The sequence below is a fragment of the Mesorhizobium sp. WSM4989 genome (genome assembly GCF_029625795.1).
Taxonomy (GTDB): domain Bacteria; phylum Pseudomonadota; class Alphaproteobacteria; order Rhizobiales; family Rhizobiaceae; genus Mesorhizobium.
The window spans coordinates 1,296,309-1,353,979 of record NZ_JARTVN010000001.1; the positions used below are offsets into that span (position 1 = coordinate 1,296,309).

At 64.3% G+C, this 57,671-nt stretch carries 47 protein-coding genes (2 of these 47 cut by a window edge); 19 read left to right on the forward strand and 28 right to left on the reverse strand.

Going from position 1 to position 57,671, the window contains the following annotated elements:
- Window positions 1–880, reverse strand: the 5' portion of a protein-coding gene (locus P9217_RS06365; RefSeq protein WP_278086389.1) for a GNAT family N-acetyltransferase. Its footprint begins 23 nt before the window's first position; the window shows 880 of its 903 coding nt (coding positions 1–880); the start codon lies at window positions 878–880; the stop codon falls past the left edge of the window.
- 234 nt (window positions 881–1,114) lie between these two features.
- Between P9217_RS06365 and argE the strand changes: the two genes are divergently transcribed.
- From argE to P9217_RS06395, 6 genes are all read left to right on the forward strand, one after another.
- Window positions 1,115–2,239, forward strand: coding sequence for an acetylornithine deacetylase (gene argE / locus P9217_RS06370; protein WP_095825749.1), 1,125 nt, complete (start codon window positions 1,115–1,117; stop codon window positions 2,237–2,239).
- A 13-nt stretch (window positions 2,240–2,252) separates the two neighbouring features.
- Window positions 2,253–3,176 (forward strand): glyoxylate/hydroxypyruvate reductase A, encoded by a 924-nt coding sequence (locus P9217_RS06375; protein ID WP_278086388.1) that lies wholly within the window; start codon window positions 2,253–2,255, stop codon window positions 3,174–3,176.
- A gap of 23 nt (window positions 3,177–3,199) precedes the next feature.
- Window positions 3,200–3,553 carry a cupin domain-containing protein gene (locus P9217_RS06380; protein ID WP_067328000.1) on the forward strand — a complete coding sequence of 118 codons (354 nt, stop codon included), beginning with the start codon at window positions 3,200–3,202 and terminating at the stop codon, window positions 3,551–3,553.
- Window positions 3,554–3,702: 149 nt separating this feature from the next.
- Window positions 3,703–5,166, forward strand: a complete 1,464-nt coding sequence (locus P9217_RS06385) for an aldehyde dehydrogenase family protein (protein WP_067327476.1) — start codon at window positions 3,703–3,705, stop codon at window positions 5,164–5,166.
- A gap of 10 nt (window positions 5,167–5,176) precedes the next feature.
- Window positions 5,177–6,220: a tartrate dehydrogenase gene (locus P9217_RS06390; RefSeq protein WP_278086387.1), complete on the forward strand. Its 1,044-nt coding sequence runs from the start codon at window positions 5,177–5,179 to the stop codon at window positions 6,218–6,220.
- Window positions 6,221–6,238: 18 nt separating this feature from the next.
- Window positions 6,239–7,696, forward strand: coding sequence for an NAD-dependent succinate-semialdehyde dehydrogenase (locus P9217_RS06395; RefSeq protein ID WP_127239899.1), 1,458 nt, complete (start codon window positions 6,239–6,241; stop codon window positions 7,694–7,696).
- Window positions 7,697–7,709: 13 nt separating this feature from the next.
- Here P9217_RS06395 and P9217_RS06400 read toward each other — a convergent pair whose 3' ends face one another.
- Both P9217_RS06400 and P9217_RS06405 read right to left on the reverse strand, forming a co-directional pair.
- On the reverse strand, window positions 7,710–8,984 hold the full coding sequence (locus tag P9217_RS06400; protein ID WP_278086386.1) for an FAD-binding oxidoreductase: 1,275 nt from the start codon (window positions 8,982–8,984) through the stop codon (window positions 7,710–7,712).
- Window positions 8,985–9,000: 16 nt separating this feature from the next.
- The gene (locus P9217_RS06405; RefSeq protein ID WP_067327464.1) at window positions 9,001–9,669 is read right to left on the reverse strand and encodes a haloacid dehalogenase type II; all 669 of its coding nucleotides are present in this window, start codon (window positions 9,667–9,669) and stop codon (window positions 9,001–9,003) included.
- Window positions 9,670–9,989: 320 nt separating this feature from the next.
- Between P9217_RS06405 and P9217_RS06410 the strand changes: the two genes are divergently transcribed.
- From P9217_RS06410 to P9217_RS06440, 7 genes are all read left to right on the forward strand, one after another.
- On the forward strand, window positions 9,990–10,829 hold the full coding sequence (locus tag P9217_RS06410) for a GNAT family N-acetyltransferase (RefSeq protein ID WP_278086385.1): 840 nt from the start codon (window positions 9,990–9,992) through the stop codon (window positions 10,827–10,829).
- 14 nt (window positions 10,830–10,843) lie between these two features.
- Window positions 10,844–12,217 (forward strand): aspartate aminotransferase family protein, encoded by a 1,374-nt coding sequence (locus P9217_RS06415; protein ID WP_095801048.1) that lies wholly within the window; start codon window positions 10,844–10,846, stop codon window positions 12,215–12,217.
- 238 nt (window positions 12,218–12,455) lie between these two features.
- Window positions 12,456–13,178 (forward strand): HAD-IA family hydrolase, encoded by a 723-nt coding sequence (locus P9217_RS06420; protein WP_127246552.1) that lies wholly within the window; start codon window positions 12,456–12,458, stop codon window positions 13,176–13,178.
- A 63-nt stretch (window positions 13,179–13,241) separates the two neighbouring features.
- On the forward strand, window positions 13,242–14,852 hold the full coding sequence (locus P9217_RS06425) for an ABC transporter substrate-binding protein (protein ID WP_095825758.1): 1,611 nt from the start codon (window positions 13,242–13,244) through the stop codon (window positions 14,850–14,852).
- Window positions 14,853–14,938: 86 nt separating this feature from the next.
- On the forward strand, window positions 14,939–15,889 hold the full coding sequence (locus tag P9217_RS06430) for an ABC transporter permease (RefSeq protein WP_066989177.1): 951 nt from the start codon (window positions 14,939–14,941) through the stop codon (window positions 15,887–15,889).
- The gene (locus tag P9217_RS06435; protein ID WP_278086384.1) at window positions 15,886–16,737 is read left to right on the forward strand and encodes an ABC transporter permease; all 852 of its coding nucleotides are present in this window, start codon (window positions 15,886–15,888) and stop codon (window positions 16,735–16,737) included. The genes P9217_RS06430 and P9217_RS06435 overlap by 4 nt, the downstream gene beginning before the upstream one ends.
- A complete protein-coding gene (locus P9217_RS06440) occupies window positions 16,734–18,389 on the forward strand; it encodes an ABC transporter ATP-binding protein (protein WP_095826959.1) in 1,656 nt (551 codons plus the stop codon). Before P9217_RS06435 ends, P9217_RS06440 begins: the two co-directional genes overlap by 4 nt.
- Before the next feature lie 28 nt (window positions 18,390–18,417).
- Here P9217_RS06440 and P9217_RS06445 read toward each other — a convergent pair whose 3' ends face one another.
- On the reverse strand, window positions 18,418–20,493 hold the full coding sequence (locus P9217_RS06445) for an NADH:flavin oxidoreductase (protein ID WP_278086947.1): 2,076 nt from the start codon (window positions 20,491–20,493) through the stop codon (window positions 18,418–18,420).
- A 73-nt stretch (window positions 20,494–20,566) separates the two neighbouring features.
- Between P9217_RS06445 and P9217_RS06450 the strand changes: the two genes are divergently transcribed.
- Window positions 20,567–21,508, forward strand: a complete 942-nt coding sequence (locus P9217_RS06450; protein ID WP_095801054.1) for a LysR family transcriptional regulator — start codon at window positions 20,567–20,569, stop codon at window positions 21,506–21,508.
- A gap of 48 nt (window positions 21,509–21,556) precedes the next feature.
- Here P9217_RS06450 and P9217_RS06455 read toward each other — a convergent pair whose 3' ends face one another.
- Window positions 21,557–22,033: an Lrp/AsnC family transcriptional regulator gene (locus P9217_RS06455; protein WP_066989429.1), complete on the reverse strand. Its 477-nt coding sequence runs from the start codon at window positions 22,031–22,033 to the stop codon at window positions 21,557–21,559.
- A 223-nt stretch (window positions 22,034–22,256) separates the two neighbouring features.
- On the opposite strand from P9217_RS06455, the gene P9217_RS06460 reads away from it, so the two are divergent.
- On the forward strand, window positions 22,257–23,582 hold the full coding sequence (locus tag P9217_RS06460; protein ID WP_278086383.1) for an FAD-binding oxidoreductase: 1,326 nt from the start codon (window positions 22,257–22,259) through the stop codon (window positions 23,580–23,582).
- Between the two features lie 52 nt (window positions 23,583–23,634).
- Here P9217_RS06460 and P9217_RS06465 read toward each other — a convergent pair whose 3' ends face one another.
- From P9217_RS06465 to P9217_RS06485, 5 genes are all read right to left on the reverse strand, one after another.
- Window positions 23,635–25,002 carry an FAD/NAD(P)-binding oxidoreductase gene (locus P9217_RS06465; RefSeq protein WP_278086382.1) on the reverse strand — a complete coding sequence of 456 codons (1,368 nt, stop codon included), beginning with the start codon at window positions 25,000–25,002 and terminating at the stop codon, window positions 23,635–23,637.
- On the reverse strand, window positions 24,999–25,301 hold the full coding sequence (locus tag P9217_RS06470) for a (2Fe-2S)-binding protein (protein ID WP_095801057.1): 303 nt from the start codon (window positions 25,299–25,301) through the stop codon (window positions 24,999–25,001). Before P9217_RS06470 ends, P9217_RS06465 begins: the two co-directional genes overlap by 4 nt.
- Window positions 25,298–27,283: a hydantoinase B/oxoprolinase family protein gene (locus P9217_RS06475; RefSeq protein WP_278086381.1), complete on the reverse strand. Its 1,986-nt coding sequence runs from the start codon at window positions 27,281–27,283 to the stop codon at window positions 25,298–25,300. The genes P9217_RS06470 and P9217_RS06475 overlap by 4 nt, the downstream gene beginning before the upstream one ends.
- Window positions 27,284–27,287: 4 nt before the next feature.
- On the reverse strand, window positions 27,288–29,366 hold the full coding sequence (locus tag P9217_RS06480; RefSeq protein ID WP_278086380.1) for a hydantoinase/oxoprolinase family protein: 2,079 nt from the start codon (window positions 29,364–29,366) through the stop codon (window positions 27,288–27,290).
- Window positions 29,367–29,453: 87 nt separating this feature from the next.
- Window positions 29,454–30,359 carry a LysR family transcriptional regulator gene (locus P9217_RS06485; protein ID WP_095825766.1) on the reverse strand — a complete coding sequence of 302 codons (906 nt, stop codon included), beginning with the start codon at window positions 30,357–30,359 and terminating at the stop codon, window positions 29,454–29,456.
- 110 nt (window positions 30,360–30,469) lie between these two features.
- On the opposite strand from P9217_RS06485, the gene P9217_RS06490 reads away from it, so the two are divergent.
- The gene (locus P9217_RS06490; protein WP_278086379.1) at window positions 30,470–31,588 is read left to right on the forward strand and encodes an FAD-binding oxidoreductase; all 1,119 of its coding nucleotides are present in this window, start codon (window positions 30,470–30,472) and stop codon (window positions 31,586–31,588) included.
- A 360-nt stretch (window positions 31,589–31,948) separates the two neighbouring features.
- On the opposite strand, the gene urtE is transcribed toward P9217_RS06490, so the two are convergent.
- The 10 genes from urtE to P9217_RS06540 all read right to left on the reverse strand — a co-directional run bounded on the left by urtE (window position 31,949) and on the right by P9217_RS06540 (window position 44,947).
- On the reverse strand, window positions 31,949–32,644 hold the full coding sequence (urtE, locus tag P9217_RS06495) for an urea ABC transporter ATP-binding subunit UrtE (protein WP_127323951.1): 696 nt from the start codon (window positions 32,642–32,644) through the stop codon (window positions 31,949–31,951).
- A gap of 70 nt (window positions 32,645–32,714) precedes the next feature.
- Window positions 32,715–33,461, reverse strand: a complete 747-nt coding sequence (gene urtD / locus P9217_RS06500; RefSeq protein WP_127323950.1) for an urea ABC transporter ATP-binding protein UrtD — start codon at window positions 33,459–33,461, stop codon at window positions 32,715–32,717.
- 6 nt (window positions 33,462–33,467) lie between these two features.
- Window positions 33,468–34,691: an urea ABC transporter permease subunit UrtC gene (gene urtC / locus P9217_RS06505; protein WP_278086378.1), complete on the reverse strand. Its 1,224-nt coding sequence runs from the start codon at window positions 34,689–34,691 to the stop codon at window positions 33,468–33,470.
- Window positions 34,688–36,304 (reverse strand): urea ABC transporter permease subunit UrtB, encoded by a 1,617-nt coding sequence (gene urtB / locus P9217_RS06510; RefSeq protein ID WP_278086377.1) that lies wholly within the window; start codon window positions 36,302–36,304, stop codon window positions 34,688–34,690. Before urtB ends, urtC begins: the two co-directional genes overlap by 4 nt.
- 115 nt (window positions 36,305–36,419) lie before the next feature.
- On the reverse strand, window positions 36,420–37,730 hold the full coding sequence (urtA, locus tag P9217_RS06515; protein WP_127215183.1) for an urea ABC transporter substrate-binding protein: 1,311 nt from the start codon (window positions 37,728–37,730) through the stop codon (window positions 36,420–36,422).
- Window positions 37,731–38,915: 1,185 nt separating this feature from the next.
- Entirely contained in the window at window positions 38,916–40,298 is a 1,383-nt protein-coding gene (locus P9217_RS06520; protein WP_278086376.1) for a DUF6600 domain-containing protein, read from the reverse strand.
- 434 nt (window positions 40,299–40,732) lie between these two features.
- On the reverse strand, window positions 40,733–42,289 hold the full coding sequence (guaA, locus tag P9217_RS06525; protein ID WP_278086375.1) for a glutamine-hydrolyzing GMP synthase: 1,557 nt from the start codon (window positions 42,287–42,289) through the stop codon (window positions 40,733–40,735).
- 174 nt (window positions 42,290–42,463) lie between these two features.
- Window positions 42,464–43,102, reverse strand: coding sequence for a 5'-methylthioadenosine/S-adenosylhomocysteine nucleosidase (locus tag P9217_RS06530; protein ID WP_095825773.1), 639 nt, complete (start codon window positions 43,100–43,102; stop codon window positions 42,464–42,466).
- A 3-nt stretch (window positions 43,103–43,105) separates the two neighbouring features.
- Window positions 43,106–43,564 carry a PaaI family thioesterase gene (locus P9217_RS06535; protein ID WP_278086374.1) on the reverse strand — a complete coding sequence of 153 codons (459 nt, stop codon included), beginning with the start codon at window positions 43,562–43,564 and terminating at the stop codon, window positions 43,106–43,108.
- Window positions 43,565–43,657: 93 nt separating this feature from the next.
- Window positions 43,658–44,947 (reverse strand): RsmB/NOP family class I SAM-dependent RNA methyltransferase, encoded by a 1,290-nt coding sequence (locus P9217_RS06540; RefSeq protein WP_095825774.1) that lies wholly within the window; start codon window positions 44,945–44,947, stop codon window positions 43,658–43,660.
- A 331-nt stretch (window positions 44,948–45,278) separates the two neighbouring features.
- On the opposite strand from P9217_RS06540, the gene P9217_RS06545 reads away from it, so the two are divergent.
- Entirely contained in the window at window positions 45,279–45,956 is a 678-nt protein-coding gene (locus P9217_RS06545) for an MIP family channel protein (RefSeq protein ID WP_278086373.1), read from the forward strand.
- Window positions 45,957–46,102: 146 nt separating this feature from the next.
- Here the strand turns inward: P9217_RS06545 and katG are convergent, their stop codons facing one another.
- Window positions 46,103–48,316 (reverse strand): catalase/peroxidase HPI, encoded by a 2,214-nt coding sequence (katG, locus tag P9217_RS06550; RefSeq protein ID WP_095801068.1) that lies wholly within the window; start codon window positions 48,314–48,316, stop codon window positions 46,103–46,105.
- 152 nt (window positions 48,317–48,468) lie between these two features.
- Between katG and P9217_RS06555 the strand changes: the two genes are divergently transcribed.
- On the forward strand, window positions 48,469–49,377 hold the full coding sequence (locus P9217_RS06555; protein WP_095801069.1) for a hydrogen peroxide-inducible genes activator: 909 nt from the start codon (window positions 48,469–48,471) through the stop codon (window positions 49,375–49,377).
- A gap of 154 nt (window positions 49,378–49,531) precedes the next feature.
- Here the strand turns inward: P9217_RS06555 and P9217_RS06560 are convergent, their stop codons facing one another.
- The 6 genes from P9217_RS06560 to hisS all read right to left on the reverse strand — a co-directional run bounded on the left by P9217_RS06560 (window position 49,532) and on the right by hisS (window position 56,958).
- Window positions 49,532–50,635: an ionic transporter gene (locus P9217_RS06560; protein ID WP_095801070.1), complete on the reverse strand. Its 1,104-nt coding sequence runs from the start codon at window positions 50,633–50,635 to the stop codon at window positions 49,532–49,534.
- Between the two features lie 297 nt (window positions 50,636–50,932).
- Window positions 50,933–51,547 carry a poly-gamma-glutamate hydrolase family protein gene (locus tag P9217_RS06565; protein ID WP_095801071.1) on the reverse strand — a complete coding sequence of 205 codons (615 nt, stop codon included), beginning with the start codon at window positions 51,545–51,547 and terminating at the stop codon, window positions 50,933–50,935.
- Window positions 51,548–51,627: 80 nt separating this feature from the next.
- Window positions 51,628–53,394 (reverse strand): AMP-binding protein, encoded by a 1,767-nt coding sequence (locus P9217_RS06570; RefSeq protein WP_278086372.1) that lies wholly within the window; start codon window positions 53,392–53,394, stop codon window positions 51,628–51,630.
- A 70-nt stretch (window positions 53,395–53,464) separates the two neighbouring features.
- The gene (gene hisG, locus P9217_RS06575) at window positions 53,465–54,163 is read right to left on the reverse strand and encodes an ATP phosphoribosyltransferase (RefSeq protein WP_278055311.1); all 699 of its coding nucleotides are present in this window, start codon (window positions 54,161–54,163) and stop codon (window positions 53,465–53,467) included.
- Complete coding sequence (locus P9217_RS06580) at window positions 54,160–55,281, reverse strand: ATP phosphoribosyltransferase regulatory subunit (protein WP_278055313.1); 1,122 nt, start codon at window positions 55,279–55,281, stop codon at window positions 54,160–54,162. Before P9217_RS06580 ends, hisG begins: the two co-directional genes overlap by 4 nt.
- A gap of 174 nt (window positions 55,282–55,455) precedes the next feature.
- Window positions 55,456–56,958 carry a histidine--tRNA ligase gene (gene hisS / locus P9217_RS06585; RefSeq protein ID WP_127246567.1) on the reverse strand — a complete coding sequence of 501 codons (1,503 nt, stop codon included), beginning with the start codon at window positions 56,956–56,958 and terminating at the stop codon, window positions 55,456–55,458.
- Window positions 56,959–57,186: 228 nt separating this feature from the next.
- Between hisS and P9217_RS06590 the strand changes: the two genes are divergently transcribed.
- Window positions 57,187–57,423 carry a hypothetical protein gene (locus P9217_RS06590; RefSeq protein WP_278052814.1) on the forward strand — a complete coding sequence of 79 codons (237 nt, stop codon included), beginning with the start codon at window positions 57,187–57,189 and terminating at the stop codon, window positions 57,421–57,423.
- Between the two features lie 125 nt (window positions 57,424–57,548).
- Here P9217_RS06590 and P9217_RS06595 read toward each other — a convergent pair whose 3' ends face one another.
- Window positions 57,549–57,671, reverse strand: partial view of a DNA-3-methyladenine glycosylase I gene (locus P9217_RS06595; RefSeq protein WP_278055314.1) — the end only. It continues 516 nt past the right edge of the window; 123 of the gene's 639 nt are visible here — the last part of the coding sequence; its start codon lies beyond the right edge, outside the window — the gene reads right to left on this strand; its stop codon occupies window positions 57,549–57,551.

Genomic DNA, 57,671 nt, shown 5'->3' on the forward strand with positions numbered 1-57,671 from the left:
AGGCATAGGTCTTCGGCCTAGCCGAGCCGCCGTCGGAGAAATCGCCAAGGCATTTGCCCTTCGACATGGTCAGCACCGTATCGAAGACCGGCATTCCGCTATGCGACAGGAAGGCGGCGAACTCGCCATTGTCCATGTGCGTGTCGATCCTGAGGAAATATCCCGAATGGTAGGCCACGTGCGGCCGGACGACCGCAAGGGCGTCGGGGTCGCTTCCCGCCACGACCGGCCCTATGACATGGCCCCGCCCGAACGGTCGGCAGAGGGCAAAAGCGGTCAGCTTGTTCCCGTCGAAAAGGCCATAGCCGGCCGAATGCTCGAAGAGCTTTTCAATGAGCGCTGTCCGCCTCACGCCAAATCCCGCCGCGTCCAGGGCGATCGCCGCCGCAATATCGCCCGCGTCCAAGGTCCGGACGTTGCCGCGCCCTTCCGTCGGCCGGCCCGCTGTCGGCACGCGGGCGATGCCCTGGCATTGATAGACGGTCTTCTCCGGCTGGAAGTCGAGAGAGAGATAAAGCCGCCGCGCAGCACGGGTTGCGTTGAGGCGCAGATCGCGCCCGGGAATCCTTTCGAAGATCCGCTTCATTAGCCATTGCGCCGCCCCCTGCGTCTGAAGCCGCGGCGAGGTGATGACCATCCCCACGGTGGCGAAATTGGCGCCATGCGGGAACCACATGGCCGAACCGAGAGCCCGGCCGATCTCATCGAGCGCCACGAAGCCTTGGCCCGATTCACGCAGGAATTGCCAGTCCTCGGCGCGATGCGGCCATCCCACCGACAGCGAGAGCGCGTGCAACCTCTCCAGGTCGACATCTTGGACGTCGCCGATACGCATCGAGAAGGCATCGATTTTCAAGCTTTCGGACGGCTTCACTTCCATGGCCCTGAAAGAACCCTCAAAAATCAACGGGCGAGCAGACCGCTGACCCGTGCCCGCCAACGCTAGACAAGCAAACCCCACAGGATTTGCTCGAAAGCCGTGCACCAACGCAAGATTCAACTGAAACACTTCCGCTTTCGGCATGCAATCGCGTGGCAACGCACCCATCCTCTGCGGAAATTCGCCAGCATGCGGCATCGATGCCGGCGAACCCTAAATGCCTTGAGGGCTGCAATGGACGTCTTCGACATCCTCGACCGTCTCGTCGCCTTTCCGTCTGTCGCCGGCAAGCCCAACGGCGACATTGCCGGCTGGATCGAGGCTCATCTCGCCGAACAAGGCGCGAAGGTCACCCTGCTCCCAGGGCCAGAGGGCGACCGTTTCAATCTTTTCGCCACCATCGGCCCGGCCGAGGTTCCGGGCTACATCCTGTCCGGCCATATGGACGTCGTCCCCGCCGGCGAGCCGCAATGGAGTTCGGCCCCTTTTTCGCTGCGCCGGGAGAGCGAACGGCTCTACGGACGCGGCACCACCGACATGAAGGGGTTTCTCGCCGCCGCGCTCGCCGCCGTGCCTGCGCTTGTGCGGCTGCGCCTCGCCAGACCGATCCACCTCGCCTTCTCCTATGACGAGGAGATCGGGTGCCGGGGCGTGCCGCATTTGATCGCCGGGCTGCCCGAGCTTTGCGCCAAGCCGCTCGGCGTCATCGTCGGCGAGCCGAGCGGCATGCGCGCCGTGCGCGGCCACAAGGGCAAGGCGGCCGCCCGCGTAATCATCAGCGGCCGCTCCGGCCACTCCTCGCGACCGGATCTTGGGCTTAACGCCATCCATGCGATGTCCGATGTGCTGAGCGCCGCCGTGAGTGAAGCGGAGCGGCTGATGCATGGCCCGTCCGACCCAACCTTTGAGCCGGCCTATTCCTCGCTGCAGGCCGGTGTGATCGCAGGCGGCCAGTCGGTCAACATCATCCCCGACAGCTGCACGCTCGACCTGGAGGCGCGCGCAATACCGGGCATCGAACCGGCTGGCTTGCTCACCCCGGTCAAGGCGCGGGCTGAAGCTCTTGCCGCTCAAGGCTATGTTGTTGAATGGAAGCCGATTAGCGCCTATCCGGCGCTGTCGCTGCCGCAAGACTCGGCTCTGGCGGGACTGCTGCGCGAATTGACCGGCGAAGCGCCTTTAGCCGCCGTCAGCTACGGGACGGAGGCCGGACTTTACCAGGGCTCCGGGCTCGATGCGATCATCTGCGGCCCCGGCGATATCGGGCGCGCCCACAAGCCGGACGAATATATTCTCGCCAGCGAGCTCGCCGCCTGCCAGCAGATGATCGAGGCGCTGGGCGCGCGATGCGCGGCCTGAAGGAGCAGCCGGAATGACATTCCTCTTCAATTCCGACGCGCGGCGTGGCGCGATCTTCGCCGAGGCCTTCGCTAAGGAGTTGCCGGACCTCCCCTTCACGATCGATGCCGCTACGGTCGATCCCGACGCAGTGCGCTACCTGATCACCTGGACGGTGCCGGAGAACCTCGACCGCTACACCAACCTCGAAATCCTGTTCTCCATCGGCGCCGGCGTCGATCAGTTCCGCTTCGACGCGGTGCCCGCGCCGGTGAAGATCGTGCGCATGGTCGAGGAGGGCATCGTGCGCATGATGCAGGAGTATGTGACGCTCGCCGTGCTTGCGCTCCACCGCAACTTGCCGGCCTATCTGGCGCAGCAGCGCGCCGGAGAATGGCGCGACATCCCTCAGCCTCAAGCCGCGTCGCGCCGGATCGGCGTGCTCGGCCTCGGACAGCTTGGCCAAGCCGTCCTCGACCGGCTGAAACCTTTCGGCTTCCAGCTCTCCGGATGGAGCCGCTCCCCGCGGCGGCTCGAAGGGGTGACCTGTTATCATGGCGAGCTTGGGCTGGAGCAGATGCTGGCGGCCAGTGACATACTGATCTGCCTGCTGCCACTGACCGAGGAGACGCGCGGATTTCTGAACGCCGGCCTGTTCGCGAAACTGCCTGACGGGGCGGCTCTCGTTCATACGGGTCGAGGCCCGCAGCTCGATCACGAAGCGCTTGTCGCCGCGCTCGATAGCGGCCATTTGTCGTCGGCGATGATCGACGTGACCGATCCCGAACCGCTGCCCGCGGGACATTCGTTCTGGTCGCATCCGAAGATCATCCTCACTCCGCACATAGCCAGCGTGACCCAACCCGCGACCGCCGCCCAGGCCGTCATCGACAACATCAAGCGCCACCGCGCCGGGCTCGATCCCATCGGGCTCGTCGACCGGTCGCGCGGTTATTGAAACTCAACTGGAAAGGCCATCCTTTGTCCCTGCTCAAGTCCATCGATATCAACCCGAGCTTTTCGCCCCGCGAATCGACCGCGCTGCCGGAGCGGCTCATTGCCGGCAATCCCGCCTTCAAAACCTGGGCGCAGGACGTGGCCAAGGACGACCTTGTCCATACCGGCGTCTGGGAGGCCACGCCCGGCGAAACGCGCTCGATCAAGGGGGAAACCTTCGAGTTCTGCCATATCCTCGCCGGCGTGGTCGAAATCACGCCCGACGCCGGCGAAACGGTGACCTACCGGGCCGGCGACAGCTTCGTCATGAAGCCGGGCTTCACGGGTGTTTGGAAGACCATCGAGACCGTGCGCAAGATCTACGTCACAGTGGGCTAGCGAGCGCCCGCGCAGGCCCTGACCGCCGCGGAAGATTTTGCCGTCTCTTGTCCCCAGCACGCAACATTCGTCGGCGGCGGATCGCCGAACAGCGCATGCTGCGTGTCGGCACGGGCTAGGCTGAGGCCGATGCTGCCGAGTGGTTGCCCATGAGCCTGAGCTTCGATCCCGATACAATCTCGCTTCCCGTCGGCCACTTCATCGATGGGGAGCTGATTTCGGCCGAGGGTGCGATCGAGATGCGCCGTCCGTCCGACGGCAAGTCCTATGCCGCCTGCCCCGTGGCCGGTGCGGACTTGGTGAACCGGGCGGTGGAAAGTGCCAAAGCGGCGCTGAAAGCCAGCAACTGGGGCGGCGTCCGGCCGCGCGAGCGCACCGGGGCGCTCCACGCCTGGGCCGATCTGATGGAAGCGGAAGCCGAAACGCTCGCCAGGATCGAGGCGCTGTCCTCGACCCGGCCCGTGGGCCAGCTCGCCGCCGGCGACATCGCCGTGACCGCCGAGCAGATCCGCTTCTTTGCCGAGTTCGCCGATAAGGAAGGCAGCGAACTCGCGCCGACCGACGACGCCAGTTTCGGCATGATCATGAGCGAACCCTATGGCGTCGTGGCCGCGATCACGCCCTGGAATTTTCCGATCTCGATGGCCGGCTGGAAACTCGGCCCGGCGCTGGCTGCGGGCAATGCAGTCGTGCTGAAGCCTTCGGAAATGACGCCGTTCTCGACCGTCTATTTGGCGCAGCTCGCCGTCAGAGCCGGCCTGCCGGCAGGACTTGTCAACGTGGTGCTCGGCGACGGTCCCACGACCGGCACGGCGTTGACCGGCCATCCCGAGATCGCCAAGGTCAGCTTCACCGGTTCGACCCGCGCCGGCTCGGCGATCATGGAGAACGTCGCCCGCACCGGCGTCAAGCCTATGACGCTGGAGCTCGGCGGCAAGAGCCCGCAGCTCGTCTTTGCCGATGCCGATCTCGACAAGGCGGCGGCCGCAATCGCCGGCAGCGTCACCTTCAATGCCGGCCAGGCCTGCGTGGCCGGCACGCGCCTGATCGTCGAGAAGAGTGTGGCCGGCAGGCTGACGGCCTCGATTCTGGAAAAGATGAAGGCGGTGAGGTCCGGCCCGACCTGGGACGAGACCACGCAGTATTCGCCGATCATCTCGGAACGGCAGCGGGGACGTGTCGACGCCATCGTGCGGGCCGCGGTCGAGGCTGGCGGCGAATGCCTGACGGGCGGCACCTTTATGGACAGCCCCGGCTATTTCTACGAGCCGACGCTGATCGCCAATGTCGACCAGGCCAATCCGGCGATCGTCGAGGAAATCTTCGGCCCGGTCCTGACGGTCCAGACCTTCGAGACCGAAGACGAGGCGCTGGCGCTGTCCAGCCATCCGACCTACGGACTGGCTTCCGGCCTGTTCACCGCCGATCTGTCTCGCACGATCCGTCTCGCGCGCAAGCTCGAAGCGGGCACCGTGTGGGTCAACCGCTACAGCCGCTCGCGCGACCACATCCTGCCGACCGGCGGCTACAAGCGCTCCGGCATCGGCAAGGACCTTGGCCGCGAGGCCTATCTCGCCAACCGCAGGACCAAGAGCGTCCTGATCAGCCTGTGAAGAGATGCCGATGAAGACCTACTCGATCGCCCTGATCCCCGGTGATGGCATCGGTCGCGATGTGACCGCCGCCGCCTGGACGGTGCTGGAAACCGTGGCGAAGCACTCCGGCTTTGCCCTGACTGGGACCGAGTTTCCATGGTCCTGTCGTTTCTTCAAGGAAACCGGTCGCATGATGCCCGAGGACGGCATCGAGACCTTGCGCCGCTTCGACGCCATCCTGCTCGGGGCCGTCGGCTGGCCGACGCAGGTGCCTGATTCCGTTTCTCTCCACGGGCTGCTGCTGCCGATCCGCAAGGCATTCGTGCAATACGCCAATATCCGGCCGCACCGGCTGCTGCCGGGTGTGAGGGGGCCGCTGCGAGCCGAGAGCTTCGATATTCTGTGCATCCGCGAAAACACCGAAGGCGAATATTCCGGCGCCGGCGGGCGTGTGCATCAAGGCACGCTGGACGAGGTCGCGGTGGAAACCTCGATCTTCACCCGGGCCGGGGTCGAGCGCATCCTGCGCTCCGGCTTCGAGCAGGCACGGGCGCGGCGCGGCAGGCTGGCTTCCGTCACCAAGTCCAACGCGCAGAAATATTCGATGGTGTTCTGGGACGAGATCACGCGCAAGCTGGCCGCCGACTATCCGGACGTCGACGTGACCAGCTATCATGTCGACGCACTCGCTGCGCGCATGATCATGGATCCGCAGAGCCTCGACGTGGTCGTCGCTTCCAATCTCTTCGGCGACATACTGACGGATATCGGCGCGGCGATCCAGGGCGGGCTCGGCTACGCAGCTTCCGCCAACATCAACCCCGACCGCTCGGCGCCGTCCATGTTCGAGCCGGTGCACGGCTCCGCGCCCGACATCGCCCACCTCGGCATCGCCAACCCGATCGCCGCCATATGGTCGGGCGCAATGATGCTTGAACATCTGGGCGAAAAGGACGCAGCCGGCCGCATCATGAACGCGATCGAAGCGACAACGGCGCGAGGGGTGGGAACCACGGCCGGCAAAGATCGTACGGACGCCATCACATCCGCCGTTGTCGCGGCGCTCACCTGATTTGCGAGGTCATTTTCGATGAAAAGCCTGAAAGACAAAACTCTCTTCCGCGAGGCCGGTCTGATCGGCGGCAGATGGGTCGCGGCAGGTTCCGGCAGAACGGTCGATGTGATCGATCCGGCAACACAGATATCGATCGGCACAGTGCCCGACATGGCCGGCCCGGAGGCCCGCGCGGCCATAGAGGCCGCGGCTTCCGCCTATCGGGATTGGAAAAAGAAGACCCACGCCGAACGCGCCGCCATGCTGGAGGCCTGGCACGGTCTGATGCTTAAGCATCTGGACGATCTCGCACTGATCCTGACCACGGAACAGGGCAAGCCGCTGGACGAGGCCAAAGGCGAGATCCACTACGGAGCGTCCTTCGTCAAATGGTTCGCCGAGGAGGCGCGCCGGATCAATGGCCACACCATCCCCTCGCCTACATCAGACCGCCGCATCATCGTCCTGAAGGAACCCGTCGGCGTGTGCGGCATCATCACGCCTTGGAACTTTCCCAATGCGATGATCACCCGCAAGGTTGCGCCGGCGCTGGCCGCCGGCTGCACGGTGGTGATCAAGCCCTCCGAGTTCACGCCCTATTCGGCGTTGGCGCTCGGCGTGCTCGCCGAACGCGCGGGTATTCCCGCCGGCGTCATCAACATCGTCACCGGCATGCCGGCCGAGATCGGCAACGAGATCATGGCGAATGAGACCGTGCGCAAGATCTCCTTCACCGGTTCGACCAGGGTCGGCTCGCTGCTGATGCGCGGAGCGGCCGACAGCGTGAAAAGGCTCAGCCTCGAGCTCGGCGGCAACGCGCCCTTCATCGTCTTCGACGACGCCGACCTCGACCTCGCCGTCGAGGGGGCGCTGGCGTCGAAGTTCCGCAATGGCGGCCAGACCTGCGTGTGCGCCAACCGCATTCTCGTCCAGGCCGGAGTCTATGACGCCTTCTCCGCCAAGCTCAGCGCCCGCGTCAATGCGTTGACGGTGGGACCGGGCACGCAGCCCGGTGTCGCCATCGGCCCAATGATCAACATGGCGGCGGTCGAGAAAATCAATCGGCACGTCGAGGACGCGCTTGCCAAAGGCGCGACGATCGTCACCGAGAAGCCGGTGCTGCCGGAGGGTCCTCAATATGTCGCCCCGCTGGTGCTGGCCGGTGCGACAAACGAAATGGAACTCGCCAGCGAGGAGACTTTCGGTCCGGTCGCACCGCTTTTCCGTTTCGAGACGGAAGAGGAAGCGGTCGCGCTTGCCAACGGCACACCTTACGGGCTTGCCTCCTACTTTTACACCGAGAACCTGAAGCGCGCCTGGCGCGTCGGCGAGGCGCTGGAGTTCGGCATGGTGGGTCTGAACACCGGCTCGGTTTCGATGGAGATAGCCCCCTTCGGCGGCGTCAAGCAGTCCGGCCTCGGGCGCGAGGGCGCGCAGGCCGGCATCGAGGAATATCTGGAACTGAAGAGCTTCCACATGGGCGGGCTGGGTTAAACCCCAGCCCCGATCACTGGATCCGGTCGAGCGCCTTGTAGTAGAGACCGACCATCGGCAGGAACCAGGGCTTGCCGGAATAGCCGGGAATGGCAGGCCACTCGAGCCCCTTCATCGGATTGCGGTCCGCGCGACCAAGCATGGCATCGGCCATGATCATGCCGAGATGGGTGGAAAGCTGGGCGCCGTGGCCGGAATAGCCCATCGCGTACCAGACCCCGTCATGGTAGCCGGCCCGCGGGAAGCGGTCCTTGGTCATGTCGACCAGCCCGCCCCAGCAATAGTCGATCTCCACCCTGGCGAGCTGCGGGAAGATCGCCGCGAGGCTTGCCCGCAGAATCTCTCCGCTCTTGGCATCGGAGCGCTGGTCCGATGTCGCCGAAAAGCGTGCGCGGCCGCCGAAGATCAGGCGCTTGTCCGGCGCAAGCCGGAAGTAGTTGCCGATGTTCATCGAGGTCACGCATGTCCGGTTGCCGGGCATGGTCGCGGCGATCTCGGCGTCGCTCAGCGGTCGCGTGGCGATGATGAAGCTGCCGACGGAAATGATCCTGCGGCGAAAATAGCCGAAATTCGGCGTGGTGTAGGCGCCGGTCGCCACCAGCACATTGTCGGCGCTGATGCGGCCGCGGGAGGTGGTCAGCTGATGCCGCGTGCCCGACTGCCTATGATCCGTCACCGCCGCATTCTCGTGGATGACGGCGCCATGGCGAACCGCGGCCGTCGCCAGCCCGGCCACGTAGCGGCCCATATGCATCATGGCGCTCTTCTTCGACAGCATCGCGCCATGGAAGGGCGAGCCGATCTCGGATTTGAGATCGTTCGGCGACAGCAGCGCCGTATCCGGATCCACCTCGGCATGGACGGCCTCGAAGTTACGGGCGATCGCTTCGAAATGCTGCGGCTTGGAGGCGAGCTTCAGCTTGCCGGCGCGGCGGAAGTTGCAGTCAATACCCTCCTCGGCGACTACCGCCTCGATGGTGTCGACGGAATCGTCCAGCGCCCGGTAGAGCGCGATCGCGCGCTCCTTGCCGAGCTCCGCCTTGGCCGAAAGGTAGCTGTGGGCGAGGCCGTTGTTCAGGTGCCCGCCATTGCGTCCCGACGCACCCCAGCCGACCCGCTCTGCTTCCAGCACCGCCACCTTGGCGCCGGCCTTCGCCAGTTGGCGGGCGGCGGCGAGGCCGGTGAAGCCGCCGCCGATGATGGCGGCGTCGTAGTGTCCCTCGACCGGGCCGTGCGCCCCGCCGGAAAAAACTGGAGCGGTGTCGTGCCAGTAGGAGACCAGCTTCATTTGCAATCCGTCAGTTTCAAAGCCCGACCACGCCCGGAAGACCGGAAATGTCGGCGATCTCGACATAGCCGTAATACGGGTTGGCCGGCTCGTGGCCGCGATTGACCCAGACCTTGTTCTTGATCCCGAGGTCATGCGCCGACATCAGGTCGTAGCGGAACGAGGACGAGCAGTGAAGAACATCCTCCGGGCCACAGCCCAGCCTATCGAACATATATTCGAAAGCCTTGAAGCGTGGCTTGTAGGCCTGCGCCTGTTCGGCCGTGTAAACGGCATGGAATGGCGCGCCGAGCTTCTCGACATTGGACATGATCTGCGCGTTCATGGCGTTGGAGAGGATGACCAGCGGAATTTCCTTGGCAACCTTCGCCAGGCCAGCTGGAACGTCCGCGTGGGGTCCCCAGGTCGGGACACGCTCATAGACCATCGTGGCGTCGTCCGGGCTGAAGGCAACGCCGTTGCGCTTGCAGGCGCGCTCGAGCGCGTTGTGGACGACGTCGGCATAGGGCTTCCAGTCGCCCAGGATCTCGTCGAGCCGGTAAGCCGCGAAGTTCTTGATGAACGCCTGCATGCGCGGCTCGTCGAGTCGGCTGCCATAGAGGTCACGCGCCGCCTCCGCCATCTGGAAATTGGTCAACGTGCCGTAGCAGTCGAAGGTGATGTATTTGGGCCTGAAAGAAGCCATATCCGTCGATCTCCGGTGGAAGCACATCCGCGTTGGGACGTCTTTCATCATAGGCCGGCAGGAAGCGACCTACCTGACCGAAAAGCGCCTGCCGAAAGCAGAAAGTTCCGTATCCGCGGTTCCGTTTGGCACGCTGTAGCATCTTGAGCGTCGAAGGATGCCGCCGGTCGAGGCGCTAAACGCATCCAGTTCCATAGGGGCCAGCACAAGATGCGGCGCACGCCCTCAGCAACGGCGAATGATACCGCCGAAGTCGAGACCTTCAGACGATCTGCGGCGCACCGATGATCGAGACTTGGGGTCAGACTGAAAGGTGCGTCATGCAGCAAGGCGAGATCGAACTCCAGGACTTCGGGCCGGATCATATCGAGGGTGCAGTCGCGCTATCTCGGCAGGAGAATTGGCCGCATCGCCCGCAGGATTGGCAGATGGCGCTGCAGCTTTCGAGCGGCGCGGTTGCGCTCGACGACCAGGGCCGGGTCGCCGGGACAATCCTGGTAACGCCTTACGGCGCCGATTGCGCCATGATCAACATGGTGATCGTCGACAGGAACGCGCGAGGCAAAGGGCTCGGGCGCCGGCTCATGGAACAGGCCTTCGCCCTTGCCGGCGACCGTCCGCTGCGGCTCGTCGCCACGACCGACGGCATGCCTCTTTATGAGAAGCTTGGCTTCGTGCCCTCGGGCACGATTCTTCAGCATCAGGGCCAGGTGGCAGCGCTTGAGGCTTCCGACGGTGTGGAAGCCGCGGGCGCGCACCATCTGCCGGAAATCAAGGCCCTGGACCGTGACGCCTACGGCGCCGACCGTGAAGCTTTGATCGATGCGCTGGCCGAGCGGGGTGAATTCGCCGTCATCCGCCGCAGTGGCGTCATCGCGGCCTATGCCGCAATCCGCCCGTTCGGACGCGGCGAGGTGATCGGCCCCGTCATCGCCGGAAATGCAGACGACGCCAAGGCCCTGATCAGCTTTGTCGCCGCGTCTCGCCCTGGCGCTTTCCTGCGCGTGGATACCGAAAGCAGGACCGGCATCGCCGGCTGGCTCGGAGAAATCGGCCTCGCTCATGTCGGCGGCGGCGTCGCTATGGACCGTCCGGCCAAGAATGGGGCCGAACAGGCCAGGCCAAAAGTTTACGCCCTCGCCAACCAGGCGCTCGGATAGCCCGGAGGACAACAATGCTCGCCAATTCCCTGATCGAACTCGACCGCGCCCATCTCATCCATCCGGTCGCCTCATATCGCGGCCATGAGGCGCTCGGCGTGCGGGTGCTGAAATCGGCGAAGGGCGCTACCGTGACCGATGCGTCCGGCCGGCAACTTCTCGACGGCTTCGCCGGACTGTGGTGCGTCAATGCCGGCTATGGTCACGACAGCATCGTCGAAGCAGCGGCCCGGCAGATGCGCGAGTTGCCCTACGCCACCGCCTATTTCGATCTCGGCTCGGAGCCCGCCATCCGGCTCGCCTCGGAGCTGGCCGACCGGGCGCCGGGGGATCTCAATCACGTCTATTTCACGCTCGGGGGATCGGACGCGGTCGACAGCACGATCCGGTTCGTCCGCTACTACTGGAATGCCAGAGGCGAGCCTGAACGCGACCAGTTCATTTCCATTGAGCAGGGTTATCACGGATCGTCGGTGGTCGGCGCGGGCCTGACCGCCCTGCCCGCCTTTCATGCCGGTTTCGGCATTCCGTTCGAATGGCAGCACAAGATCCCCTCGCCCTATCCCTATCGCAATCCGGTTGGCGATGACCCGAACGCGATCATCGCCGCATCGCTCGCCGCGCTGAAGGCGAAGATCGAGGAGATCGGGCCGGAGCGGGTCGCCGCCTTCTACGCCGAGCCGATCCAGGGCTCGGGTGGCGTTATCGTCCCGCCGAAAGGCTGGATCAAGGCGATGCGCGAACTCTGCCGTGAATACGGCATCCTGTTCATCGCCGACGAGGTGATCACCGGTTTCGGCCGCACCGGCCCCCTGTTTGCCTGCACGGAGGAGGATATCGTTCCCGACTTCATGACCACCGCGAAGGGCCTGACCTCGGGCTATGTGCCAATGGGCGCTGTCTTCATGGCCGATCATGTCTATAACGTCATCGCCGATGGCGCAGGCGCCTCGGCGGTCGGCCACGGCTACACCTATTCCGCCCATCCGGTCAGCGCCGCCGTCGCGCTCGAGGTGCTGAAGCTCTATGAGGAAGGCCTTCTGGAGAACGGCGCCAGGGCCGGCGCGCGCTTGATGGCGGGCTTGTCTGCCTTGAGCGACCATCCATTGGTCGGCGATGTGCGGGGTCGCGGCATGCTTGCCGCCATCGAGCTGGTGGTCGACAAAAAGAAGAAAACGCCGCTTCCGGCCTCGGCCATGCCGGCGCGGCGCGTCTTCGACAGGGCGTGGGACAATGGCCTGATCATCCGCGCCTTCGCGCATGGGGTTCTCGGCTACGCCCCACCGCTCTGCTGCACCGACGGCGACATCGATGCGATCATCGAGCGCACGCGCCGGACGCTGGACCAGACGCTGGACGACGCCGATGTCCGCCGGGCGCTTGCATGAAGGGCGACGCATTTTTCGCATCTCGAAATATCGCCGCGGCAGACGATTTCGCAATTTTGTGCCGCTACCTCGCGCCTTTTCGGCGAATCCAGCGCGGGGGAAGTGCCAGACTGCTTTTTAAGACAAGGCCAGAAAGCCCGGATTTCCGGGCTTTTGAAAAAGGCCGACGCCCCGGACAGCACGGAATTTTGTTCTGTTCAGCATCAGTAATTCGGCCGCGCGCAGAGGAGAGCCAGTCTTGGCCAGGGGCTTTAGCGAATTCAAATACATGACCTTCGATGTGGTCGGCACGCTGATCGACTTCGAAGGCGGCATAACGACCTGCCTGGCCGGGATCGCTGCGGACGCCGGTGTCTCAATCGACGGCGAAGAAGCGCTGGCCCTTTACCGGCAGGCCCGCTACACGCCCGATGCGAACCTGTTCCCCGACGATCTCGCACGTGTCTACATGGTCATCGCACCGCGGCTCGGCCTGCCGGCCGAGGAGAAATACGGCGCCCGCCTGCGGGACTCGGCCAGCGTCTGGCAGGGCTTCTCCGACAGCAGGGCGGCGCTGGCCGACCTTGCGACGTCTCATAAGCTGATTGCCATGACCAATGCCCGGCGCTGGGCTCTCGACCATTTCGAGAAGCAGCTCGGATCGCCCTTTTTTGCCACCTTCACTGCCGACGATACCGGCACGGAAAAACCGGATCCCGCCTTTTTCCAGAAAGTCTTCGATTTCGTGGCGTCGCGCGGCGACAGCAAGGACGACATCCTGCACGTCGCGCAAAGCCAGCATCACGACATCGGCATATCCCGGGCGCTCGGCATGACCAACTGCTGGATCGAGCGCCGTCATGCCCAGAAGGGCTATGGCGGCACGATCGAGCCCGAGCGCTTCACCGTGCCGGACTACCACTTCACCTCGATGGCCGCATTTGCGGCGGCCGTGCGGGAGAGCATGAAAGAACGAACCTGAACCCAAGCCCGGAAAAGCCGCAGCAAGACGCGCGTCCTGACCAACCAACGAAAGGGGAATGACATGACCGACAAGATCACCAACTGGACCGGAGCAGACGATGCGATGGTCGAAAACGCCATCCGGCGAGGCGCGAGCCGCCGCGAACTCCTCAAGATGCTGCTGGCGGGCGGCGCCGCGGTTGCCGCGGGCGGCGTTGTGCTTGGCCGTGCCACGCAGGCCGTCGCCGCCACGCCGGTCTCCGGCGGAAACTTCAAGGCGGCCGGCTGGTCGTCATCGACGGCCGACACGCTCGATCCGGCAAAGGCATCGCTCTCCACCGACTATGTCCGGTGTTGCTCGCTCTATAACCGTCTGACCTTCCTCGACAAGGATGGCAAGACGCAGATGGAACTGGCCGAAAGCATCGACAGCAAAGACGCAAAGACCTGGACGGTGAAGCTGCGCAAGGGCGTCACCTTCCACGACGGCAAGGACCTGACGGCTGACGACGTCGTCTTCTCGCTCAAGCGCCATCTCGACAAGGCGGTCGGCTCCAAGGTCGCCAAGATCGCCGCACAGATGACCGGCTTCAAGGCGGTCGACAAATCGACGGTCGAAATCACCCTGGCCGATCCGAATGCCGACCTTCCGACCATCCTGGCGCTGCACCACTTCATGATCGTGGCCGACGGCACCACCGACTTCTCCAAGGGCAACGGCACAGGCGCCTTCGTGCTGCAGACGTTCGAACCGGGCGTCCGTTCGGTCGTCACCAAGAACAAGAACTACTGGAAGTCGGGCAAGCCCTATCTCGACTCCTTCGAATTCATCGCCATCAGCGACGACAGCGCCCGGGTCAACGCCTTGCTTTCCGGCGATATCAATTTTGCTGCCGCGATCAATCCGCGCGCAATGAAGCTGCTGCAGAGCCAGCAGGGCTTCGAACTGTCGAAGACGACCTCGGGCAACTATACGGACCTCAACATCCGGCTCGACATGGATCCGGGCAGCAAGGCCGATTTCGTGACCGGCATGAAATACCTCGTCAACCGCGAGCAGATCGTGAAATCGGCATTGCGCGGCCTCGGCGAAATCGGCAACGACCAGCCCGTCTCGCCGGCGAACATCTTCCACAATGCGGACCTCAAGCCGAAGACTTTCGATCCGGACAAAGCGAAGTTCCACTTCAAGAAGGCGGGCCTGCTCGGCCAGTCCATTCCGGTGGTCGCCTCGGACGCCGCGACCTCGTCGATCGACATGGCGGTCATCATCCAGGCCGCCGGCGCGGAAATCGGCATGAAGCTCGACGTTCAGCGGGTCCCATCCGACGGCTACTGGGACAATTACTGGCTCAAGGCGCCTGTCCATTTCGGCAACATCAATCCGCGCCCGACGCCGGACATCCTGTTCTCGCTGCTTTACGCCTCCAACGCGCCCTGGAACGAAAGCCAGTACAAGTCCGAGAAGTTCGACAAGCTGCTCGTCGAGGCGCGCGGCCTCCTCGACCAGGCCAAGCGCAAGGAGATCTACGGGCAGATGCAGACCATGATCTCCGAGGAAGCAGGCACCATCATCCCGGCCTACATCTCCAACGTCGATGCCCTCTCCAGCAAGGTGAAGGGTTTGGAGGCGAACCCGCTCGGTGGCATGATGGGGTACGCAATGGCGGAATACCTCTGGCTCGAAGCCTAAGAGGCGCCTGTAGGGGACCGGTCAGCCGGTCCCCTGCACTGCATTGCGCAAGATTGTTTGGCCGAACGCAACCGCAGGGAGCTTCCATGAAGTCTGGGGTTCTAAACCTCGTGCTGAAGCGGCTGGCGATCGCGATCGTCACCCTTCTGATCGTCCTGTTCGCCGTGTTCTTCGCCACCAGCATGCTGCCGGGCGACACGGCGTCGATCCTGCTTGGGCAGGCGGCGACGCCCGAGGCGGTCGCCGGCCTGCGCGAGGCCATGCATCTCAACGATCCGGCGATCCTGCGCTTCCTGCGTTGGCTTGTCGGTCTGCTCCACGGCGATCTCGGTACCTCCTACGCCAACGAAATGCCGGTCGCGGCCCTGATCGGCGGGCGCTTCGTCAACACCATGAAGCTCGCCGGCATCACCACGCTGATCTCGGTGCCGCTGGCGCTGACGCTCGGCATCACCGCCGCCATGTTGCGCGGCTCCGTCTACGACCGCACCGTCACCGTGCTTTCGATCGGCGTGATCTCCGTGCCGGAATTCATGGTCGCGACCCTCGCCGTCCTGCTCTTTGCCGTTTATCTGAAATGGCTGCCGGCGTTGTCTTCGGTCAACGAGGCGCACTCGCTTGCCGACCTCGTGCGCATCTATTCGATGCCGGTGATTACCCTCACCTTCGTCATCTCGGCCCAAATGATCCGCATGACGCGCGCCGCGGTGATCGAAACGCTCTCAACGCCTTATGTCGAGATGGCGCTTCTCAAAGGCGCCTCGCGCAGCCGCATGGTGCTCAAGCACGCCCTTCCGAACGCGCTTGGGCCGATCGTCAACGCGGTCGCGCTCTCGTTGTCCTATCTGGTCGGCGGCGTCATCATCGTCGAGACGATCTTCAATTATCCCGGCATCGCCAAGCTGATGGTCGATGCGGTCGCGACCCGCGACCTGCCGCTGATCCAGAGCTGCGCGATGATCTTCTGCCTTGGCTATCTCCTGCTCATCACGGCCGCCGACATCGTCGCCATCATGTCCAACCCGAGGCTCAGATGACAGTGGCGCGCGCGGCATCCTCCCGACGGTCCTTCCTGGGCCACAGCTACAACCTCGTGGGCGTCGTGGCCTCGCTGGTCATTCTGGCGTGGACGCTGGTCGCGATCTTCGCGCCCTACATCATTCCCCATCCGATCGGCGATATCGTCGACGACGACTATTTCGGCCCGATGCGCCAGGGCCTGTGGCTCGGCTCGGACTATCTAGGGCGTGACATGCTCTCCAGGGTTCTCATGGGAGCACGCTACACCGTCGGCATATCGCTTGCCGCCGTCTCGATCGCCTGCTTTTCAGGGGTCGTGCTGGGGATGATCGCGGCCGTCACCGGCGGCTGGTTCGATACCTGCCTCAGCCGCTTCCTCGACGCCATGAACTCCATCCCCAGCAAGCTGTTCGGCCTTGTTGTCGTCGCCGCGGTCGGCTCATCGATCCCGGTGCTGATCCTGACGCTCGCCGTCATCTACATCCCGGGCGCCTACCGCTTCGCGCGGGCGCTTGCCGTCAACATCAACACCATGGATTTCATGACCGTCGCCCGCGTCCGCGGCGAGAGCACTATCTATCTCATCGGCTCCGAGATCCTGCCGAACATCATCCGGCCTGTGCTTGCTGACTTCGGCCTGCGCTTCGTCTTCATCGTGCTTTTGCTCTCCGGCCTGTCCTTCCTCGGGCTCGGTCTGCAGCCGCCTTTAGCCGACTGGGGCGCGCTGGTGCGCGAGAACATCGGCGGCCTGCCCTTCGCGGCCCCGGCCGTCATCGCGCCGTCGCTGGCGATCGCCAGCCTGACCATTAGCGTCAACCTCTTAATCGACAACCTGCCGCAGAAGATCAGGGACCGGGACGCATGACCAATCTCGTCGAGGTCAGAAACCTTCGGATCGAGGCAAAGACCGACGCCGGACGTCTGGTCGAAATCATCAAGGGCGTCAGCCTCGACATCGCCGATGGCGAGATCGTCGCCCTGATCGGCGAGAGCGGCTCCGGCAAGACGACGGTGGCGCTCTCCCTCATGGGCTATGCGCGGCCCGGCTGCCGGATTACTGGCGGCGAGATCAATGTCAACGGCAAGAACATGGCTGCGCTTACCGAGCGGGAACGCGCCAGGTTGCGCGGCACCGACATCGCCTATGTTCCGCAAAGCGCCGCCGCCGCCTTCAACCCCTCATCGACCATCATGGAGCAGGTGATCGAAGTCACGCGCATCCACGGCCTGATGCCACCCGAGCAGGCGCGAAAGCGCGCGGTCGAGCTGTTCCGGGCCTTGTCGCTGCCTGATCCGGACGGTATCGGCGCCCGTTATCCGCACCAGGTTTCAGGCGGGCAATTGCAGCGACTGGCGGCCGCCATGGCGCTGATCGGCGATCCCAAACTGGTCATCTTCGACGAGCCGACGACCGCACTCGACGTGACGACCCAGATCGACGTGCTCAAAGCATTCAAGTCGGTGATGAAGGCGGGCGGCATAGCGGGTGTCTACGTTTCCCACGACCTCGCGGTCGTCGCCCAGATCGCAGATCGCATCGTGGTGCTGAAGGGCGGCGAGGTGCAGGAGACCGGCACGACGGCCGGAATCCTTTCGGCTGCCCAGCATCCCTATACACGGGAATTGCTGGCCGCTTTCGAGCCGAAGTCGAGGCAGATACGGGCGGATGAAGATTCCGGACCAAAGCCGCTGCTTCGCATCGACAATCTGATAGCCGGATACGGCCCGGTGAAAGGTGACGGGCAGCCGGTTATCCGCGCGGTCGATTCCGTCAGCCTGGTCGTGGAGAAGGGCCGCAATCTCGGTGTCATCGGCGAGTCCGGTTGCGGAAAATCGACGCTGGCGCGCGCCATCGCGGGCATTCATCCGGCGGCGACCGGCGATATCGTCTTCGACGGCAAGGCACTGGAGCGCGCCGCCCGGAAACGCACTCGCGACCAACTGCGCGAGATGCAGATCGTGTTCCAGTATGCCGATACCGCGCTCAATCCCGCCAAGCCCATTGAGGACATCATCTCGCGACCGCTGGCCTTCTATCATGGGCTCGACAGGCAGGCGCGCTCGAAGCGTGTCGACGAGTTGCTCGACATGGTGCGCCTGCCGAGGTCGCTGCGCTACCGTCATCCCTCGGAGCTCTCGGGCGGCCAGAAGCAGCGCGTGAACTTCGCGCGCGCGCTGGCGGCCGGTCCGAAGCTCATCATCTGCGACGAAATCACCTCAGCGCTCGACACGGTTGTAGCATCCGCCGTGATCGAGCTGCTCAAGGAGCTGCAGCGCGAGCTGGGGCTCTCCTATATCTTCATCAGCCACGACCTCTCCGTCGTCGAGGCCATCTGCGACGAGATCATGGTCATGTACAATGGTGAGCGGGTGGAGCAGATCACGCCCGACAAGGTCAAGTCGCCCACGCACCCCTATTCCAAACTTCTGTTCTCCTCCGTGCCGAAGCTCGATCCGACCTGGCTCGACGGCCTCGTCCGCGACCCCGAGCTGGTCAGCCAGTACGGCCACCGCTGACCAAACTGACCGTAGGGGATTCGCCGGACTACAGTTGCGAGCAGAGCCGGTAGGCCTCATAGATTGACGAGTAGATGTCCCTGCTGGCGACCGCGTCTCCAATGCGGTGCAGGACGAAGGATCCTGGAGCTTGGAGCCCTTGCACCCCCTTTGTCGCCACTCCCGTCATGAGCGCGATGTCGGTGACGCCCTTATTGGCGGAGCGGGCACGCAATTCCTGGTAGGTATCTTCCACAGGTGCCGTGCCGCGCTCGACAATGAGTTGGGCCGCGGTCATTTCCGTTTCTGCACCGGTGAGCTCATGCCGGAACCGGGCGGCGATGCCGTTGCCGTGGCGCGCTGCCTTGATGAGCCGCAGATCGCCGACGACCCGGATGCCGAGTTCGGACGCGAGTTTGCGGAAACTGACCCGGTCCGGATAGGGTGTCTCGATCGCAAGGGTGTCGTCAGCCATGGCCAGGCTGACCGCATGTCCCAGGCGGGCAAGATGCAGGCCACAGGATATGGCGGCCTGGCGTCCAGTCTCATCGTAGATGAGCACATCGGCCTTCGCGGGCATGACCCCGGTCAAGATATCCCAGACGCTGTCGCAATGTTCAGCGCCCTCCAGCCACTCCATGTCCGGGATGCCGCCTGTGGCGACGATAACGGCATCCGGTTTCTCGGCAAGCACTCCATCTGCGTCCGCATAGGTGTTGAGGCGGACATCCACGCCCAGGCGCGCGAGCTCTTCGGCGCGCCAGTCGACTATACCGAACAGATCCTTGCGGTCGGAAGCCGAGGCCGCAACGAGCACCTGCCCGCCGAGCCGGGCCCCGGCTTCGAACAAGGTCACGCTGTGCCCGCGCTCGGCGGCGACCCGGGCCGCCTCCATTCCGCCCGGACCGCCGCCGACGACGACCACCCGTTTCGGCGTTTCGGTCCGGTCAATGATGTGGCTGACGGTCGTTTCATGGCCGCTGGCGGGGTTGTGAATGCAATGGACCTTCTTGTACAGGCAGTAGGACGCGCCGATGCACGGGCGGATGCGGTCTTCTTCGCCCCGCATCACCTTGTTGACGATATGCGGGTCGGCAATATGCGCCCGGGTCATGCCGACCAGATCGACAAGGTTTGCGCGGATCGCGTGCCGCGCCGTGGCTACGTCCCTGATGGCGGCGGCGTGGATGACCGGCAGCCTGGTTTCCCGCTTGAACTGCCCAACCAACGGCAGAAACGGAGCGCTCCTGATAAACATGCCGGGCATATTCTGCTCGGCCAGTGACAAGTCGGTGTCCATACGGCCGAAGATGCAGTTGAAGAAATCGACATGGCCTTCGCGCTCGAACAACCGGGCGAAGGCAAGGCCTTCCTCGAAATCCGATCCGTCGTCGACCGCCTCGTCGATCACGAAGCGGATCCCGACGGCGAAGTCGTCGCCCACCGCGCGGCGGATCGCTTCGTGAACCATCAGCCCGAAGCGCGCGCGGTTTTCCAGCGAGCCCCCGAAAGCGTCCGTGCGCCTGTTGGTTCTGCGCGACAGGAATTGGCCGATCAGATGGCCGCCGGTGACGGTCTCGACGCCGTCCAGGCCGCCGTCAACGCAGCGCCTGGCGGCACTGGCGTAGTCCTTGACGATCCTGTCGATGTCCGCGGCGTCCATTTCCTTGGGGAAATTCCGGTTTCGCGTCTCGCGGACGCGTGACGGCGCAACCGGGGGCAACCAGTGACCGGCATAGGCAGTAGCGCGCCGACCGAGATGCGAGACCTGACACATGACCGTCGCGCCGTGGCGATGAATTCGCTGCGACAGCGATTGGAGATGAGGGATGATGCGATCGCTGGAAAGATCCAGCTGACCGCCGCCCCAGCTCGAATCGGGCGACGTCATCGCCGAGCCGCCGACCATAGTCATCGCGAGGCCGCCGCGCGCCTTCTCTTCATGATAGCGCTGATAGCGCTCGAGCGGCAGGCCACCCTCGTCCAGCATTGAGGCATGACTGGTGCTGACGACGCGGTTGCGCAGCGTTAGACCCTTGAGCCGAAACGGCTGAAGCAGTGGATCGCCGGATGTGCTCCCCGCTTGGAATGCCGCTGCCGGCACATGCTGCTCCGAACCATTCACGAGGGTTATAGTTCGCGATTTGCAGGACTGCAGGAAAGCTTGAAAATTGTTGGGGCGGCTATACGCTTGGCGTATGGCTGGCTTCGCAAAACTCGTTCCATCCGCACGCGGACTCCTCGTTTTCGAGGCCGCTGTCCGTTCAGGAAGTTTCACGGCCGCAGCGCGCGAGTTCAACGTCACGCAACCCTCGATCAGCCGCAGCATCGCTCAGCTGGAGGCCGATCTCGGCGTGGCTCTGTTCACGCGCGGTCCAACGGGATTGTCCCCGACCCCGGAGGGGCGCGCCCTCTATTCGGCTGTACGGGAAGGATTTGACGGCATCGAGGAGGCGATCGGCACGATCAAGCGGAACAGTGCCGCAAAGCCGGTGGTTACCCTTTCGCTCTCGAGCTCTCTCGCTACGCACTGGTTCGTTCCGAGGTTAACGGCGTTCAACACGCGATTTCCCGACGTGGACCTGAGGTTCGAACTCATCGCCGGCGTTCTGCGAGGACCCGCCGAGAATGTCGAGCTTGCCACCAGAATCCTGGCCGACGACGACATCCACTATCACCGCTGGGCCTTCTCGCCGGAAATCATCGTTCCGGTGTGCAGCCCATCCTATCTGTCGCACCACGGCCGCTTGAACCATGACTCGGACGGCGAAGGTCATATCCTGCTTCATCTCACCGACGCCAAGGAGCAGTGGCTGGACGCCTGGGGCAGCGTAGCCCACCGCAAGACCAGCAGGGCGAAATGGCTCGAATTCTCGGACTACGCGGTCGTGCTTCAAGCCGCGATGAACGGAGAAGGCGTGGCGCTCGGCTGGCTCAGCAATGTCTCAAGGGCACTGCTTCAGGCAACGCTCGTTCCGGCCTCGGACAGGCAGATCAACACCGGACGGATCCATGAATTGATTGCACCTCGCTCACGGCCAGTGCGGCCGATCGTCTCCGATATCCGCGCCTGGATGATCGCCGAGATGCAAGCCGAGTTGAAAGCGTTGCGCGCACTATTGCAGCCCGGGGTCCTGTAGCCCGGACCGCAGCAGACAACTGCAGCGCCCGGCACAGCTACCCGCTGACTACATGGGAAACAGGCTGGGCAGCGGCATGTGCGATTTGACGATCGGCGACTTCAGCACCACGAAGCTGAAATACTTGTCGATGCCGATATCCATATCGGTCAGCCGCTCCATGATCGTCTGGTACTCGCCAATCCCGGCGGTCACGAATTTCATCAGATAGTCGTAACCGCCCGACACGAGGTGGCATTCGATGACCTGATCGATCTTCTCGACGACGGCGAGAAAGCGGGCAAAGTCCACCTGGCGATGGTTCTTCAAGGTGATTTCGGTGAACACGGTCAGTGTCTGGCCGAGCTTGCCGATGTTGACCTGCGCGGAATAGCCCTCGATATAACCTTCCGACTGGAGCTTCTTGACCCGCATCAGGCACGGGCTCGGCGACAGGTGCACCAGTTCGGCCAATTCCACATTGGTGATGCGGCCGTTCTTCTGCAATTCATGCAGAATCTTGATGTCGATCCGATCCAGTTTCACGTCCATCTCCGAAGAACGCAAGCCACAGCACAAAATGCCGCCACTTCTCTAGCCGTGACACTACCACAGCCCGCAGGCCTGTCTATCCGATGGGCCTGCTCTGACACGCAGGGACTCTCGATTTCATTGCGCGCTACGGAATAAAATTCTGCCTGAAGCATAACTGCGGCAGCGGCTGCCTGCGCAACGCGCTAGATTCGAGCCTCGAAGCAGAGAGAGGACCATGCGCGCGCCGCTGCAACAGATCGAGACATCCGACGAACTGCCGCAATCCGCGGATGCGGTGGTGATCGGCGGAGGCATCGTCGGCGTCTTCGCGGCCTACTACCTGGCTAGGCGCGGCTTGAAGGCCGCGCTTGTCGAAAAAGGACGCATCGGCGCCGAGCAATCCAGCAGGAACTGGGGATGGTGCCGCCAGCAGAACCGCGACGCCCGCGAGCTGCCGATGGCGACGCGCAGCCTCGATCTCTGGGAGCGCTTTGCGGCCGAAAGCGGCCAGGACACCGGCTTTCGCCGCTGCGGCCTGCTCTATCTCAGCAATGACGAGGCGGAACTGGCCGGCTGGGCGCGCTGGCGTGACTTCGCCAGAACGGCGGGCGTCACCACGCACATGCTCGACAGCGCCGAGGCCAGCGAGCGGGGCCGCGCCACCGGCAGGACCTGGAAAGGCGGCGTCTTCTCGCCGACCGACGGGACCGCCGATCCGTCGCAGGCCGCGCCAGCGGTCGCCCGCGCCATCCTCCAGCTTGGCGGCACGGTGCATCAGAATTGCGCCGCGCGCGGTATCGAGACCGAGGGCGGTCGCCTGTGCGGCGTGGTCACGGAAAGCGGTACGATCCGCACGAAGGCGGCGGTTTTGGCCGGTGGCGCCTGGGCGTCCTCCTTTTGCCGTCAGTTCGGCTTCCGCTTCCCGCAGGCCTCGATCCGCTCCTCCATCCTGTCCGTCTCGCCCGGCGCGGGGGGCTTGCCGGATGCGCTACACACGGCAAAAATCTCGGCGACGCGGCGCGGTGACGGCGGCTACACGCTCGCCATAAGCGGCCGCGGACGCGTCGACGTGACGCCGCAGCAGCTGCGCTTCGCTTCGCAGTTCGTCCCCATGTTCCTGAAGCGCTGGCGCAGCCTCGCGCCCGGCGGGTTGCAGGGGGTGCGCTCAGGCCACGAAACGCTCCAACGCTGGCGGCTCGACCGGCCGACGCCGATGGAGCGGATGCGTATCCTCGATCCGATGCCGGATCAGGCGACCATCCGCCTGACCCATGCCCGCGCGCTCGAGCTGCTGCCTGCGCTGCGGCAGACGAAGATCAGCGCGGCCTGGGCGGGCTACATCGACAGCACCCCGGACGGCGTGCCGGCCATCGGCGAGATACACGCCGTTCCAGGCTTCTTCCTGGCTGCCGGATTTTCGGGTCACGGCTTCGGCATCGGACCCGGTGCCGGGCACCTCGTCGCCGATCTTGTCACCGGGTTGGAGCCGATCGTCGATCCGAAATCCTACGATCCGCGGCGTTTCGATGCTTCGGCGTGGGGCAAGGTCGCCGACTTCTAGTTTCAAACGCGACATTCCGACATCGCTTGGCAGGTGAACCCTCCGGATTGCATCAGCTCTCCCGAAGAAAGGCGCCGATGGGGGCAGGCCGGATGGGGGCCTGCCCGCGAAACCGGCCGACATCCTCGGGCCTACAGCCGGCGTGGGCTGCGATGAGTTCGGCGGCTGCCAACTGGCAATAACGCCCCTGGCAGCGCCCCATGCCGACGCGCGAGAGCGATTTCACCCGGTTGGCCTCGCCGCCGCCGAGAGTCGTGCCCTCGCGCACGGCCCCGGCAGTGACGTTCTCGCAGCGGCAGACGATCGTATCGTCGGGAAGCGCCCTCACCATCGCGCCTGGCCAAGGAAAGGCCTGGGCCAGACCGCGAGCAAAGCGCTCGAGCCGTGCGAGCCTGCGCAGGTCGGCGCCGACGGAGGGCACCGGGCGTCCAAGATCGGCAAGGCACGCCGCCGCGGCAAGGCGCCCGGCGATCTCCGCGCCGTCCGCCCCGAGAGGACGAGCCCCATCACCGGCCAGGTAGATGCCATTGCCGGCCCGTCCCATCCGGTCGGTCTTCGGGAGCGACTGCCGCCATTGCTCGTCATAGGTCAAGGCGCATCCCACAAGGTCAGTCAGATGAGTCTCCGCCCGCAGGTGCCAGCCGATCCCGATCATGTCGCATGGGGTGACGCGCTCCCGGCCGCCGGCGTCGCGCCAGCGCATCCCGGTGACACCCCGTCCATCGGCCTCGATTTGCAAAGGCGTCACGCCAGCGTGGTAGCGGCGACCAAGCCGCGCCCGCAGGGCCAGCCCGCGCAACGCCACGATTGGTCGGGCGGCAAGTCCCCAGAACCCGCGCATCTGCTGGCGCCAGGAAGAGGTGTCGAGCACCGCCGCCACATCCGCTCCGGCCTTGAGGAGTTGCATGCCAACCAGCGTCAGCAAGGGGCCCGACCCGATAAGCACGATGCGCCGTCCGAGTGCGACGCCCTGCGCTTTGAGCGCGATCTGCGCCGCGCCAAGGCTGTACACGCCGGCGTTCTGCCAGCCAGGGATCGGGGCGACGCGGTCTGAAGCGCCGGTGGCGAGGATCAGGCGGTCGTAGAAGACGACCTCCGCGCCGCCCTCCCCCAGCACATGCAGCCGCCCCTCATGCACGGCGATGACGGAGCTGCGCGCGCAATAAGTGAGCCGCCCTTCATCGGCCATCCGGTCGAAGAGCAAATGCAACGCGCGAGCCTTGTCCGCTTCAGAGCCGTACAGTTGCTCCGGAGTTCGGACGAACCCGGCAGGCGGGCGGCGATAGATCTGCCCACCCGCGCGGTGCCCTTCATCGATCACCACCGGATGGAGCCCGGCGTCGACCAGTGTCGCCGCGGCCCTTATGCCGGCGGGGCCCGCACCTACGATCACGATGCGCGGCGATGAGGGCTCGCTCACGGCCAGTTCTCCGGCGGCGTCGTGTGCAGCCGCATGCCTTCGACGACAAGAGTTGTGCACGCACGCAGGCGCGGTCCCCCTTCTTGCCATACCCAGCAGTCCTGGCAGGCTCCCATCAGGCAGAAACCTGCTCGCGGCTCGGGACCGAACTCGGAACTCCGCAGCGCATGTCCTGAAGCCAGCATTGCCGTCAGCACGGTGTCGCCGTCCAGCGCGTTGCGCGTCTCACCGTCGAGAAGGAATTGCACCTCCTCGCGATCGCGCTCGGCCAGCCGGACGATGCGGCCGACCGTGATCATTCGGCGGCCTCTCGTACCGGCCCCGGACGAGGCAGCTCGGGAAAACGTTCGCAGACCGCCTCGAAGGCCGCTTGGACGCCTTCCGGCCCGGAGCGACCTTTCATGCGGCGAAAAATCTCCGTCTTGGCGAAGAACCGCCAGTGGATCGGCAAGGCGTCCAGCAGAGCGTGGAGCCGGTCATAGGCGGCCGGCGTCCACTGCGCTTCGTAGCTGTCGCGCTCCGGCCCGAAATGGAAATGGCCGACGGACGGCGTGTGCCTCGCGCGCAGCCGCTCCGTCGCGCGCTCGTCGACTTCGCCGCCGCGGATAACGACCCCGTAGTCGCTTTCGGCTGCGGCCGGCGAGAGATAGCCGCGCCGCACATCCTCACCGACCCGCCAGGGCTCGCGCTGAAACGGATCGCCGCGTCCGCCGCCGCCGGCGGAGCGGATCGCGAGCACGTCGCCCGGCTGCAGCACCGCCGTGTCGATGTTGCCCAGCCGCCGCTCGCGGTCGGTGCCCGGATTGACGACCATGTCCGACAAGCCGGCCGCCTTGCCGCCCAGCACGCCCCAGGGACGGAAGAAGCTGCGGTCGCGATTGCGCGCCGTAATCCGGGAGTCGGGGGCAAAGACACGAAAAGCCATCTCGGTCGCCAGCCCGCCGCGCCAGCGGCCCGCACCGCCGCTGTCCTGGGCGAGCCCATATTTCACGAACTCGACCGGCGTCTCGGTCTCGGTGATCTCGATCGGCGTGTTCTTGAGATAGGCAGCATCGGCGCCCGATCCATTGGTGCCATCGCGATGCGGCATCGCGCCGCCGCCACCCACGACGGGGTTGACCGCCGCGATGACGCTCCGGCTGGTGCGCTCATCGATGGTCATGACGTTGACGATGCAGTTGTTGCCGGCCGGCGCCGCCGGCAAGCGCTCCGGCAGCACTTGCGAGAAGGCCCCGAAGATGACCGAGCGCAGCCGGGCGCAGGTGAGCGAGCGCATGCCGACGGCGGCGGGATGGACGGGGTTCAGCACCGAACCTTGCGGGGTGATGCAGGTGAACGGCCGGGTGAGGCCCGTGTTGAGCAGGATTTTCGGGTTGAGCGTGTAGAGCACGTAATACACCCCGACCAGCAGCATCGTGTGGCGCGGGTCGCCGCCCGAAGGCACGTTGAGAGAGGAGCCGAGCTGCGGATCGGAGCCGGTGAAGTCGAGCACGGCCTCATCGCCTTTGATCGTCAGCGTCAGCTTCAGCCGGCAGGGATTGGCCTCGACCGAATCCTCATCGGCATAGTCGGCGAATTGCCAGGTGCCGTCGGGCATGGCGCGCAGGACGTCCCGCGCCTGTGCTTCGGCATGGTCAAGAAGAGCGGCAACGCCTTCGACGAAGCCGGCCTTGCCGAACTTCTTCACCATCGCCTGGATCTTGCGCTCGCCGGTGTTGAGCGCGCCAACCAGCGCCTTGATGTCGCCGATGTTGAGGTCCGGCTTGCGCACATTGGTGCTCATGATCCTGAGGATCGTGTCGTCGAAGACGCCTTCCCTCACCAGCTTCATCGGCGGAAAGCGGATGCCTTCCTGATGGATTTCGGTCAGCGCGCGGCTGAGCGAAGCCGGCACAGCCCCGCCCATGTCGGTGTTGTGGATGTGCCCTCCCGTCCAGGCGACGATCTCGCCGTCGACGAAGACCGGCTTCCACAAATGCGTATCGGGCGCGTGCGTGGCGACGTGGCCGGAATAGGGATCGTTGGTGAAGGCGACGTCTCCCGGCCGGTAGTCGTTCACCATGGCGATCGCACGGTGATAGGAAAGCCCCGGATACCATGTGGCGCCGAGCTCCATCGGGACGGCGAAGGTCGCTCCCGAGCGATCCATCAGCATCACCGTAAAATCCTGCGTCTCCTTGACGAAGGCGGAGTGCGCGGTGCGGTGCAGCGTGTGGGCCATGTTCTCGGCCGCCGCGCGGGCATGGTTACCTAGAACCTGAAGATTTGTGCGGTCGAACAAGGCGTCACTCCGCGAAAGTCAGAACGAGATTAAGGTGGCGATCGACCCGCGCCTGCGTTCCGGCGGGGAGGGCGAAGGTGGTATCTTCCTGGACCACCACCGCAGGCCCGTGAAACGCGCTGCCCGGCACCAGGGTCTGGCGGTCATGGAGGTCGATGGTCTCGACGGTCAGACCGGTGTAGACCGGCACCCGGCGCGCCGGATGGGTCGGGACGTCGATCTCGTCGGTCTCGGGGAAGGAGAGCGCCGGACCTGCGCCTATCGCGGACAGCCGAACATTCACGAGCTCGATCGCGCCGTCCGGATCGTGGAAGTCGTAGAGCTGCTCATGGGTACGGTGGAATGCCTGCTCGATCGCGGCCGCGTCGCCGTCCGCCAGCCATTGGGGCGAAAGGACGACCTCGATCTCATAGCTCTGGCCGAAGTAGCGCATGTCGCAGGAGAGTGTCAGTTGCTCGGCCGCATCGTGCCCCTGCGCCGCAAGCCAGTCGCGGCCCTCCTGCGCAAGCGCCTCGAAGGCCTCGCGGATTCCGGGAAGCGACGCGCCGGAAAGCGGGCTGAAGATGGTGCGGATGAAGTCCCCGCGCAGATCAGCCACCAGTCCACCCAGCGCCGATACCACACCGGGGTGGCGGGGCGCCATGACGCGCTTGATGCCGAGCTCGCGGGCCAGGAAGGCACCAAGCATCGGGCCGCCGCCGCCGAATGGCATCAGCGTGAAATCGCGCAGATCGACGCCGGCGCGCGAGGCGAGCTTCTCGACCTCGACGAACATTTCCGACACCGCGATGTCGAGGATCGCCTGCGCGGTCTGCTCGACCGGACGGCCGAGCCGCATCGCAAGTTCGCCGACCGCGCGATGCGCCAGTTGGGTCTCGATGCTGAGCTGGCCATAGGCCATCTCGCTATGGCCGAGCCATCCGCACACCACCATGGCGTCGGTCACCGTCGCCCGCTCGCCGCCACGGCCGTAGCATGCGGGTCCCGGCGTCGAACCGGCCGATTCCGGCCCGACCCGCAGCACTCCTTGCGCGTCGACGCTGGCGATCGAGCCGCCGCCGACACCGATCGAGCTCACCGACACGGAAGGGATATGGAGCGGAAATTCGCCGATCAGCTCGCCGGTGCCGAACTGCGGCTCGCCGTTTATGATGAGCGCGAAATCGGCCGAGGTTCCGCCGATGTCGAGGGTGAGAACCTTATCCTCGCCGGCCTGACGCGCCAGCCACGAGGCGCCGATGACGCCCGAGGCCGTTCCCGACAGCAGCATGTTCACGCAGGCGCGCTTGCCTTCGGCGGCGTTCATCAGCCCGCCGTTCGACTTCGTCAGCATCGGCCGGGCCGGCACGCCGCGATGCTTCAGCCGCTCTTCCAGCGCGGTCAGATAGCCGGAGACGCGCGGATGGACATAGCCATTGAGAATGGCGGTCGAGCTGCGCTCGTATTCGCGGATGACCGGCCACACCTCGGCGGAGGTGAAGACGAAGAGGTCGGGCGCCAGGCGCGCGATCGCCGCCTTTACCGAGGTTTCCTGCGCGGCGTTGCGCCAGGAATGAAGGAAAGACACGATGATCCCCTGCGCCCCGTTCGATTTCGCGGCCGCGACCGCGCTCTCCACCGCCGCCGTGTCGGGCGCCTGGGATTCATTGCCATCGGCGCGCATGCGGGCCGGAATGCCGAAGACCATGTCGCGCGAGATCAGCGGATCCGGCCGCGCGCAGAACAGCGAATACATGTCCGGCATGCGAAGCCGCGCGAGCTCGATCACGTCCTCGAAGCCGGCATTGGTGAACAGCGCCAGCGGCGCGCCCTTGCGCTGGATGATCGTGTTGATACCGACGGTCGTGCCATGCACGAAGCGCGTCATCTGGGTCGGGTCGAAGCCTTCGCGTTCGGCCAGCAAGGTGAGCCCCGTCATCAGCTCGGCACCCGGATCTTCCGGCGTCGTCAGCACCTTCAGCGAAGCGACGCGTCCGGAGTTTGCTTCGAGCGCGCAGAAATCGATGAATGTCCCGCCGATATCGACGCCGACCTTCCAGTCGGCCTTCTTCAGCGCCTCATCCGTCGCAGTGGCTCCATCCATGATGCGTCCCTTTCGGTCTGCTCGGAAACTCGCACGAGCGGACAGTCACGGTCCAAGATGGATGATGGGCAAGAATATAAGTCGTACTTATACCTTGACGCTATGCTCGCCGAGAACGGCGGAGCAGGCCGCACGGATGTCATCGCGCATCGTTTCGTCGGCCCTCGAAAGGGCTCGTGCGCGCGACGCGAGCAGCGCAATCGGGAATTCCGGGCCGCCCGCCAGCGGCCTGACAGCGAGGCCGGAAAACTGGCGCCACGGCAGCAGCGCGTCGACGAGAGCGACGCCCAGGCCGGCCTGGACGAAGCCGACCGCAGAGATCGAAATGTCGATCTCCAGCGACGGCGAAAGCGCCACGCCTTGCGCGCGGGCCGCGTGGGCCAGTTCGTCGGCGGGACGCGTGTTGCCGCGATAGGATATCAGTTCCTGCCCCACGAGATCAGCGAGCGTCAGCTCGGTTTTCTTCTGCAGCGCGTGTCCGCGCGGCAGCAGGCAGGCGAAGCCGACACTGCCGATCACCTCGGCCTCGATGTCGGGAGGCAGGCGGTCATCCATGGCCACGCCGAGGCTCGCATCGCCGGCGCGCAGCATGTCTACAATCGCGGCGATCGGCGCGCTATGGGAACGCAGCAGCATGTCGGGATGCTGCGCCCGAAATGCGGTGAAGGCGCGCGGCAATATCGCCATGGCCGGCGGCGGCGAGGCGGCGACCCGCACCAGCCCGGTCCGACCGAGACGCAGATCGGTGGTCTTGCGGCGCAGGCCGTCGAGCCCCGCCGACAGCCTCTCGGCATCGGGAAAGATCTCGAGCGCCTCAGGGGTCGGCCGCAGCCTGCCCTTGACCCGCTCGAACAGCGTGAAGCCGAGCTCGTCCTCAGTGTGGAGCAGTATCTGGCTGAGCGCGGGCTGGGAGATGTTCAGCATTCGCGCCGCGGCGGTCACGGTGCCGGCGCGCATGACGGCGATGAACACTTCGAGCTGCCGGGCCCGCATTCCTACTCCATAGGTAAAACTTATGGCTTTTATCCAAAGCCATCTTTGACGCATTGCCGCGGCGCCGACAAGATGGATCAGGATCAGCCCTCTGCGCCTAAGGAACGACAATGGATGTGATCGTGCTGGGCGGCGGCCTGATGGGGACAGCTTCCGCCTATTTCCTGGCCAGGCGCGGCGCCCGCGTGACGCTGGTCGAGCGCAACCGGATCGGCGGTGGAGCAACCGTCGCCTCCTTCGGCAACATCCGGCGCACGGGGCGTCATCTGCCGCAGCTTCCGCTGGCCCACCGCTCGCTCCGGCTGTGGGGCGAGGCCGAAAAAATGCTGGGGCGCGATGTGGAATTCCGCGCCACCGGTCACGTGCGGCTGATCTTCGACGAAGGCGGTCTCGCCGACATGCGCAGCTATGCCGAGGCGGCGTGTCCCTGGGGACTCGAGCTGGAGCAGCTCAGCCCGCGCGAGATCCGCGCGCGTTTTCCCGGCCTCGGTCCCGACGCGATCGCGGCGTCGTTCTCTCCGCATGACGGCAGCGGCAATCCGCGGCTGATCGCGCCGGCCTTCGCCGAGGCCGCCCGCAAGCTGGGCGCGAAAATCATCGACGAAGCTCGGGTCGAAAGGATCGAGCGGACCGACTCCGGTTTCCTTGTCGCCAGTTCAAAAGGCGCTTTCGCCGGCGAATGCCTGGTCAACACCGCCGGCGCCTGGGGCGCGCGCGTCGCCGCGCTGTTCGGCGAAGAGGTCCCGCTCGATGCCCGCGGTCCACAAATGGGTGTGACCGAGCCACTGCCGCACCGGATCCTGCCGGTGGTCGGCATCTGGACGCGCGACAAGGACTATGGCGCCTATCTGCGTCAGGTCGAGCGCGGCAACATCGTCTTCGGCGGCGCGGCCGAAAGAGTGTCGGTGGACCTCGATCCAGGCCATGCGGCCGCCGACCCCATGCGCCTGCCGACGCAATTGCGGGCCGTCGCGCGGCTGCTGCCGGCGATCGCGCAAGTCGCGGTCATCCGCACCTGGTCGGGCTGCGAAGGCTATGTCCGCGACATGCTGCCGGTCATGGGACGCTCGTCGACGACGCCGGGCCTGTTCCACGCCTTCGGCTTCAGCGGGCACGGCTTCCAGCTCGGTCCGGGTGTCGGCGACGCCATGGCCGAGCTCATCACCACCGGCGACTGCGAAACGGCCCTCGACGATTTTAGGATAGATCGCTTCAATCGCGGAGCCTGACGAGGCGAGTCGATCCCCTGGGCTCAGGCGTCCTTTGACGCGGAAGAAGGGAGCTTTCCATCTGTCCGAATGACGGCTTGTTGGGTGAGCAGAAAGGTCGCTTTCGGATGGCTCAGACTGGAGTTCGCCCCCAGCAAACCGCGGCCGCGGATTGGAACGCGTGGGCGCTGCGCGACAAGCGATTCATAAGTGTCGTTGTACGAGCATTCCCCGATCGGCGATTCTTATCCCATGCTTTGCTCAGCCCTATCGGCTTAATGTCGAACGCAGGATGCCGCGCAGAACATGGCGCGCTTCTACGGACTTTCCATCGAAACGACATTGTTTTGCGGCGCTTCGGCCAAAGGATGACGACTGAACCTAGACAGTAAGGAGCTTGCGTACATCGGGCCTGTCCAGATCCTCGGCGGGGCCGGTATGCACGATCTGGCCGCGATCCATGATGTTGACCTCGTCGGCAAGCTCGCGGCAGAAATCCAGATACTGCTCGACCAGAAGCACCGCGATCCCCGCCTGGTCGCGCAGATAGCGGATGGCGCGGCCGATGTCTTTGATGATTGATGGCTGGATGCCTTCGGTCGGCTCGTCGAGCACGAGCAGCTTCGGCCGCATCACCAGCGCGCGGCCTATGGCGAGCTGCTGCTGCTGGCCGCCGGACAAGTCGCCGGCGCGGCGGCCGAGCGTCTGCTTCAACCCTGGAAACAGCTCGAAGACATGAGCTGGAACGTTGCGGTCGGCGCGCTTCAGCGGTGCGAACCCCGATTCCAGATTTTCGCGCACCGTGAGCAGGGGAAAGATTTCCCTGCCCTGCGGCACGAATGCGATGCCCGACCGGGCGCGGTCATACGCCGCGCTCCGCTCGAGCGCTTTCCCCTCGAAGGCAACACTTCCGCTCGTCAGCCTATGATGGCCGACGATGGATCTCATCAGACTGGTCTTGCCGACGCCGTTGCGGCCGAGTACGCAGGTGATCTTGCCCGCGCCCGCTTTCAGCGAAACGCCGCGCAGCGCCTGGGCGGCGCCGTAATGGAGCGTGGCGTCGGAGACTTCGAGCATGGTCAGCCCCTTCTCCAGCACCTGAGGAAGGAAAGGTCGAAACGATGCAACGAGACCCGCCAGATCATGCTCAGCGCCCCAGATAGACTTCGACGACGCGTTCGTCGGCCGAAACGAAATCGAGCGTGCCTTCCGACAGCACCGAGCCCTCGTGCAGGCAGGTGACCTTGACGCCGAGCTCGCGCACGAAATGCATGTCGTGCTCGACGACGACAACCGAATGGTCGCGGGCGATGTCCTTGAGCAGGCGCGCCGTCTCCTCGGTCTCCGCGTCGGTCATGCCGGCGACCGGCTCGTCGACGAGGAGCAGCTTCGGGTCTTGTGCCAGCAGCATGCCGATCTCCAGCCACTGCTTCTGGCCATGGCTGAGATTGGCGGCGACCTCCCCGCGCTTGTCGCCGAGGCGGATGATGCCGAGGATGGCGTCGATGCGCCTGGCCCCGCTCGGCGAGCCGCGATGGAAGAGCGCTGGAAAGATCGAGCGCGGCCCCTTCAGCGCCAGCATCAGATTGTCCTCGACGCTGTGGCTCTCGAAGACGGTCGGCTTCTGGAACTTGCGGCCGATGCCCATCATCGCGATCTCGGCTTCGTCATGCCTGGTGAGATCGACCCGACCGTCGAAGAATACCTCGCCCTCGTCCGGCCGCGTCTTGCCGGTGACAATATCCATCATCGTCGTCTTGCCGGCGCCGTTGGGTCCGATGATGGCGCGCATCTCGCCCTTGTCGAGCACCAGCGACAGGTTGTTGATGGCGCGAAAGCCGTCGAAGGAGACCGAGACGCCGTCCAGATAGAGGATGGTGTTCGACTTGCTCATGGTCGCTTACTCCGCCGGCTGCGGTTCGGGGCCGTTGGCCGACCACGCGCCCGGCGTTCTCGCCGCCGAGCGCTCGATCTTCGGCTGCGCTTCCGGCGGGTCGATGCCGGCTTCCGCGGCGAGCGAGGCCGCGCGCAGCGCCCTGGCCTTGCCTCGCCAGCTATCCCACGTGCCGACCACGCCCTTGGGCAGGAACAGCGTTACGGCGACGAACAACCCGCCAAGCGCGAATAGCCAGAATTCAGGCAGCACGCCGGTGAACCAGGATTTGCCGGCATTGACCAGGAGCGCGCCGATAATCGGGCCGACGATGGTGCCGCGCCCCCCGACGGCGGTCCAGATCACCACTTCGATCGAATTGGCGGGCTCGAACTCGCCGGGATTAATGATGCCGACCTGCGGCACGTAGAGCGCGCCGGCGATGCCGGCCATGACGGCCGAGACGCTGAAGGCGAAGAGTTTTACATTCTCGGCCCGCCAGCCGAGGAAGCGGGTGCGGCTTTCGGCGTCGCGCACCGCCATCAGCAGCTTGCCGTATTTGGAGCGCACGATCGCCGCGGTGACCAAGACCGCGAACGCCAGCGTCACGGCGCTTGCTGAAAACAGCGCCGCGCGCGTCGCGTCGGCCTGGATGTTGAAGCCGAGGATGTCCTTGAAATCGGTCAGGCCGTTATTGCCTCCGAAACCCATGTCGTTGCGGAAGAAGGCAAGCAGCAGCGCATAGGTCATCGCCTGGGTGATGATCGAGAGATAAACGCCGGTGACGCGGCTGCGGAAGGCGAACCAGCCGAATACGAAGGCAAGCAGGCCCGGCACGGCCAGCACCATCAGCACGGCGAACCAGAAATGGTCGAAGCCGTGCCAGAACCAGGGCAGTTCCTTGTAGTTCAGGAACACCATGAAGTCCGGCAGGATGGGATTGCCATAGACGCCGCGCGAGCCGATCTGACGCATCAGATACATGCCCATCGCATAGCCGCCGAGCCCGAAGAAGGCGCCGTGGCCGAGCGAAAGGATGCCGCAATAGCCCCAGACCAGATCGAGCGCGAGCGCCAGCAGCGCGTAGCAGAGATATTTCCCGACCAAAGAGACGATGTAAGGCGGAATGTAGAAAGCGCTTTGAGGCGACACCGCGAGGTTTAGCAGCGGCACGATGGCGGCCGCCGCCAGCAGGACGAGGATGGCGATCGCGATGCGCCGGTCGGCGCCGAAGAAGCGCTGCGTGATCATGCTTCCACCGCCCTGCCCTTCAGCGCGAACAGGCCGCGCGGCCGCTTCTGGATGAACAGGATGATCAGTACCAGCACGACGATCTTGCCAAGCACCGCGCCGGCGTACGGCTCGAGGAACTTGTTGACGATGCCGAGCGAGAAGGCGCCGACCAGCGTGCCCCAGAGATTGCCGACGCCACCGAAGACCACGACCATGAAACTGTCGATAATGTAGCCGCGGCCGAGATTGGGCGAGACGTTGTCGATCTGGCTGAGCGCCACGCCGGCGATCCCGGCGATACCGGAGCCGAGCGCGAAAGTCAGCGCGTCGACCCAAGGCGTCCTGATGCCCATGGATGCGGCCATGCGCCGATTGGCGGTGACGGCACGCATCTGCAGGCCCCAGGGCGTTCGCTTCATGACGTAGAGCAGCACACCGAACACCAGCAGCGCGAACACCAGTATCCACAGCCGGTTCCAATTGATGGCCAATTGACCGATGTCGAACGATCCCGACATCCAGGACGGATTGCCGACCTCCTGGTTCGTCGGGCCGAAGACGGTGCGCACCGCCTGCTGCAGGATCAGCGAGGCGCCCCATGTGGCAAGAAGCGTCTCCAGCGGCCGGCCGTAGAGGAAGCGGATGACGCCGCGCTCGATGACGAGGCCGACCAGCGCCGAGACCAGGAAGGCGAGCGGCAGCGCGATGACCAGCGACCAGTCGAAGAGGCTCGGAAACGACGTGCGGATCACCTGCTGGACGACGAAGGTGGTGTAGGCGCCGAGCATCACCATCTCGCCATGCGCCATGTTGATGACGCCCATGACGCCAAAGGTGATGGCGAGACCGATAGCGCCGAGCAGCAGCACCGATCCGAGTGATATGCCGTACCAGATGTTCTGGCCGGCATCCCACAATGCCAGCGTCGAATTGATATGGCCGATCGCGGCGGTTGCCAAGTTCTTGACCGCTCCCTGCGCGCCAGCCTCAACGGAGGTCAGCAGGGAAAGCGCATCGCGGTCGCCGCGCGCCGCGATGGCCGAGATGGCGGCGAGCTTGTCGGCTTCCGGCTTGTCGGAAACCAGAACCGACGCCGCGCGCGCCTGCACGAACATCGTCTTGACGGCTGGGTCGGTCTCAGCAGCGATCGCGGCATCGAGCGGTTCGATATTCGCCGCGTCGGGCGTCTTGAACATGGTCGCGGCGGCGGCAAGGCGCACGCTCGCGTCCTTGGCGCGCAGCGTCAGCGTCCCCAGCGCGTCGCGTATGGCGCGGCGAAGACCGTTGTTGACCTTGATCTTGGTGAGATCGGCCTTGGCGGCATCGGCGGACTTGTCGCCGCTGAAAGGATCGAGCAGTTCGACACCGCTCGCCGCGTCCTTGCCGATGAAGACCTGCGAATCGGCTTTGCGAATATAGAGGTTGCCGTCGGCGAGCGCCGACAGCGGCCTTTCGACGGCCGGATCGCCGCTGGTCGCGAGCTCGCGCACGATGGCTTCCGTGGCCGAGAAATTAGTCGCTGTAGCGAACTTGGCTATTGCCGCGCGAAGATCGGCCTCGCCTGCCTTCGACGGCAGCAGGCTTGCCATCGTCAGCAGCAGCGTCAAGCCAATCGCGCGCAACAGGATCATCAGCTTCAGCGGATCTCGAAAGCTTGAGGTTTCTGCCCGGGCGGGACGCGAAGGCCCGCCCGGGCCGCGGTCTCGGATCGCGGGGCCACGCGGCGACCCGACAGACCTGGGAGGATCAGTTGGTGCCCTTGCCGCCGCACTTGCCGGTGGCGACGTTGAAGTTGCCGCAACTGAGCGGCGCGCGCCAATCGGAGATCAGGTTCTTGGAATCGGGCAGGTAGTCGGACCATTCGTCGCCCATCACAAGGCCGGGCGTTTGCGAGACGGTCTCGAACTGGCCGTCGGCCTGGATCTCGCCGATGAGCACCGGCTTCGTGATATGATGGTTCGGCATCATCGTCGAATAGCCACCGGTCAGGTTCGGCACCGAGACGCCGACCATGGCGTCGATGACCTTGTCCGGATCGGTAGTACCGGCCTTCTCGACTGCCTTCACCCACATGTTGAAGCCGATATAGTGGGCTTCCATAGGGTCGTTGGTCGTGCGCTTGTCGTTCTTTATGAACTTGTGCCAGTCGTCGATGAACTTCTTGTTCTCGGGCGTGTCGACGCTCTCGAAATAGTTCCAGGCGGCGAGGTGGCCGACCAGCGGACCGGTGTCGAGACCGGCCAGTTCTTCCTCGCCGACTGAGAAGGCCATGACTGGAATGTCCTCGGCCTTGATGCCCTGGTTGCCCAGTTCCTTGTAGAACGGCACGTTGGCGTCGCCGTTGACGGTCGAGATCACGGCCGTCTTCTTGCCGGCCGAGCCGAACTTCTTGATCGCCGAGACTTCGGTCTGCCAGTCGGAGAAGCCGAACGGCGTGTAGTTGACCATGATGTCCTCGGCCGGCACGCCCTTCGACTTCAGATAGGCTTCGAGGATCTTGTTGGTGGTGCGCGGGTAGACATAGTCGGTGCCTTCGAGCACCCAGCGCTTCACCGAGCCGCCATCGGCGCTCATCAGGTAGTCGACGGCCGGAATGGCCTGCTGGTTGGGGGCAGCACCCGTGTAAAAGACGTTGCGCTCGCTTTCCTCGCCCTCATACTGGACGGGGTAGAACAGGATGTTGTCGAGCTCCGAGAACACCGGCAACACCGATTTGCGCGACACCGAGGTCCAGCAGCCGAAGACCGCCGCGACCTTGTCCTTGGAGATCAGCTCGCGCGCCTTTTCGGCGAAGAGCGGCCAGTTGGAAGCCGGATCGACGACAACCGCCTCGAGCTTCTTGCCGAGCAGGCCGCCCTTAGCGTTCTGCTCCTCGATCAGCATCAGCATGACGTCCTTCAGCGTCGTCTCCGAAATCGCCATGGTCCCCGAGAGCGAATGGAGGATGCCGACCTTGATCGTGTCGTCGGCCGCTCTGGCGGGGGCCGATATCGACAGGCCGGCAGCGATCACGCCGGCCGAAAACATTTTTGTTATTGTCGAGAAATTGCCCCTCATATTGCACACTCCCAAGCTGGTTGTTTTGCATTGCAACATTGCGGTGCAAGCGACGTGCCAAACCTGACAGTCCAAAGTGCCGGGCAAAAAATCGATCAGTTACAGTTGGTTATAATTTCAACTCAAGTTTTCAACGGCCGCTTCCGCTTCAAGGCGTTGTCAAATTTTGGGCTTCTGCCTCTATTTTAATCGCAATTTTCTATTGCGTGTTTTTAAATCGCCGTTTGCCTTCTGCCGGCCCCGGTAGTCGCACGGCGAGAGATGTTGGGAATTGAAATCTTTGCGCCGCGGGCGGCTAACAAGTGAGGGACCCGGTCCGTCTCGGCGGCGGGCTTTTCCTATCTGGAGCAAATTGTAGACCGCTCGAGTGGTGTCGTCGGTGACGCGAACCCATTGGGTCTCGTCTCGCCGGTCCTGTACGTGGCGGCCGGTCACCCATTCAGCGGCTTCTTTAGGTGGGGTGGTCCTCGCGTAGGCAATACTGCATCCGTCCCCGACATCGTTTCAACGGTGTAGCTGGTCACCGGAAAGCTCTTCAATAAAGCGCCGCATTGAAAGAGCCCGACGGTGTGAGGGACGGCTCTTTTGTCGGGTCTCCTCTGATCAGCCCGTTCCAATCGGGCCCGATAGCCATCCCGACGCAACAGCGCCGCCCAGCTACCGAACTTCGACAAGGGGCGAAGGTCCCAGGAGTTGTTCACCGGCGGCTTTGTCGAGTGCCGCTGCTCGACAGGCGCGCGACTGGTGAACGAAATAGGGCCCCCTGACGCGTTTTCTGCACCCCACTAAGGCTCACGCGCGGCCTAGCCCGGCTTCTGTGGCAAATGGCAATGGTTCCAACATCGCCCTGCCCCGATTTCACATGCCCTTCGCTTCGGCATAGCGCAGACCAGCCGTCAGCGTCTCTGGCGATAGCGCGTGAATTTCTCCTCGAGCGCCACGACTGCTTCGTCCTTGCTTCGTTCAGTGCCCGCCCACCGACATGCGCGCGCCGGCCGCCGAACATTGGTCATGACGGTTCAGAACAACGTCCCGGCACTGGGCCCATCCGCCGCCAAGGATCCGACGCTATCGGAGCCGAGGAACGTCGGGGAGAATCGCAGGGACTCGGACTGCAAAGACGAGTGTCGCTGACTCGCCCGGGTAACGCCGGCGGCTGTGCAATCGACTTTCCTTCGCGGCCGCCTAGCAGTTCGCGTCAGTCTGCGGATCGCACGCCTTGTTTTTCTGGCTCCGTGGCTTGGGCTTGGCCGCCTGCTCGGGCTCGGCCTGCTGCTGCTCGGCGGCGGGCTGCTCCTTCGCCTTCCGTTTCTCAGGCTTGGCCGCCTGTTCCGGCTCGGCCTGCTGCTCGGCGGCGGGCTGCTTCTTGGCCTTTCGTTTCTCAGGCTTGGCAGCCTGTTCCGGCTCGGCCTGCTGCTCGGCGGCGGGCTGCTTCTTGGCCTTCGGTTTCTCAGGCTTGGTAGCCTGTTCCGGCTCGGTCTGCTGCCGCTCGGCGGCGGGCTGCGTCTTGGCCTTCGGCTTCTCGGGCTTGGCCGCCTGTTCCGGCTCGGCCTCCTGTTCGGCGGCGGGCTGCTTCTTGCCCTTCGGCTTCTCAGGCTTGGCGGCCTGTTCCGGCTCGGCCTCCTGCTGCTCGGCGGCGGGCTGCTCAGGCTTGGCGGTCTCTTCCGGCTCCGCCCCATCGGCCCTTGCGCCTTCGGTCGGCTTCGATTTACGGCCAGCCTGAACCTGCTTCACCTGCTCGATGTCCTTTAGCTTAGCTGGTCTTGCCTTGGGGTCGGCTTTCACCTCACCTTCGAAGACCGCGACCGTGTCATTTTCCAATTTGCCGGACTGCTCGGGCGCGTCGGTCTTGCTGACCTTGACGGCAGTCACATTCTGGTCCGTCTCCTTTTCGATCACATCAACATCAATGACTTTGTTGATCACCACGTTGTTCTGGATGGTCACGTCGCCGGCCGGCTGGGCCGCCTCGACAATCCGCACAAACTCGGACCTATCACGGATAACAGCGACAGAAACGTCGGCAGCAAGGAATTCGCGGCTAGGGACCACAACCCAGTAATAATCCGGCGTCGTGTCGAAGGTTACCTCGATTGAAATCAAGTCCGGATCACGGCGCGGCGGCAGCGGAGCCCAAATGATGTGCTCCCTGTCACGACGCCAAGTCACCCATGCTGGCGCCCAGCGAGTGCCCGGAACCCAGTACCAGCCGATATCGTCGGCATAGCCCCACCGGCCGTAATGGTACGTCGCCCAGCCGAATGGCTCGTCGGATACCCAGAGCCAGCCATACTCCTCTGTATAGACCCAATGGCCCAAGGTATACGGGCGCCAATCGTCAGGTACATCAACTGGCACGAAAACGGTCGCTCCATGATACGAGACCCAATCGCCATGGGACGACAGGTCTTCGTAGAATGTGCTGATCGAAACCTCGGTGGCGGCCCTTGCCTGCGACACTAGCGAGAATGGTGCAATCGGGTTGGGGATATCAACGACCGTAAGCAGACAGGCGGTTACGCCGCCCAGCATCAGCCGTACCGCATTTTGGGCAAGGACGCGTTTCATCCCAGTCTTCCTCCGAAACAGATGCGCCCTTCATCTTGAAAACTCGCCGGCAATCGGATTGTTCCGCCTTGCTCCCGCCAGGGCTCGTGGACCTTGCAAATGGTAGCTATGGCGAGCCATTGAACGTACTCGCCTGATGGCCGAACTTCGCGGAAGCTTAAAGTACCGTCATCAGGTTTGAGGGCTGATTTGCAGAATTTACCTTTAGTTTTCAGCCGCTTGGCGTGGAAAAAGGTACCGTCAGAAGCCCTCTATGACGTGACGGTACTGTCAAAAAACATCGTGGCAATGTGGGTGAGGTCCGGCAACCGGTACGGCAGCTCCAAACGACGCACACCGATAACCGGCGAAAATTGCCGGCCAAAACTACTTTTTATCTCAGCGACTTAGATCGAACTCTGGCGCAATTTCAGCGGTGTTCGAATGGGCCTGAATCACTCCCACTCGATGGTGCCCGGAGGCTTCGACGTAACATCGTACACGACGCGATTGATGCCTTTCACCTCGTTGATGATACGGGTGGCGGCGGCGCCCAGGAAGTTCATGTCGTAGTGGTAGAAATCGGCCGTCATGCCGTCGACCGAGGTCACAGCGCGCAGCGCGCAGACGAATTCGTAGGTGCGGCCGTCGCCCATCACGCCGACGGTCTGCACCGGCAAGAGCACGGCGAAGGCCTGCCAGATGGCATCGTAGAGGCCGGCCTTGCGGATCTCGTCGAGGTAGATGGCGTCGGCCTCGCGCAGGATCTCGAGCTTCTCGCGGGTGATGCCGCCCGGGCAGCGTATGGCGAGGCCAGGACCCGGGAACGGATGGCGGCCGATGAAGCTTTCGGGCAGGCCGAGCTCTCGGCCCAGCGCCCTCACCTCGTCCTTGAACAACTCGCGCAGCGGCTCGACCAGCTTCATGTTCATGCGTTCGGGCAGGCCGCCGACATTGTGATGCGACTTGATCGTCACCGACGGGCCGCCGGAGAAGGAGACGCTTTCGATGACGTCGGGATAGAGCGTGCCCTGCGCCAGGAAGTCGGCGCCGCCAAGTTTCTTGGCCTCTTCCTCGAACACCTCGATGAACAGGCGGCCGATGGTCTTGCGCTTCTTTTCCGGATCGCTCTCGCCTTCCAGCGCCGAAATGAAGCGGTCGGAAGCGTCGACCAGGATCAGCGGCAGGTTGTAATGCTGGCGGAACATCTCCACCACGCTTTTCGCCTCGTCCTTCCGCATCAGGCCGTGGTCGACGAGGATGCAGGTCAACTGATCGCCGACCGCCTCGTGGATCAGGAGCGCAGCGACCGAGGAATCGACGCCGCCTGATAGCGCGCAGATCACCTTGCCCTTGCCGACCTGCTTGCGGATCGCCTCGACCGCCTGCTCGCGATAGGCAGCCATGGTCCAGCCCGTGCTGAGGCCGGCGATATGGTGGACAAAGTTGCTCAGCAGCTTCGCGCCGTCCGGGGTATGGACGACCTCGGGATGGAACTGCACCGCGTAAAACTTCCGTGCCTCGTCGGCAATCGCTGCGAAGGGCGCGCCGGTGGAGGTGCCGACGATCTTGAATCCTTCCGGAATGGCGGTGACGCGGTCGCCGTGGCTCATCCAGACCTGATGACGCGTGCCCCTGGCCCAGACACCGTCGAACAGCGCGCAGTCGTTTTCGATCTCCAGGAAGGCCCGGCCGAACTCGCGGTGATGGCCGGCCTCGACCTTGCCGCCGAGCTGAGCGCACATCGTCTGCTCGCCATAGCAGATGCCGAGCACCGGAATGCCGGACGAAAAGACCTCGTCGGGCGCGCGGGGCGAGCCGATGTCGACGGTCGAGTGCGGACTGCCCGACAGGATGACGGCCTTCGGCCGGATGCGGCGGAAGCCCTCCGCGGCTGACTGGAACGGAACGATCTCGCAGTAGACCCCGGCCTCGCGCACGCGCCGCGCGATCAGCTGCGTGACCTGGCTGCCGAAGTCGATGATGAGAACGGTGTCGAGATGTGTCGTCATGGCGAGCCTTTAAAGAAAGAACCGATTCGGCGCAATGGTGGCGCGTTGCGGCGTTCGGTCCTTGCCACAACGCCTAAAGCGCGTCGCGTCGAACGGGCCCAGGCGACGAGCTTCAAGTTTCATCTGATGCATGTCGTTCTCCCAAAACCGCTGCGCACTTTTGGGCGACATGCATTAAGTAAGGCCGATCGCGCCGGACGCAATCGCCTGCTCTAGCAGACCTATCGCCGCCGCCAGCTTCTCGTCGATGACGTGCAGATACTCGGTCCAGTCGCCGACATGCCTGAGATCGACCGCGCCGTCGGAAATACCGCGCAGGCCGATCAGCGGCACGCCGAACAGCTGGCAGGCGCGCAGGCAGGCGAAGGTCTCCATGTCGACCATGTCGGCGTCGATCGCGTCATAGGCGGCCCCGGTGACGATGGCGCCTCCGGTCGACAGCGTCGCGGTCCTGATGCCGGGAATGACGAAGGGCAGCGGCACCGTCACGGGCAGGTCGAGGAACGGCGTCGCGCCCTTCGCGAAGCCGAGCGGCGAAGCGTCGATGTCGCGGTAACTCACCGACACGGCCTGGTAGATTTCGGTCTGTTCGAGCGTTCGGCTTCCCGCGGAGCCTAGCGACACGACGAGATCCGGCAGCGCATTCTCGGCCTTCAACGTGGCGAGCTCGGCGCCGAGGCGCACGGCGGCCTCGACCGGGCCGACGCCGGTCATCAGCGGCGTGAACCGCTTTTTGAGATGCGGACCGTATTCGGCCTCGGCCGCCATGACGAAGAGGACGGATTTTTCCCCTAACCGCGCAACGCTGGCCATGGATCACCCCTCGATGCCGTCGCGGCCAACCACCGTCATCATTGTGCCGGTCATGGTGGCGATCAGCTTGACCTCGCCATCGGCGGCGAAAGCATAGGCCTGGCCGTCGGCAACAATGATGGTGCGGCCTGGCTTGGTCACCGAGCCGCGGAACAGGAAGCGCTCGCCCTTCCCCGGTGCGAGCAGGTTGACCTTGAATTCGATGGTCAGCACGCTGGAATTCTGCGGCATCAACGAGAAGGCGGCATAGCCGCAGGCCGAGTCCAGCGCGGTCGAGATGACGCCGGCATGCAAGAAGCCGTGCTGCTGGGTGAGCGAAGGGGCATAGGGCATCTCGATCTCGATGATGCCGGGCGTGACCAGCGTCAGCTCCGCACCGATGGTGGCCATGGCCTTCTGGCGGGCAAAGGAAGTCCTGACGCGATCCTCATAATCGGGAGCGGGTACGATTTTGGCTGCCATGGCCTTCGCCTCATTTTTGCTGGCGAAGCTTATTGCAGAGGCAGGCAGGACAGGCAATCGCTTATGTTGCAGCGCAGCAAATGCCGGCCGCCCTCATGCGGCCCTGCGCAGGGCGTGGAAATAGAACCCGTCAGTGCCACTGAGCGCCGGCGACAGTGAGATGCCACCGGCTTCGCCAATACGCGCAGCGCCCTCGTGGCCGGGGAAACGGCCGTCCCAGAGCTGGCGGTGGTCGACCGGCGCAAAATCGCCGTGGCGCTCGCGGAAGGCGGCGACCTGCTCGCCGTTTTCGGCATCGAACACCGAGCAGGTGATGTAGACGAGCAGCCCGCCGGGCTTCACGAAAGCCTGCGCCATGTCGAGGATCGCCTGCTGCTCACCTTTGCGGGCATCGAGCTGTCTGTCCGTCAGCCGCCACTTGGCGTCCGGGCGCCGCCGCCAGGTGCCGCTGCCGGTGCAGGGCGCATCGATCAGCACGAGGTCCATGTGACCGGTGAGCGGCGCGAGTTCCGCAGGCTTGCTGACGACCTGGATGTTGCGGCTGTGCGCGCGGCGGATGCGCTCGAAGATCGGCGCCAGCCGGACCTTTTCCGCATCATGGGCGAAGACCTGGCCGCGATTGTCCATCTCTGCCGAAAGCGCCAGGGTCTTGCCCCCGGCGCCCGCGCAATAGTCGAGCACCTGCATGCCTGGCTCGGCGCCGGCGAGCGCTGCTGCAAGCTGCGAGCCCTCGTCCTGCACCTCGAACCAGCCTTTCTGGAAGGCGGGCTCGGCCTGGACGTTCGGATGCCTGCCGTCGCCATTGATCGGCGGGATGCGAATGCCGTGCGGCGCGATTGCGGCAGGTGCTGCACCGGTGCCCTGGAGTTCCGCCAGCACCTTGCCGCGGTCTGCCTGCAGCGCATTGACCCTGAGGTCCAGCGGCGGGCGCATCGCGAGAGCCGCGCCCTCTTCGACCCAGTCATCGCCATAGGCGTGTTCGAGAAGCGGCGCGCACCAGTCCGGAACATCGGCCCGCACGGCATCCGGCGCATCGGCGAGCCTGCCGGAGGCTGCCGCTTTCAGTTCGGCGGCGCTGAGCAGCGGCGGCGCGAACTTGTCGCCGTCGAGAGCGTCATTCAGCGACCGCGCCGTCGGGCCCCATTCCAGCAGCAACGCGCCGAAGCCGATGGCGCGCGGCGTCTCCTCGCCGAAGAGCCAGCCGGCCGAGCGCTTGCGGCGCAGCGCGTCGTAGACGATGTTGCCGATCGCCGCGCGGTCGCCGCCACCGGCAAAGCGGTGCGACAAGCCCCAGTCGCGCAAGGCGTCGGCCACCGGCCGATGCCGCCGGCCGATGTCTTCAAGCACTTCGATGGCCGCCGCCAGCCTTCCGCCCAGTCTCATTCCTGCTTCCGTCTATCGTTGCTTCCAGCCCTGCTCTTAGAGCCTTTCCGGCTCCGATTGAAACACTTCTCTTGCGGTGAAGCCAAAACGACCTGTCCCATGCCATCGTCCATGCAACAGGCGGAAGGTTCTTTTGCGGCAGTCGGCGGTCAGCGGATAACAAGAAAAACGCCTCGCACATGAAACTTCTCTAATGTCTTGACTGGCGGATGCAAAGCAAGACCACTGGCTTAACACTCAGCTTTCCAAGTTTTGCCGGCAGGAATACTCTTTCGCCTGTGATTCGCGACGCGGAAAACGCGTTTTGGCGGATCCCTATGAGGAGAGGGCAATGAAGACTTATCTGGCAGAAGTTCTAGGCACGTTTCTGTTGGTGTTCATAGGCACGGCCTCCGTGGTCACGGGCGGCTTCGGCGGCGCGCTGCCGCTCGGACAGGAAGGGATCGGCCTGGCGTTCGGCATCGGCCTGATCGCCGCGGCCTATGCGATCGGCCCGATCTCGGGCGCGCATCTCAATCCGGCGGTGACGCTCGGCGTGTTCCTTGCGGGGCGGATGCCGGCGAGGGAAGTCGTGCCTTACTGGATCGCGCAGATCATCGGCGCCATCATCGCTTCGCTGGCGCTGTGGATCATCGTCACCGGTCAGGCCGGCGGCCACAGCGGGGGCTTCGGCGCCAATGGCTGGGACGAGGCGAAATGGGGCATGAGCTCGGCCTTCCTGTGGGAGCTGATCGGCACCTTCACCTTCGTCACCGTCATTCTCGGCGTCACCAACGCCAAGCACATGACGGCCTTTGCCGGCCTGGTGATAGGCCTGACGCTGGCAGGGCTCCACTTTGCCATGATCCCGGTGACGGGCACTTCGGTCAATCCGGCGCGCTCGATCGGCCCGGCGCTGTTTTCGGGCGGGGCGGCGCTCGGCCAGCTCTGGCTGTTCATCGTCGCGCCACTGATCGGCGGGGCGATCGCCGGCATCGTCGCCAAGACTGGCATCTTCGAAAAAGACTGATACGTAATGCAAAAGGCGCGGGCATGAACCCGCGCCTTCTCTTTGGGAGGATGAGACCTAAAGCGCATCGCGATCTTTCAGTTTCGCTCCGTGCGCTTTAGTTGCCTTTGTGCCGAAAAGCGGCTCCCACTCTCGGGAGACATGCTTTACTTCGCGACCAGTTCGAAGCGGTCGAGATTCATCACCTTCGTCCACGCCTTCACGAAGTCCTTGACGAACTTCTGCTTGGCATCCGCCGAGCCGTAAACCTCGGCCAGCGCACGCAATTGCGAGTGCGAGCCGAAGATCAGGTCGGCGCGGGTGCCGGTCCACTTGACTTGCTTGGTCTTGCGGTCGCGCGCCTCATAGACCTCATCCGAGTCTGGCTCGGAGCCGGCCGCCGGATCCCAGATGGTCGCCATGCTGAGCAGGTTGATGAAGAAGTCGTTGGTCAGCGTGCCCGGCCTGTCGGTGAACACGCCGTGCTTTGAGCCGCCATGATTGGCGCCGAGCACGCGCAGGCCGCCGACCAGCACCGTCATTTCCGGCGCCGTCAGCGTGAGGAGCTGCGCACGGTCGACCAGCATCGCTTCGACGGACATGGGCAGCCTGCCGCGGACATAGTTGCGGAAGCCGTCGGCCCTCGGCTCGAGTGCCGCGAAGGATTCGACATCGGTCTGCTCCTGCGAAGCGTCCATGCGGCCTGGCGTGAAGGGCACGTTCACCTCATTGCCGCCGTCCTTCGCGGCCTTCTCGATCGCGGCGGCGCCGCCGAGCACGATCAGGTCGGCGAGCGAGATCTTCTTCTCGCCAGCCTGCGCCGCGTTGAACTCCTGCTGGATGGCTTCGAGCTTCGCCAGCACCTTCGAAAGCTGGGCCGGCTGATTGACTTCCCAGTCCTTCTGCGGGCTGAGACGGATGCGGCCGCCATTGGCGCCGCCGCGCTTGTCCGAGCCGCGGAAGGTCGAGGCCGAGGCCCAGGCAGTTGAGACCAGTTCAGGAACCGTGAGGCCGGAGGCCAGGATCTTCGCCTTCAGCGCGGCGATATCCTCTTCGCTGACCAGTTCGTGGTCGATCGCCGGAATCGGATCCTGCCAGATCAGCTCTTCCTTCGGCACGAGCGGGCCGAGATAACGAACCACCGGGCCCATGTCGCGATGGGTGAGCTTGAACCAGGCGCGGGCGAAAGCGTCGGCGAACTGGTCCGGGTACTGGTGGAAGCGACGCGAGATCTTCTCATAGGCCGGATCGAAGCGCAGCGCGAGATCGGTGGTGAGCATGGCCGGAGCATGACGCCTGGAGGGATTGTGCGCGTCCGGAACCGTGCCGGCGCCGGCGCCGCCCTTCGGCGTCCACTGATTGGCACCGGCCGGGCTCTTCGTCAGCTCCCATTCGAAGTTGAACAGGTTGTCGAAGAAATTGTTGCTCCATCTGGTCGGCGTCGTGGTCCAGGTGACCTCCAGGCCCGAGGTGATGGCGTCGCCGGCAATGCCGGTGGCATGTTTGCTCGACCAGCCGAGGCCCTGCGCTTCGATGCCGGCACCTTCCGGCTCCACGCCCACCAGCGAGGCATCGCCGGCGCCATGGGTCTTGCCGAAGGTGTGGCCGCCGGCGATCAGCGCCACGGTCTCTTCGTCGTTCATGGCCATACGGCGGAAGGTCTCGCGGATGTCGCGGGCCGCGGCGACCGGATCCGGCTTGCCGTTCGGGCCTTCCGGGTTGACGTAGATCAGGCCCATCTGAACGGCGCCGAGATGGCCCTGCAGTTCACGGTCGCCGGAATAGCGCTGGTCGTCCAGCCACTTCGTTTCGGAGCCCCAATCCACGTCCTGCTCCGGCTCCCACACGTCGGCGCGGCCGCCGGCGAAGCCGAAGGTCTTGAAGCCCATCGATTCCAGCGCGACGTTGCCGGCAAGGATCATCAGGTCGGCCCAGGAGATCTTGCGGCCGTATTTCTGTTTGACCGGCCACAGCAGCCGGCGTGCCTTGTCGAGATTGGCATTGTCCGGCCAGCTGTTCAGCGGCGCGAACCGCTGCTGGCCGGCACCGGCGCCGCCACGCCCGTCGCCGATGCGATAGGTGCCGGCACTGTGCCAGGCCATGCGGATGAAGAGCGGTCCGTAATGGCCGAAATCGGCCGGCCACCAGTCCTGCGAGTCGGTCATCACATGGTGCAGGTCCTTGATCACGGCATCGAGATCGAGGCTCCGGAATTCGGTGGCGTAGTTGAAATCCTCGCCCATCGGGTCCGAGAGGTTCGACTGCTGATGAAGAACGCCAAGGTCGAGCAGATTCGGCCACCAATCCCGATTGGTCCTGCCGGCGGATCCATGCGCCACGGGGCATTTGCCAGCGCTGTTGTCGTCGGTTTTCGCGTCCATCTTACTCTCCAGGGTTTTGATTTTTCCGAGATTGATTCTGCGCAGATTTCGGGGCCGGCCAGCGGCCGCGCCAATCTGGAATGATTCCAGCCTAGGCCGGCTTGGCGATAAAGACAAATTGCCTTTCCTGTTCGTTTTGATAAGCTTTCCTTATGATCGGCCTCACCGTGCGACAGATGCTTTATTTCGACGCGCTGGCGCAGACGCTGCATTTCGGCCGCGCCGCGAAGCTTGCCGGCGTCAGCCAGCCGGCGCTCTCCGCCCAGATCGCCGAAATGGAAGAGCGGCTGAACTGTCTTCTGTTCGAGCGCGGCGGCAAGGCGGTGCGGATGACGGACGAAGCACTTGTGCTGCAGCCGCGCATCGAGCGCATTCTTGCCGATATACGTGACGTCGAGACAACCGCCCGGCGCGGCCGCCCTGCGATGGAAGGCCGCTTCCGGCTGGGCATAATTCCGACCGTAGCGCCCTATCTCCTGCCGTGGGTCCTGCCGGAATTGAAGAAGCATTTCCCGGGCCTGCAGCTCGAACTGCGCGAGGCGGTGACGGCATCGCTGGTCGAGGACAATGTCTCGGGCAAGCTCGACGCTTTCATCGCCGCGCTGCCGCTCGACCATCCGGGGCTTGTCACGGAAGAGCTCTTCCCGGACCGCTTCTTCCTTGCGGTGCCCGCCGGCGATCCGGCTTTCGCCTCGCCGCCCGTGCCGCCGGAAAGCCCGGCGCTGGAACGGCTGATGCTGCTCGAGGAAGGTCATTGCCTGCGCGAACAGGCTCTGGCCGTCTGCGGCAATGTTCGGCCGGTGGCGATGGCAAGCTATGGCGCCACCAGTCTCACCACGCTCTTGCAGATGGTGGCGCATGGGCTGGGCGTGACGCTGGTTCCGGAAATGGCGGCAAGCGCCGCCGGCGTCATGCCGGACCTCAAGATTGTGCCGTTCCAGGAGCCGATGCCGCAGCGCATGATCTGCCTCGCATGGCGGCGCAACAAGGTGCGCCAGGACGAATGCGTGGAACTGGCAAAGATCATACGGGGATTGGATCATGCGGTGCTGGCGAGCTGACCCTGGTTTCTGAGCTTTGCCCAATCCCAATTCTCAGCCAACGCCCCGTATCGGAAGCTTCTGCTGCTTACCGGAGCTAACGCTGCCCGCTTCGAAAATCCGATAGTGCGGGTCCCAACCTCGAGTTCTCTATCCCTCGTTCGATTGCAAGCCTTCACGGCACAAATATGAGAAATACGTAGGTAAAGAACACCACAATATGAACCATTCCGGTCAGGAATGTCGTTCTTTCGGTGCTGAAGCTTACGCTGCAAATGAAAAGCGCCAGGGCCAAAAGTACCGCATCAGCCGCCGGAAGCCCAAGGGTCAACCCTCGGCCTGTCAGCAGGCTGGCGGCCGCGACCGCCGGTATCGTCAGACCGATGGTGGCGCAGGCCGAACCCATCGCAACGTTGAGGCCGCGCTGCAGCTCATTGTTGAGCGAGGCGCGAACCGCCGAAATGGCCTCCGGCATCAAAACCAGCCCGGCGATCATCGCTCCCACGATACTGTCGGCCTGGGTCACCTGGTAGGCAACGAGCGTGTCCTCGACACCGGCGGCGACCTGCTCGGCCAGCATGACGATGCCGATCAGCCCGCTCAGCAGCAGCAGAACGCCGACAGAAAGGCTTTCGTGAAGGGCAGTTCGCATCGAAACGTCGTGCGCCTGTTCCTGGACGAAGTCGTCCCGGTGCCGAACGGTCTGGGCGAACACGAAGCTTGCATAGAGCAGCACCGAAAGGACGCTCACAAAACCAAGCTGGCCCGCCGAAAACGTGCCTGGATCCGTCGTCTGGGTGTAGGTCGGCAGGACAAGCGTCATGACAGTCAGCGCGATCAGAACCGCGAGATACGCGCTGGTCCCTTGCCGAACGATTGCCTGCTTGCGATGACGCCAGCCGCCAAGCGTGAGACACGTACCGACGACGCCGGTAGAGATAATCATCACCGTCGAGAAAACGGACTCGCGCGCCAATGTCGGGTTGTTCTCTCCATGCAGCATCATGGAAACGATGATCGACACTTCGATTGCCGTCACGGCAAAGGTCAGCACCAACGTCCCGTACGGCTCCCCCACGCGCCGGGCCACTGCCTCGGCGTGGTCGAGCACCACGAAAATGGTGATGAACATGATCGCACTCGAAAGCGCTCCAACGACAATCCTGATGTTCAGCGAACCTTCGTCCACCGAAAGGCCGCTGGCTCTGACCGCGACAGCCGTCACCAGGGCGGCCAATGGCATCGTGTAGGAAGTCACCGACCGCGCGAAACCAGTCATTGAAGCCCCTGCGTTTCCGCGAATTTAGCGGAAAAGCCTGTGGGAAGCACCCCAGCCGACATCATTGCGAAGTGGACGGACCGATCGCCCGGCGTTCGACTTCTTCCGGGAAGCCGATCCGCTGCTGCCGAGGATGCTCGAGGAGTTGCGGCGCCGGCTGTTCCAGCGCACCGAAACCTCGAGATGCCGTGGTCTACGCCGTTTCCCGCCCCGGCAATGACCAACCTCAAAGCATCCGCGCCAGGACTTTACGCGTGCGTGACGTGCTCCCCCTTGCCGGTCTAGGGTGAGGCGGCTTTAGGAAACGATCGAACGGCTTCTGGCATCGACGGTGTCAATCGCCTTGCGAACCGCCGTGCAGAATTTTCGCAAAAGTTCCGGTTCGTTCCCCAGCCGCTGGCGCAGGGAGAATGGTATCTCCAGCTGCGCTCCTTTGCCGGTCAATCCGCGATTGACGATGTTCAAATCGCCGATGCCTGGAAAAATATGGTTGTCCTTTTTTGTATTGAAGCCGGCTTCCTGAAGACGTCCAACTAACTCTGTAATCAGCGCAGCATCCTTGCCGCCCAAATAGACTGTCAAGGGATCGTCCCGATCCTGGCGACCATGGATAGCAACGACAATCGACTTCGCCCGCACCAAGTCGAGCGCGGATTCCTCGTCAAAGTTATTTGACGTTATGTGCAACTCGCGATTGTTGTGCGGCATCACTCCTTCAAAGCAATACAGATCCAGATCGCTCCCTGCCACCGTCTCGGCAATCAGGGAGGTGCGGGGCTCGATCTTCCCACCGTGCGGGGCGAGGACGATCGCATTGCCGGTTCGAGCGCCACGCCGCACGACGATGCGATAGTCCACGTTTTCGATTTTGGCGGCCTTCAGCGCCGCGAAATTTGGGAACTCGTTGTCCATAATCCCATCCAAACGCGTGGTCGGCAGTTGCGCTTCGAGCGCGTTTTGCGAAGGCTGAATATTTCCGGATCAATCCCGCCTCACGCCGTCTTCTGCGCCACCAGCCCCAGTTCCTCCACCATTGCCTCGCGCATCAGGAATTTCTGCGGCTTGCCGGTCACCGTCATCGGCAGCTCGGTGCGGAAGCGGATGTAGCGCGGCACCTTGTAATGCGCGATCTGGCCGCTGCAGAAGGCCTTGATCTCCTCAGCGGTGGCGATCTGGCCGGGCTTCAGCACGATCCAGGCGCAGATCTCCTCGCCATATTTGTCGTCGGGAATGCCGAAGACCTGCACTTCCTTGATCTTGGGGTGGCGGTAGAGGAATTCCTCGACCTCGCGCGGATAGACGTTCTCGCCGCCGCGGATGACCATGTCCTTCACCCGGCCGACAATGTTGCAGTAGCCCTCCGCGTCGATCGTCGCGAGGTCGCCGGTGTGCATCCAGCCGTCCGCGTCGATCGCCTCGCGGGTCTTTTCCGCGTCGTCCCAATAGCCCTTCATCACCGAATAGCCGCGCGTGCAGAGCTCGCCCGGCTCGCCGACCGGGACGGTGGCGCCATCGGCGCCGATCGCCTTGACCTCGACATGCGGATGGATGCGGCCGACCGTGGAGACGCGCTTTTCCAGGGGGTCGTCGACGCTGCTCTGGAAGGAGACCGGACTGGTCTCGGTCATGCCATAGGCAATGGTCACTTGCGCCATATGCATCAGCGACACCACCTTCTTCATCACCTCTATCGGGCATGGCGAGCCGGCCATGATGCCGGTGCGCAGGCTGGAGAGGTCGAAGCTACGGAAATCGGCATGATCGAGCATGGCGACGAACATGGTCGGCACGCCATAAAGGCCGGTGCAACGTTCCTGCGCGACGGCCCTGAGCGTCGCGCCCGCATCAAAACCTTCGCCAGGGAAGACCATCGTGGCGCCCTTGGTGACGCAGCCCATCGTGCCCATCGACATGCCGAAACAATGATAGAGCGGCACAGGGATGCAGAGCCGGTCGTCGACGGTGAGCTTGATTGCCGAGGTGACGAAGCTGCCGTTGTTGACGATGTTCGAATGGGTGAGTGTCGCGCCCTTCGGCGCGCCCGTCGTTCCGCTGGTGAACTGAATGTTGATGGCGTCGCCGGGCTTCAGGCTTTCGGAGATGCGATCGAGGCTGTCATGCTCGTCGCGTCCGGCCATTGCCAGCACATCGCCGAAATTGAACATGCCGGGCGAGTTGTCCTCGCCCATGCGGATGACGATCTTCAGCGATGGCAGCTTCTTTGCCTCGAGCTTGCCGGGCTCGGCCTTGGCGATCTCCGGCGCCAGCGTCTCGATCATGCCGAGATAGTCGGAGGTCTTGAAGCTGACCGCCGTGACCAGCGCCTTGCAACCGACCTTGTTGAGCGCATATTCCAGCTCGCTGAGCCGGTAGGCCGGGTTGATGTTGACCAGGATCAGGCCGATGCGCGCGGTGGCGAACTGCGTCACCAGCCATTCCCAACGGTTGGGCGACCAGATGCCGACGCGATCGCCCTTCTCCAGCCCGAGCGCCAGGAAGCCGGCGGCCAGCGCGTCGACCGCATCCGACAGCTCGCTCCAGGTGAAGCGCTTGTCTTGGCCGACGAAGACGGCGGCATCGAGCGTGGCGTATCTGCTCACCGTATCGGAGAACATTTCCGGAATGGTGTTGTCGAGCAACGGCGTCGAACGGTCGCCCGAGACATGCGCCCTGCCGTCCATCGGAGCAATGAAGGTGCCATGCGTTCCGCGCCCGCGCAGATTGGTGGCGTTCATGAGCTCGTCGAGTTTGATCGCCATCGCCGTCACCTCCCGGGATGAGCCAGCCTATCAGCCTGCCGGGACGGTGGAAACCCGCCGAAGGTATGGGTTAAGCGACCAGCGCAGCCATCTTCGTGGCGATGCCACGCAACTGTGCCTCATCGGCCGCGTCGCGGACCTTCCTGGAAGCAACGAGACAGGCTTGCGACTTCAGGATTATTCCATCGCCCAGCACCTTGAGATGGTTGGCGCGCAGCGTCGAGCCGGTGGTGGTGATGTCGACGATGACGTCGGCAAGGCCGGCCGCCGGTGCGCCTTCGGTGGCGCCGAGGCTTTCGACGATGCGGTAGACCTGGATGCCGTGCTTCAGCGAAAAGAACTGCTGCGTCAGCCGCCAGTATTTGGTAGCGATCCTGAGCCGCCGGCCATGACGCTGGCGGAAATCGGCGGCGACATCGTCGAGATCGGCCATGGTATCGACGTCGAGCCAGATATCCGGCACCGCCACGACGACATCGGCATGACCGAAGCCGAGACGGGCGACGATCTCGGCGCGTGCTTCCCAGCCCGCGAGGTTTTCGCGCAGCAGATCCTCGCCGGTGATGCCGAGATCGACCGCGCCCTGGCCGATCTCGCCAGCGATCTCGGACGCGGAGAGGAAGGCCACCTCGACATTGTCGAGGCCCTCGATCCGGGCGCGGTATTTGCGGTCGTCCTGGGGCAGAGTGACCGCCAGTCCGGCCTTGGCCAGGACTTCAAGCGACTGCTCCTTGAGCCGGCCCTTGGATGGGATCGCCAGCGTGATCATCGCGTGGGCTCCCGTAATGCTTCGATGCGGTCGAGCCAGACCGAGAAGCCGACGCCCGGGATCGCCTTCTTCGCGCCGAGCAGCGTCAGCAGCCGATCGTAACGACCGCCGCCCACCAGCGGACGGTCGCCACCCTGCGCAGCAATCTCGAAGACGAGACCGGTATAGTAATCGAGCGGACGGCCGAAGGCGGCGTCATAGCGGATCTTTTCGACCGGCAGGCCATGCGCCGCGATCGCCTCGGCGCGGGCGGCGAAATTTTCGAGCGCCGCGCCAAGGGACAGGCCGGCAGCGGCGGCGAATTTTTCCAGCGCCTCAGTTGCTCCGCCCAGCGCGACGTCGATCTCGAGAAATCCTTTCAACGCCGAGAACGCCTCGTCGGACAGCCGCACGCTGCGCAGTTGCGCCTTCTCGATCAGCCGCCGCGCGATGTCGGCCGGGGCGCGGCCCGAGGAGGCCGACAGCCCGGCCTCTTCCATGCCGGCGGCGATATAAGCGGCGAGGCCGTCGGTATCGCTGTCGAGCACCAGCAAGGCCACCGGACCCGACAGCTGGCTGTTGCGCGGCGGATTGGCGAGGTCGGCAAGGGCCGCTTCCAGCATCGACGCCGAGCCGAAGGCGCGGGCGAGGCGCATGCGCCAGCCACGCGGCAGGCCGAGCGCGGCCAGCACCGCCTCGAACAAGGTCTGGTCGCCGAGCGTGATGGCGAGCGGCACGCTGGGCAGCACCAGCGAGAGCAGCGCGTGCGCGTCGGCCAGCGAGCGCGCGTCAGCGGCGGCGGTATCACGATCGCCGAGATCCTCGATGCCGGCCTGGAAGAACTCGTTGCCGCCCTCGCGGCGCTGTCGGAACACCTCGCCGAGATAGGAATAGCGCCGAGGCGTGCCGGCCTGGCTGGCGATGTGGTCAAGGCAAACCGGAATGGTGAATTCCGGTCTGAGGCACAGCGTCTTGCCGGTCTCGCTTTCGGTCAGAAAAATGCGGCGGCGCAGATCCTCGCCCGCCATGTCGAGGAACGGGTCGGCCGGCTGCAGCACGGCCACCTCGACCGCGTGGGTGTCGCGCGCGGCGAAGAGTTTTGCGACGTCGGCGGCGATGGCGGGATAGCGGGAAGTCATAAACCGCCACCTTCCCTTCTCCCCTTGTGGGAGAAGGTGGATTGGCGCGCAGCGCCAAGACGGATGAGGGGTGCTGGAAGGAATGAGACGCCGGCGCTCCCTGGAACACCCCTCATCCGACCGAGCTTCGCTCGGCCACCTTCTCCCACAAAGGGAGAAGGAGAGGTTGGCGCCCTACTTGCCACGTGCCCGCTCCTCGGCCTGCGCTGCCAGGATCTTCTTCACCTCGGAGAGCAGCTCGCTCTCCGCCACCGTCACCTGCGCCGGGCGCGCGGCGCGCCATTCCGCGTTATCGGTGATCTCGGCCGACAGGCGCGCGCCTTCGATCAGGTCCTTGATCTGCACCTCGCCCTTGACGCGCTCGTCGCCGCCCTGGATGACGGCGATCGGGCTGCCGCGACGGTCGGCATATTTCAGCTGCGCCTTCATACCGGCGCCGCCGAGATACATTTCCGAGCGAATGCCGGCGGCGCGCAGATCGGCGACCATCTTCTGGTAGCGGCCGAGGCTTTCCGTATCCTTATCCATGACCAGGACGACGACCGGCGCAATGACGTCGGAAGTGTCGAGCTTGCCGAGGTTCTTCAGCGCCGTCATTAGCCGCGAGACGCCGATCGAGAAGCCGGTCGCCGGTACCGGCTCGCCGCGGAAACGCGAGACCAGCCCGTCATAGCGGCCGCCGCCGCCGACCGAGCCGAAGCGCACGATCTGGCCGTCCTCGTTGGGGATCTCGGCCAGCAGCTCGGCCTCGAAGACCGGGCCGGTGTAATATTCGAGGCCGCGCACGACGGAGCGGTCCATCGCAATGCGGTCCTCGCCATATTCTGCAGCCCTGACCAGAGCTTCAATCGTTGCAAGTTCGCCGACGCCTTCCTGATACACAGCGTTGGCACCGACGCTGGAATCCTGGCCAGCCTGGCCGTTCCTTGCCGTTGCGAGAAGAACCGATTCGGCCTGCGCGTCGTTCAGCCCCGCGCCCTTTGCGAAATCGCCTTCGCCTTCCTTGCCGCCATCCCATCGGCCCGGGCCAAGCAGCAGCCTCACGCCTTCCGGGCCGAGCTTGTCCAGCTTGTCGATGGCGCGCAGCACCGTCAGCCTGCGCCCAGCATTCTCCTCACCGCCAAGCCCAATCGCCTCCAGCACACCGTCCAGCACCTTGCGGTTGTTGACGCGGATGACGTAGTCGCCGCGCTTGATGCCAAGCGCCTCCATCACGTCGGCCATCATCATCGCCATCTCGGCGTCGGCGGCGACGCCCGGCGTGCCGATGGTGTCGGCGTCGAACTGCATGAACTGGCGGAAGCGGCCGGGGCCCGGCTTCTCGTTGCGGAACACCCAGCCGGACCGGTAGCTGCGATAGGGTTTCGGCAGGCGGTCGTAATTCTCGGCGACGAAACGCGCCGTCGGCGCCGTCAGGTCGTAGCGCAGCGACAGCCACTGGTCGTCATCGTCCTGGAACGAGAAGACGCCTTCGTTCGGGCGGTCCTGGTCGGGCAGGAATTTGCCCAAAGCATCGGTATATTCGATCATCGGCTGGTCGACCGGCTCGAAACCGTAAAGCTCATAGACCGAGCGTATAGTCGCCATCATCTTCTCGACGGCGCGAATGTCTTCTGCGCTGCGGTCGGCAAAACCGCGCGGCAGGCGCGCTTTCGTCTTTTCCGATTTGTCGGCCATGGATGGGTCTTTTCGCTATGTGAACGCTGACTTATTTCGAGCGGGCGTGTCCTAGACGATACCGCCTTGGGCGGCAAGGGTTGGCGCCTTCCCTTCTCCTTGTGCGAGAAGGAAAGGCCGCGCCTTCGAAACAAAACGGCGCCAAGAACGAAACAATTGCGTCACCAGCGCGGCATGCTGCCGACACAATCAAGGACCATAAAGCGCGCCGAAATAAGGGTTCGGGCCATGACGACCACGGAAGACATCATTGAGAGCAAGCCGGTTCCCAAGCTCCGGCCGGCCGACAGCGCCACCCCCAAGCCGGCGCAGCAGCCCGCAGGGCCGTTCGGGGTCGTGGCAGAAGCCCACAAGCCGACGGTGCGCGACGCGCTGGTGACCGGACTGCTGGTGATCTACCCGGCCTTTGCCGCCGTGGCGGCCATCATCGCCGGGCTGTTTCTGACTAGCGCCGGTAGCCTCTGATCTTGCCCCACCCTCCAATCTGAGGACGCGTAGCGTCGGAGGCGAGAACTCGGTTTTGCGACCCGACCCGCGCCTTCGGCGCGACCTGCCCACAAGGGGGCCATAAGGGGCAGGTAGAGGTGACGCTATTTCGGTCTCTTGAACCTCTGCCGCTCGGCCTCCACCTCTGCCCGGCAGACACAGCCTTCGAGATGGTCGTTGACCAAGCCCATCGCCTGCATGAAGGCGTAGACGGTCGTCGGGCCGAC

What these genes read in the sequence shown, in the direction of transcription:
- hisG (WP_278055311.1), bottom strand. Translation starts at nt 54,163, where the DNA reads ATGATCACGCTGGCGATCCCATCCAAGGGCCGGCTCAAGGAGCAGTCG.
- P9217_RS06530 (WP_095825773.1), bottom strand. Translation starts at nt 43,102, where the DNA reads ATGGCCAGCGTTGCGCGGTTAGGGGAAAAATCCGTCCTCTTCGTCATG.
- urtA (WP_127215183.1), bottom strand. Translation starts at nt 37,730, where the DNA reads ATGAGGGGCAATTTCTCGACAATAACAAAAATGTTTTCGGCCGGCGTG.
- P9217_RS06565 (WP_095801071.1), bottom strand. Translation starts at nt 51,547, where the DNA reads ATGGACAACGAGTTCCCAAATTTCGCGGCGCTGAAGGCCGCCAAAATC.
- argE (WP_095825749.1), top strand. Translation starts at nt 1,115, where the DNA reads ATGGACGTCTTCGACATCCTCGACCGTCTCGTCGCCTTTCCGTCTGTC.
- P9217_RS06435 (WP_278086384.1), top strand. Translation starts at nt 15,886, where the DNA reads ATGACAGTGGCGCGCGCGGCATCCTCCCGACGGTCCTTCCTGGGCCAC.
- P9217_RS06460 (WP_278086383.1), top strand. Translation starts at nt 22,257, where the DNA reads ATGCGCGCGCCGCTGCAACAGATCGAGACATCCGACGAACTGCCGCAA.
- P9217_RS06490 (WP_278086379.1), top strand. Translation starts at nt 30,470, where the DNA reads ATGGATGTGATCGTGCTGGGCGGCGGCCTGATGGGGACAGCTTCCGCC.
- P9217_RS06390 (WP_278086387.1), top strand. Translation starts at nt 5,177, where the DNA reads ATGAAGACCTACTCGATCGCCCTGATCCCCGGTGATGGCATCGGTCGC.
- P9217_RS06470 (WP_095801057.1), bottom strand. Translation starts at nt 25,301, where the DNA reads ATGATCACGGTCGGCCGCATCGTCCGGCTGGCCGAGCGCGATCGCGAG.
- P9217_RS06450 (WP_095801054.1), top strand. Translation starts at nt 20,567, where the DNA reads ATGGCTGGCTTCGCAAAACTCGTTCCATCCGCACGCGGACTCCTCGTT.
- P9217_RS06570 (WP_278086372.1), bottom strand. Translation starts at nt 53,394, where the DNA reads ATGGCGATCAAACTCGACGAGCTCATGAACGCCACCAATCTGCGCGGG.
- P9217_RS06590 (WP_278052814.1), top strand. Translation starts at nt 57,187, where the DNA reads ATGACGACCACGGAAGACATCATTGAGAGCAAGCCGGTTCCCAAGCTC.
- P9217_RS06405 (WP_067327464.1), bottom strand. Translation starts at nt 9,669, where the DNA reads ATGGCTTCTTTCAGGCCCAAATACATCACCTTCGACTGCTACGGCACG.
- P9217_RS06425 (WP_095825758.1), top strand. Translation starts at nt 13,242, where the DNA reads ATGACCGACAAGATCACCAACTGGACCGGAGCAGACGATGCGATGGTC.
- katG (WP_095801068.1), bottom strand. Translation starts at nt 48,316, where the DNA reads ATGGACGCGAAAACCGACGACAACAGCGCTGGCAAATGCCCCGTGGCG.
- P9217_RS06580 (WP_278055313.1), bottom strand. Translation starts at nt 55,281, where the DNA reads ATGACTTCCCGCTATCCCGCCATCGCCGCCGACGTCGCAAAACTCTTC.
- P9217_RS06430 (WP_066989177.1), top strand. Translation starts at nt 14,939, where the DNA reads ATGAAGTCTGGGGTTCTAAACCTCGTGCTGAAGCGGCTGGCGATCGCG.
- hisS (WP_127246567.1), bottom strand. Translation starts at nt 56,958, where the DNA reads ATGGCCGACAAATCGGAAAAGACGAAAGCGCGCCTGCCGCGCGGTTTT.
- P9217_RS06535 (WP_278086374.1), bottom strand. Translation starts at nt 43,564, where the DNA reads ATGGCAGCCAAAATCGTACCCGCTCCCGATTATGAGGATCGCGTCAGG.
- P9217_RS06545 (WP_278086373.1), top strand. Translation starts at nt 45,279, where the DNA reads ATGAAGACTTATCTGGCAGAAGTTCTAGGCACGTTTCTGTTGGTGTTC.
- P9217_RS06375 (WP_278086388.1), top strand. Translation starts at nt 2,253, where the DNA reads ATGACATTCCTCTTCAATTCCGACGCGCGGCGTGGCGCGATCTTCGCC.
- P9217_RS06485 (WP_095825766.1), bottom strand. Translation starts at nt 30,359, where the DNA reads ATGCGGGCCCGGCAGCTCGAAGTGTTCATCGCCGTCATGCGCGCCGGC.
- P9217_RS06560 (WP_095801070.1), bottom strand. Translation starts at nt 50,635, where the DNA reads ATGACTGGTTTCGCGCGGTCGGTGACTTCCTACACGATGCCATTGGCC.
- P9217_RS06400 (WP_278086386.1), bottom strand. Translation starts at nt 8,984, where the DNA reads ATGAAGCTGGTCTCCTACTGGCACGACACCGCTCCAGTTTTTTCCGGC.
- guaA (WP_278086375.1), bottom strand. Translation starts at nt 42,289, where the DNA reads ATGACGACACATCTCGACACCGTTCTCATCATCGACTTCGGCAGCCAG.
- P9217_RS06520 (WP_278086376.1), bottom strand. Translation starts at nt 40,298, where the DNA reads ATGAAACGCGTCCTTGCCCAAAATGCGGTACGGCTGATGCTGGGCGGC.
- urtD (WP_127323950.1), bottom strand. Translation starts at nt 33,461, where the DNA reads ATGAGCAAGTCGAACACCATCCTCTATCTGGACGGCGTCTCGGTCTCC.
- P9217_RS06385 (WP_067327476.1), top strand. Translation starts at nt 3,703, where the DNA reads ATGAGCCTGAGCTTCGATCCCGATACAATCTCGCTTCCCGTCGGCCAC.
- urtE (WP_127323951.1), bottom strand. Translation starts at nt 32,644, where the DNA reads ATGCTCGAAGTCTCCGACGCCACGCTCCATTACGGCGCCGCCCAGGCG.
- P9217_RS06395 (WP_127239899.1), top strand. Translation starts at nt 6,239, where the DNA reads ATGAAAAGCCTGAAAGACAAAACTCTCTTCCGCGAGGCCGGTCTGATC.
- urtC (WP_278086378.1), bottom strand. Translation starts at nt 34,691, where the DNA reads ATGATCACGCAGCGCTTCTTCGGCGCCGACCGGCGCATCGCGATCGCC.
- P9217_RS06410 (WP_278086385.1), top strand. Translation starts at nt 9,990, where the DNA reads ATGCAGCAAGGCGAGATCGAACTCCAGGACTTCGGGCCGGATCATATC.
- P9217_RS06540 (WP_095825774.1), bottom strand. Translation starts at nt 44,947, where the DNA reads ATGAGACTGGGCGGAAGGCTGGCGGCGGCCATCGAAGTGCTTGAAGAC.
- P9217_RS06480 (WP_278086380.1), bottom strand. Translation starts at nt 29,366, where the DNA reads ATGGATGGAGCCACTGCGACGGATGAGGCGCTGAAGAAGGCCGACTGG.
- P9217_RS06555 (WP_095801069.1), top strand. Translation starts at nt 48,469, where the DNA reads ATGATCGGCCTCACCGTGCGACAGATGCTTTATTTCGACGCGCTGGCG.
- urtB (WP_278086377.1), bottom strand. Translation starts at nt 36,304, where the DNA reads ATGATCCTGTTGCGCGCGATTGGCTTGACGCTGCTGCTGACGATGGCA.
- P9217_RS06415 (WP_095801048.1), top strand. Translation starts at nt 10,844, where the DNA reads ATGCTCGCCAATTCCCTGATCGAACTCGACCGCGCCCATCTCATCCAT.
- P9217_RS06440 (WP_095826959.1), top strand. Translation starts at nt 16,734, where the DNA reads ATGACCAATCTCGTCGAGGTCAGAAACCTTCGGATCGAGGCAAAGACC.